This is a genomic window from Chromobacterium aquaticum, assembly GCF_021129195.1.
Taxonomy (GTDB): Bacteria; Pseudomonadota; Gammaproteobacteria; order Burkholderiales; family Chromobacteriaceae; genus Chromobacterium; species Chromobacterium aquaticum.
The window spans coordinates 1-45,345 of the sequence record NZ_JAJOHW010000014.1 but is presented as its reverse complement, the minus strand read 5'-3'; the positions used below and the strand labels follow the sequence as shown (position 1 = coordinate 45,345).

Sequence of the window (45,345 nt, the reverse complement as noted above, 5' to 3'; positions counted from 1 at the left end):
CCACACCGGGTCGCGCGGCCAGGCGGCGGCGCCCAGCGGCGGCAGGCCGTGTTCGGCGCAATGATGGAAGTAATCGCCGCGCTGCGGCAGCGTCACCGGCTGTTCGCGCACCAGGCGGTGTTGAGCCGCGGCGATGCGGGCGGCGAACGCCAGATAGGCCGCCATCGGGTGGCCGTCGGCTAGCGCCGTGAGGCGCTGGCTGCGCGCCAGATAGCGTTCGGAGGGCTGGGGCAGCAACAACGGCGGGATCTCTCCCGCCGCGGTTTGCAGCCGGCCAGCCTCGTCCAGGGGGACGATGCGTATGCTCATGGCTTGTTCTTGTCTCCGGTCATTTCACGATACCAGCGCGGATGATGCTTCTTGGCCCAGGCATGGGTGACCACGCCTTCCACCATCGCCCGTATCGTGCCGCGCACCCAGATGGCGGCGTAGACGTGGACGATGATGCCGGCGATCAGAATCAGCGCGCTCCAGGCGTGCAGCAGCAGCGCCACGCGGATCACCGGGATGGGGAAGTACAGCGCGAAGTACGGCCGCCACATGATGAAGCCGGTGCACACCAGCATCAGCATGCAGCCGGTCATCAACCAGAACATGCCTTTCTGGCCGCCGTTGTACTTGCCGATGTCGCCGACCTCGTGGCCGGACAGCACCGACTTCACCGCCATCATCCACTTCACGTCTTCCTTGTCCAGGAAGTTGTGATGCCAGTAGCGCAGGAACTGACGCGCGAAGCCGAGGAACATCAGCACCCCGACGAAGGGGTGGATGATGCGCGCCAGCTGCGGCGTGCCGAACACGCCGGTCAGCCAGAAGAAGGCCGGGTAGAAGAAGGCCAGGCCGGAAATCGCCAACAGCACGAAGCACACCGCCACGATCCAGTGGTTGACGCGTTCCGCCGCGCTGTAGCGCTTGATCAGCTTTTCCTTGCTCATGCCTGTTCCTCCTCTTCCTCTTCCGCCTTATTGGGGCCGACGCCGATGTAGTGGAAGAAGCCGAACAACACCGAAGCCGCCAGGCCGATGGTGGACAGCGGCTTGAGGATGCCCTTCCACAGGCTGACCACCGGGCTGATCTTGGGATCCTTGGCCAGGCCGGAATACAGCTCCGGCTTGTCGGCGTGGTGCAGCACGTACATCACGTGGGTGCCGCCCACGCCTTCCGGATCGTACAGCCCGGCGTTGGCGTAGCCGCGGGTCTTCAGCTCTTCCACCCGGTCGTGGGCGTAGGCCTGCATATCGGACTTGGTGCCGAAGCGGATGGCTCCGGTGGGACAGGTTTTCACGCAGGCCGGCTCCTGGCCCACCATCACCCGGTCGGAACACAAGGTGCATTTATACGCCTTGTTGTCCTTCTGGTTGATGCGCGGCACATTGAACGGACAGCCGGAGATGCAATAGCCGCAGCCTATGCAGTGCTCGGACTGGAAGTCCACGATGCCGTTGGCGTACTGGATGATGGCGCCCGGCGACGGACAGGCCTTCAGACAGCCCGGATCGGCGCAGTGCATGCAGCCGTCCTTGCGGATCAGCCACTCCAGCTTGCCGCTTTCCTCCACCTCGCTGTAGCGCATCACCGTCCAGCTGTGGGCGGTGAGGTCGGCCGGGTTGTCGTAGACACCGACGTTGTGGCCCACTTCGTCGCGGATGTCGTTCCACTCCGAGCAGGCCACCTGACAGGCCTTGCAGCCGATGCAGGTGGACACGTCGATCAGCTTGGCCACCTCGGCCTTGTAATCGCGCACCACCGGCGGCTGAGTGGGACTGGCGGAGCGGCGCAGGATATCTTGCGATTGCAGTGATGACATGGTCGCTCCTTACACTTTCTCGACGTTGACCAGGAAGGACTTGAATTCCGGCGTCTGGGTGTTGGCGTCGCCTACAAACGGCGTCAGCGTGTTGGCGCTGAAGCCTTTCTGGGCCACCCCTTCATAACCCCAGTGAATCGGAATCCCTACCTGGTGCACCGTCTTGCCGTTGACCTGCAGCGCGCGGATGCGCTTGGTCACCACCGCCTTGGCCTTGATATAGCCGCGCTTGGACGACACTTTCACCGTGTCGCCGTGGGCGATGCCTTTCTCCTTGGCCAGCGCCTCGCCGATTTCCACGAACTGCTCCGGCTGGGCGATCGCGTTCAGGCGCGCGTGCTTGGTCCAGCCGTGGAAGTGCTCGGTCAGACGGTAAGTGGTGGCCGCGTACGGGAAGGCGTCGTGCTTGCCCATCTGTTCGCGGTCCGCCGGGAACACCCGCGCCGCCGGATTGGACACCACCTTGGGATGCAGCGGGTTGGTGCCCAGCGGCGTTTCGAACGGCTCGTAGTGCTCGGGGAACGGGCCTTCCGCCATCTTGTCGAGCGCGAACAGCCGCCCCAGGCCCTCGGCCTGCATGATGAACGGCGCCATGGCGCTGCCGGGAGGCTCGTCGGCCTTGAAGTCCGGCACGTCCACGCCCACCCATTTTTCGCCGTTCCACTTGATCAGCGTCCGCTTCTTGTCCCACGGCGTGCCGTCCGGCTTACAGGAAGCGCGGTTGTACAGCACGCGGCGGTTGGCCGGCCACGCCCAGGCCCAGCCCAGGGTATTGCCCAGCCCGGACGGATCGCTGTTGTCGCGGCGCGCCATCTGGTTGCCGGCCTGGGTCCAGCTGCCGGCGAAGATCCAACAGCCGGAAGCGGTGCTGCCGTCGGCCTGCAATAGCGCGAAGCCGGACAGCTGCTCGCCTTTCTTGGCCAGGAACTGCCCCGGGTTCTTGGGATCCGGGATGTCCGCCAGCGCCTTGCCGTTGAGCTCCTTGGCCAGTTCCTCCGGCTTGGGCTCGTGCGGATCGCCGTAAGCCCAGGACAGATTCATGATGGCCTCGGCGTTCTTGCCGCCGTCCTTGGCGTACTGAGCCTTCAGACGAGTGAAGATGCCGGCCAGGATTTCCGCGTCGGTGATCGCTTCGCCCGGCGCGTCCGCGCCTTTCCAGTGCCATTGCAGCCAGCGGCCGGAGTTGACCACCGCGCCGTCTTCTTCGGCGAAACAGGTGGTGGGCAGGCGGAACACCTCGGTCTGGATCTCCGCGCTCTTCACATCGTTCTGCTCGCCGTGATTCTTCCAGAAAGTGGAAGTGTCGGTGGCCAGCGGGTCCATGATCACCAGGTATTTCAGCTTGGAAAGCGAGGCCACCACCTTGTTCTTGTCCGGGAAGGCCAGGATGGGGTTGAAGCCTTGGCAGAAATAGCCGTTGATCTTGCCCTGATGCATCAGCTCGAAGTACTGCAGCACGTCGTAGCTCTTGTCCCACTTGGGCAGCCAGTCATAGCCCCACTGATTGTCGGCGGTGGCCTTGTCGCCCCACATCGCCTTCATCAGCGAAACGAAGAACTTGGGATAGTTCTGCCAGTAGTTCATCTGCCCGTCGGCCAGCGGCTTGCTGGTGTACTTGCCCAGATAGGACTCCAGCGTGGGCTCCTTCTCCGAGGGCATGTTCAGATAACCCGGCAAGCTGGTGGACAGCAGGCCGATATCGGTCAGACCCTGGATGTTGGAGTGGCCGCGCAGCGCGTTGACCCCGCCGCCGGCCATGCCCATATTGCCCAGCAGCAGCTGGATCATCGCCATGGTGCGGATGTTCTGCGAACCGATGGAGTGCTGAGTCCAGCCCAGTGCGTACAGGAAGGAGGTGGTCTTGTCGTGGGCGCCGGTTTCCGCCAGGTATTCGCAGACCTTGAGGAAGGCGTCCTTGGGCGTGCCGCAGACGGTTTCCACCATTTCCGGCGTGTAGCGGGCCACGTGCTCGCGCATCAGATTGATCACGCAGCGCGGGTCGGACAGGCTGTCGTCGCGCTTGGCCATGCCCTTGTCGTCCAACTGGTAGGACCAGGTGGATTTGTCGTAGCTGTGCTTGTCGGCGTTGTAGCCGGAGAACAGGCCGTCGTCGAACTTGAAGTCCGGGTTCACCAACAGCGCGGCATTGGTGTAGGCCAGCGTGTATTCCTTGTTGTACTTGCCGGTTTGCAGCAGGTAGCGGATCACGCCGGACAGGAACGCAATGTCCGTGCCGGTGCGGATGGGGGCGTAATAATCCGCCACAGACGCCGTGCGGGTGAAGCGCGGGTCGATGACGATCAGTTTCGCCTTGTTGCGGGTCTTGGCCTCAATCGCCCAGCGGAAGCCCACCGGGTGCGCCTCTGCCGCATTGCCGCCCATGACGACGATGAGGTTGGCGTTCTTGATGTCGACCCAATGGTTTGTCATGGCACCGCGACCAAATGTTGGGGCAAGACTTGCCACCGTTGGTCCGTGTCATACACGCGCCTGGTTGTCGACCGCCAGCAGCCCCAGGCTGCGGGTGAATTTGTGCGTCAGCCAGCCCGCCTCGTTGCTGGACGCGGAAGCGGCCAGGAAACCTGTGGTCAGCCAGCGATTGACGGTGACGCCGTCGGCGTTCTTCTCGACGAAGTTGGCGTCGCGGTCGCGCTTCATATGGGCGGCGATGCGCTCGAAAGCCTCGTCCCAGCTGATGCGCTTGTATTCGTTGGAGCCCGCTTCGCGCACTTCCGGGTAGCGCAGGCGGTTGGGGCTGTGGATGAAGTCGATCAGGCCCGCGCCCTTGGGACAGAGCGCGCCGCGATTGACCGGGTGATCCGGATCGCCTTCAATGTGGAAAATATCGGCTTTGGCGTTCTTGGCGCCGTCGCCCAGGCTGTACATCAAGATGCCACAGCCCACCGAACAGTATGGACAGGTATTCCGGGTTTCCGTCGCGCGCAGCAATTTATAGCTGCGGGTGTCGGCCAGCGCGGTTTCGGGCATGAAGCCCAGCGTCGCGATGGTGGTGCCTGCCATGCCGCCGGCGCAGAGCTTGAAAAACTGCCGTCTGCTGACTTGCATGGGTTTGTCTCCTTGGTATGAACCTGGCGCCCCTGACCCACCAAGGGCGCATTGCTCACTCACAGCGGAAAATCTATTATCGCCGTAGGTATCAATTAGTACAAACTATTGCGGTGGATCACAGGTTAATTCTATGACAATAAATGACGCGCTGACGGGCGCGGCGCTGGGCTTGGACATCGTCGACTGCCGCGACGGCCTTGCCCGCTCCCGCCAGGACTGGGTGGCGGTGGAGACCCCGGTGGCGCTGGTGTACAACGGCTTGTCCCACGTGGTGATGATGGCCAGCCCGCGGGAACTGGAAGACTTCGCGCTGGGCTTCAGCCTGGCCGAGGGCATCATCGCCCATCCGGGCGAAATCTACGGCATCGACATCATCCCCGGCGAGCGCGGCGTGGAAGCGCGCATCGATCTGGCCTCGGCCCGCTTCATGGCCTTGAAGGAGCGCCGCCGCCAGCTGGCCGGGCGCACCGGCTGCGGCCTGTGCGGCGTGGAGCAACTGGCCGAAATCCACCGGCCACTGCCGCTCCTGCCGCGAACCCAAAGCTTCAGCCTGGACGCGCTGGCGCGCGCCTTGCCGGCGCTGCAACAGGCGCAAAGCCTGTCCCAGGCCACCGCCTGCGCCCATGCCGCCGCCTGGGTGGGGCAGGACGGCGCGCTGCTGCATGTCAGCGAGGACGTGGGCCGCCATGTGGCGCTGGACAAGCTGATCGGCGCGCGCGCGCGCCAGGGCTGGCGCGACGGCGCCGCCATCGTCACCAGCCGCGCCAGCTATGAAATGGCGCAGAAGGCCGCCGCCGCCGGCATCGAGATCCTGATCGCGCTGTCCGCGCCCACCTCGCTGGCGGTGGAAATGGCCGCGCGCTACGGCCTGACCCTGATTGGCTTCGCCGGTCACGGCCGCGCCAATCTGTACAGCTGCCCCGAGCGTTTGCGCATGTAATCCAACAGAAATAATCTGCCAGCAAACGGCATCTCAGCCATGGATTGATGCCGACAAGCGCCGCTGTGCCGGCAGCTTGAGCCGCGGCGCGCCGGGCGCGGCCGGCAGTGGGTTTTGCGTTGCAGCATGCGCGGAGAATTCCGCCTTGCAATTCTGGCCAGGATAGGGTCAGAATCGAAGCTCGACATTTCAACCCTTTCGAATATAAGAAACAAGCATGGCACTCATCGTACAAAAGTACGGCGGCACTTCGGTTGGAACCACCGAACGGATCAAGAACGTTGCCCGCCGTGTCGCCAAGTGGAAGTCGCAGGGACATGATGTCGTGGTGGTGGTGTCCGCCATGAGCGGCGAAACCAACCGCCTCATCGCCCTGGCAAAGGAGATTCAGGACTATCCGGACCCGCGCGAGCTGGACGTGGTGGTATCCACCGGCGAGCAAGTCACCATCGGCCTGCTGGCGATGGCGCTGAAGGAAATCGGCGTGCCGGCCAAGAGCTACTGTGGCTGGCAGGTGAAGCTGGTTACCGACAACGCCCACACCAAGGCCCGCATCCAGGAGATAGACGACGCCGCGATGCGCTCCGACCTCAATGAAGGCCGCGTCGTCATCGTCGCCGGCTTCCAGGGCGTGGACGAGGACGGCGACATCACCACGCTGGGCCGTGGCGGCTCGGACACCTCCGCCGTGGCGCTGGCCGCCGCGCTGAAGGCCGACGAATGCCAGATCTATACCGACGTGGACGGCGTTTACACCACCGATCCGCGCGTGGTGCCGGAAGCGCGCCGCCTGAAGACCGTCACGTTCGAGGAAATGATCGAAATGGCGTCGCTGGGCTCCAAGGTGCTGCAGATCCGCTCGGTGGAATTCGCCGGCAAGTACAAGGTTCGTTTGCGCGTGCTCTCCAGCTTCGAAGACGAAGGCGAAGGCACCCTGATTACGTATGAGGAAGATGAAAGCATGGAAAAGGCCGTTGTCGCAGGCATCGCATTTGACCGTAACGAAGCGCGCATCAACGTCAAGGGCGTGCCGGACAAGCCTGGCATCGCCTACCAGATTCTGGGGCCGATCGCCGATGCCAATATCGAAGTGGACATGATCATCCAGAACGTGGGCGAAAACGGCGCGACCGATTTCTCCTTCACCGTGCCGCGCGGCGAATTCCAGCGCGCGCTGACCATCCTGCGCGAAGTGCAGACCCATATCGGCGCCGCCAAGATCGACGCCGACGACAAGGTGGCCAAGATCTCCATCGTGGGCGTGGGCATGCGTTCGCACTGCGGCATCGCCTCCACCATGTTCCGCACCCTGGCGGAAGAGGGCATCAATATCCAGATGATCTCCACCTCGGAAATCAAGGTATCGGTGCTGGTGGACGAGAAGTATCTGGAACTGGCGGTTCGCGTTTTGCATAAAGTTTTCGGACTGGACCAGCCGGCGTAAATAATTTCGGATACACGCTTGACAGAGGGCGCAGCGCTAATTAATATGGCGCTCTCTGAACGGAGAAATGGCCGAGTGGTCGAAGGCACTTCCCTGCTAAGGAAGCATACGGGCTTAAACCTGTATCGAGGGTTCGAATCCCTCTTTCTCCGCCAGTTCAGCGCACCCGTAGCTCAGTTGGATAGAGTATCTGGCTACGAACCAGAGGGTCGGGCGTTCGAATCGCTCCGGGTGCGCCACTTGCTGTCCCTATAGTTTAGCGGTTAGAACACCGCCCTTTCACGGCGGTAGCCGGGGTTCGATTCCCCGTGGGGACGCCAGATTCAGAAAAACCCATCGCGCAAGCGGTGGGTTTTTTGCATTGTGCTGTCGATTTGAGCGCAGGCGGCGGCAGACCGCCCGCGTGGATCGGCGCAGGCCGCCTGGTTCAGAACTTGTGGTTCACCTCCACCCACCACTGGCGGCCATAGGGCAGATAGCTGCCCACCGGGTAGTAGGGCCAGTTGCTGGTGTCGTCGCGCTTGATGGTGTCCAGCACATTGTTGACGATGAGCCCCACCGAGGTCTGCTTGCTCCATTGATACTGAGTGCTGAAATTGGCCAGCACTGTGGGCGTCAGATTGCCGGAGCCGTCGGCTTTGGGAATCTTGCCGTAACGGGTCAGCAGCATGGTGGACGACCAGGGGCCGATGTCCCAGCTCAGGCTGGTGTCCAGCTTGTCCGGCCAATCGGTGTTTTCCGGGTCGTTCAACATATTCTTTTCCACATCGCCGGCAAACTGCTGGTAAGTGTGCTTCAGCACCTTGGTGTAATTGGCTTTCAGCAGGAAGCTGCCCCAGCTGGCGGTTTTCCAGCGCAGCTTGCCGGCGATGTCGAAACCGCTGGTGCGCTCGCTGGCGGCGTTGATCGGGTTGACCACGATCTGCTTGATCGCGCCCGGATTGATCAAGGCATTGGCCGGATTGCGCTGCACTCGGCGCAGCGTGTCCTGGCACAGCTGGGACGACGCGTCCAGCATGCCGGCGCGGCACTGCGCCTCGTCGCGCAACAGCTTGTCGCCGCTCAGGTCGGTGACCAGATCATTGATGGCGATGTCCCAGTAATCCACCGAAATATCCGCGCTGCTGCTGGGCGACCACACAAAGCCGAAGCCGTAGGACTTGCCGTTTTCCGGCTTCAGTTCGGCGTTGCCGTTCTTCACGTAGTCCGCGCCCGGCGACATGCTTTTGTAGTCGCAGCTGGCCAAGGGCTGGCCGGCCTGGGCGCAACGCCAGTAATCAGTGCTGGACGAGTAATAGCCGCGGCTCTGGGTCAGGAACAGATAATTCATGTCCGGCGCGCGGAAGCTGGTGGCGTAACTGCCGCGCAGCAGCAAGCTGTTCAGCGGCCGGAACGCCAGGCCGGCGCCGTAAGTGAACTTGCCGGCGCTGCTGTCCGGCAGTTGGTAGCGGTCGTAACGGCCGGACAGCGTCAGGTCCAGCCGCTTCAACACCGGGATGAACAACTCGCCGCCCAGCGCCTGGCGCGAGCGGGTGCCGCCGGCGTGCACGGCCGGCGAGGTGTTATAGAACGCGCCCTGATTGATCAGCGGGTCCGGATCATTGCTGAAGCCCTGGCTGCCCCATTCCAGCGTGCCGGCCAGCTTCACCGCGCCGGCCGGCAGCTTGAACAACTCGCCGCTGCCGCTCAGGCTCAGCGCCTGCAGCCAGGACTTGTTCTGGCTCACCGAGCGCCCGGCGATGCTGTCGAACTCCGCCTGCGTCAGCCGGCGGTTGAACGGCCCGGCCGACGGCGCGTAAATCGGCACCCCCTTGGCGTCCACGCCCTGCTGCTGGCCCAGGAAGAAACTGTCCGCATTGGCCAGCAGCCGCGGCGCGATGTTCTGGCTGGTGTAGATGGACGCGTTGTAAGCGGCTTCGTAACTCCAGCTGCTGTCCGGCACCGTGCCGCGCAGGCCGAAAGTCAGGTTGGCCGCCACATCGTCCCACTTGCGGTTGTAGCGGCTGGCGCCGCCCATCTCCTCCGGCGACAACAGCCGGCTCCAGACCTCGTAGCGGCCGCTGTTCTGGTTCAGGAAATAGCCGCCGTTGCCGGCGGCCGAGGTCCAGCTGGGGCCGCGGGTGTTGTTCTCGCTGTGGTTGAAGGCCAGCAGCGCGTCGCTGAACAACTCCAGGTGATCGTTGAGCGCGTAATTCAGGCTCAGATAGCCGTTCTGGCTCTGGTTGGCGGTCTGCACCGTCCAGTAGGAGGCCTTGGCCAGCGGACTGGCGCAGACATTGCTCTTGCTGCTGCGGTAAGCGCGCACGCTGCCGGCGTACAAGCCGCCCAGCGCGCCGCAAGCCGCGCCGGGATCGATGAACTTGCCGCTGCTCACATCCTTCTGCGACCACACCGTAGTGGGCGCCGCGCCGTTGACGGTGTTGTCCGCCATGAAGCCGCGCTGGCGCGACCAGATCGGGTTGCGCTGGCTCAACTCCAGCGCATAGACCAGATTCAGCTTGTCCCAGCTCTTGCCGCCGCTCAGTTGCAGGCGCAGGTTTTCGCCGCCGTGATGCTCGCTGCCGCCGGCCTTGACGTTGACCGTGGTGCCGTCGGCCTTCTTCTTCAGGATCACATTGACCACGCCGGCGATGGCGTCCGAGCCGTAAATCGCCGACGCGCCGCCGTTGAGCACCTCGATGCGCTCAATCATCGCCGCCGGGATATTGGCCAGATTGACGAAGTTGACCGAACCCTCGTAAGCCACCGGGTAATCGGCGATGCGGCGGCCGTTGAGCAAGGTCAGCGTATGGTTGGGCCCCAGCCCGCGCAGGCTGATGGCGTTGGCGGCCGGGGTGAAGGTATTGCCGAAATCCGCGCCCTGGGTGAAGCCGGTGTTCTGCGCCAGATTGTTCAGCGCGTCGTAGACATTGGTGTAACCCTGCTTTTCGATATCGGCGCCGCTCAGCACCGTGACCCCGGTGGGGCCTTCCTTGCCGGCGCGCGCAATGCGCGACCCGGTAATGGTGACGCTGTCCAGCGTATTGCCGTCGGCGGCTAGCGCCGGCAAGGCTTGCCCTGCCAAGGCCAGCGCCAGCACGGAGAGGGTGAAATGGGGATATGCCATCGTGGAACGCCGGCTGCGCCGGCCCTTTATTGATTTTGGAAAACAAAATCTAGCACGATTGCATATATGTTAAAAATCTGGAAAATTAGATTGTTATTCAAATTAAGAATAATGTGATTGGAAGCATTGCGGGCGGCGGGATTTGGGGAGGAGGGGCAGGATGCGGGGCTTATCGGGGTGCTTGGGCTAGGGGGGCTATGAGGACAGCGGGTGCAACTGTCGCGGGCTTGCGTCGGCTCAGCCCTGGCGCGCTTTGGCTTTTTGGTAGGCTTGGTTCTTGTCGCGATGTCCGATAGCCACCACGATGATGATGATTTTGCCGTCATCCACCTCATAGACCAGCCGGTAACCGGTCTGACGTAGCTTGATCTTGTAGCAGCCTTCCAGGCCATGCAGCTTGGCGGAAGGGTTGTGCGGATGCTCGGCTCGTTCTCTCAGTTTCTTGGCAAACTGCTGTCGGATTGATGGGTCCAACTTTCGCCATTCCTTCTCCGCATCCACCCGGAAAACAATTTCATAGCTCATCCAGGTCCACCTTGACGGTGGGTTGCTGGCGACGTTCCAGCACCAACTTTGCGTCCTCGATGTCTTCAAGCAGGTTCATCATGCGTTCGTATTGGGCGGCAGGAACAAGATAGGCCTCCGGGCGGTTGTGATTCAGGATCACCACCGGATGCCCTGCGGCCTCGCGCATGATGCCGGCAAAATTGCGTTTGAGCTCGGTGACGCTGACAGCCACATCGGCAAGTACCAAGTCCATAACTTCTCCCTAATTAAAATCAATTTAGATGCCTAATATAGCATTGATTTTGTTGTGGGGAGCTGCCTGTCCGGCAGTGAAGCCGCCTTTCGGACACCAGATCAAGTTGTGGATTTTCTAAGCTGCTTACCCGGCAGAGCACGATCCGGGCGTCGCCGCCGCTGCTGCTGCAGATCCTTCCTAAGCTGCCTATCCGGCAGAGAACCTGGGCGACATCGGACAAGATGTTCACATCAATTTCTAAGCTGCCCATCCGGCAGAGAACACCGCGCCGCAGGCAACCGCAGAGGATTTCTCTTTCTAAGCTGCCCATCCGGCAGAGAACATCGCCTGCTTGCTGAACTTCTTTATTTGTCGTTTCTAAGCTGCCCATCCGGCAGAGAACGATATCAGTGTCAGCATGGACTCGATCGCATGTTTCTAAGCTGCCCATCCGGCAGAGAACGCAATTCGGTTGGCCAACTTTGCCAGGGTTTTTTTCTAAGCTGCCCATCCGGCAGAGAACCCTGACGCCTATTACCGGCTGCCGAGCTGCAATTTCTAAGCTGCCCATCCGGCAGAGAACATTTTCACGCCGGACTCTCCTTCGGCGTGTCATTTCTAAGCTGCCCATCCGGCAGAGAACAGCTGGATGGTGGAAGAGGCCATGCCGCAACATTTCTAAGCTGCCCATCCGGCAGAGAACGCCTGACCCCACTGGATGGCGCCGGTCTGCTGTTTCTAAGCTGCCCATCCGGCAGAGAACCAGAGGGTTCATCAGAACATCGGCGAGTCCCTTTTCTAAGCTGCCCATCCGGCAGAGAACACTACATCCTCCAAGCACTCCTTAACCGTGCCTTTCTAAGCTGCCCATCCGGCAGAGAACATTCGAAATCTTCGTCAGCCTCTTTCTCAACATTTCTAAGCTGCCCATCCGGCAGAGAACTATTACGTTGTGTACACGGAACGCGAGTCACGTTTCTAAGCTGCCCATCCGGCAGAGAACGTGAACTCAATTGCTCTACTAGCTGGCGGGATTTTCTAAGCTGCCCATCCGGCAGAGAACATGCTTCGTCTTCATGGCGGTCGCGGCCCTGATTTTCTAAGCTGCCCATCCGGCAGAGAACTAACGCTAAGAAAAGAACTCGCTATGCCGTATTTTCTAAGCTGCCCATCCGGCAGAGAACGTAGGCGCGCACGTGGTAACAGCCGTTTTCCATTTCTAAGCTGCCCATCCGGCAGAGAACGTCAACGCGGTGAACTCCATGCGCGGCGGGGTTTTCTAAGCTGCCCATCCGGCAGAGAACCTCGTGCAAGTTCACGATCAACTGGCAGGCAATTTCTAAGCTGCCCATCCGGCAGAGAACAGACCAGCAACAACGGCATCAAGCTGATCCAATTTCTAAGCTGCCCATCCGGCAGAGAACATGACGGTCCCATGAAATCCGCCACCCGTCGATTTCTAAGCTGCCCATCCGGCAGAGAACTCGAAAAAGCGGCCGCTGGCCACTGCGCTCCATTTCTAAGCTGCCCATCCGGCAGAGAACATGACTGTTGCAAATCAACGACACTTTAGCAGTTTCTAAGCTGCCCATCCGGCAGAGAACGCCATCGCGGATATCGTTTTGCGAAGCTCCTGTTTCTAAGCTGCCCATCCGGCAGAGAACTTGGGGCCAAGTATATTGTCGTTCTTCTGGCTTTTCTAAGCTGCCCATCCGGCAGAGAACGTCAAACACTTTGCGCAGCAGGTCTTGCCCCATTTCTAAGCTGCCCATCCGGCAGAGAACATCGGCACCTCGTCGGAGCCATCCGGCCCCCATTTCTAAGCTGCCCATCCGGCAGAGAACGACATTTCCGCCGACATGGCCAGCCATGCCTTTTTCTAAGCTGCCCATCCGGCAGAGAACTCACTACAGCTTCGACTTCGTCAGCCGCAACATTTCTAAGCTGCCCATCCGGCAGAGAACACAATCAGCGCAGAAGCGCCGTTACCGAGAAGTTTCTAAGCTGCCCATCCGGCAGAGAACACTTGCAGGCTCATGGTGATCAACTCCAGTAATTTCTAAGCTGCCCATCCGGCAGAGAACGCGATCCCGGTAAAGGTCCAGAAGTTCGCAGATTTCTAAGCTGCCCATCCGGCAGAGAACTAGAGCCTTTCCCCCGCAAACCCGCGGCAGTGGCGGAAAGCATCGCTTTCCCCAATAAAAACCCTTTTATCCCACCCCGCGCCAAGTCCTTGATTTAACAGGCTTGGCGGCGGGGAGCAAAAAAAGGGTTAGAACCACGGCACGGTGGCGTCGGGGCTGAGGCCGAAGGCGTTGAAGCGGCCGCTGTGGGTGGCCGGGGCTGGGCGCTGCTCGATGTGCAGCTGGTAACGCTGGCCGGTGCTGGCGCTGTTGAGGGTGAGGAAGGGGAGGGTCAGACGGCGGGCGGCGCTGTCCGGGAAGCGCTGCGCGGCCTCTTCCGCGCTGATGCCCAGCCGCCGTACCAGCCGGCGGCGCTCCTTGTCCGGATTGGTCTTGGCCTGCTTGCGCCGCACCTGCCAGGCTTCCGCCTGCGGCGGCACCGGCTGGATGGCGGCCAGCGCGATGTGGTCGCGCATGCCGCTGAGCCAGTCGCCGGCCATCAGCCGCTGCAAGGCGGCGTGGCCGCCGTGCAGGCGCAGGGTGTCGCCCAGCGCGGCGGCCGGGGCCGCGCGCGGGAAGCTGACGCCGATGTCGTCGCGGCCTTGCTCGCTCAGCGCGCGGTGCAGCTTGGCGAACAGCGCGTTCATCAGCAGCGTGGGCGCAAACTCCGGGTCCGGGCGCAGCCGGATGTCCAGGTAGTGATCCATGGCTTACTCCGCCGCGCCGAACACACCGCCGCGGATCAGCGTGGCCAGCACAAAGTGCTGATCATGCGGCGCCGGGGCCTGGTCTTTCAGCACCCAGTTGTCCAGCAGGGTGTAGAAGTCGGACTTGGCCTTGGGCTGGCGGCAGGCCTTGCCCAGCGTGGTGACCGAGCCGTAGGGCTCCACCGCGATGGGGCCGAGCTGTTCGGCTTCCGGGTGCCAGTCGTCTATGGTGCGGATGGCGTTGCCCAGCTTCTGCGAGTGGATGGCGGCGATTTTCAGCGCGCCTTGCTCGATGGCGTACAGGGTTTTGCTCTTGTCGCCGCGGCCGCGCTCCAGTACCAGTTCCTGCGAGGGGAACACCTCCTGGCCGGCGCCCAGCCGCGCAAAGGCGGTGATTTGCAGCAGCAGATGGCGCTGGCCGGCCAGGCCGGCGGCGATGGCGGCGGCCAGCTGTTCCAGCGCGGCGGCCTGGCTGCCGGGGTCGAAGTGGCGCAGGGACAGCGCCAGCGCGTCGAACTGCCATTGCTGCGCCGGCTGGCCTTGCTCCAGCAGCGCCACCCGTACTTCCACCTGCTCCGCGCCCACGCGGTTGCGCCACAGGAAGCGGCCGTTGGCCAGGTTGCAGGCATAGCGGCGCGCCAGCTCGGCAAAACCGTGGGCCTGCACATAGCCGGCCACGGTGGCGCGCAGCTTGGCCTGGTAGGCGCTGTCGTTGCAGGCGGACGGCGCGCCGACATTGCCCAGCACCCGCAGCGTGAAGCTGATCTTCAAGGTGTCCGCGTGGTGCGGCAGCGCGGCCACGTCCACTTTTTGCAGATTGGGGTTTTCAATCTGCGCGTCCAGCTTGGCCGGATCCTGGTCCTTGGTTTTCAGGCGGTTGGAAATGGTGCCGCGCACGGATTTGGGAACAACAAGAACCGGCTCCCAGCCGGCGTGTTGCTCGCGCTGTTGCCAGTCGCCGGCGTGGAACAAGGCGTCGGATGGGTCCAGCTTGCGTTCAAAGGCCAATACGGTAGCGGTTTTCAGCGGTGCGGTGCTCATGAGGCTTCCTTTCTAGTCTTCTATTTCCAAGGTGGCGGCGTAATCATTGCGGCAGCGGTACAAGCCGCTGGCGGTGTCGTCGTCGGCGTACCACAGCAACTGGCCGACATCATGCAGCCGGTGCGGGCTGACCCATTCGCCCAGCGAATACAGGCTTTCCACAAAACGGAACGGCGTATGCCCATCGCGGGCGTTGGCGACGCTGCCGGCCGGGTAGAGCGGGGACAGCGCGCCGTAGCCCACCGGCATCGGCACCGTCCAGCCCTGGCTGTGGCCGCGTTGGCTGCGCCATTCCAGCGTGCGGCGCGGCTCGCCGCCGGCCGGGTCCGCTTGTTCCTGCCAGTGCGGCGCGTGGTTGATGCGGGACAGGTCCAGCCAGGCGTCGAAGAGGTCTGTCTGCGGCTGGCTGGCGCGCAAGGCGGCCAGGTGGCTTTGCAGCAGATCGTCGCGGGACACCAGCGCAAAGCCGGGCAGCAGGCTGCGTCGCAGCTGGCGGAATTGCTTGAGTCGTTCCGTCTCGTCCTCGCTCAAGGTCATCAACTGCGGTGCGGGACGGCGGCGGCCGGGCAGCGGCGGCGTCACGCTGCCGCCGGCAATGCGCATGCCGTGCAGGGTGTCCGTCACCTGCCGCGCCAGTTCCGGCAGCTGCTCCCCGGGCGCGGCCAGCGCTTCGCCGGTGAGGCCGAACAGCAGGCTGATGTCCAGGTGGATGCGGCCTTCCTCCACGATGGCGGCGGTGGCGCCGTCCTTGTCCACCGGGTTGCGGCTGAGGTGGAAGCCCTGGGTGTACGCGCCGCTGGTCTGCGCCTGGTAATGGTGGCAGACCACGCCCACCGCCTCGAACTGCAAATCCAGGCTGCCGGCCAGCTTGCGCTCCAGCGCCTGGGCCAGGCCGGTGAAGGCGGTAATGGCCGGAAAGCCCCAGGTGAAAGGGCTGGAAATGGCGTTGGCGTTTTGCACCCGCAGCCGGGGCACGCTCAGCAAGCCGGTGATCATGGGCAGAGTGCTCATGCTTGCTCCTTGGCAATGGCCGCCAGCTGGCGGCGGGTTTGATCGTGCTGGGCCTGCCAGCCCAGATCCCCGGCTAGCTCGCGCGCCCAGTGGCGGAACTCCGCGTCGCCCATCTCCAGCGGGCTGGCGTCGAATTGCTGGTTCAGCCAGCGGCCGAAGCGTTTGGCCACTTCCAGCGGCCAGTCCTCACCGTGCCAGCGCGCGGCAAAGTCCGCGTCGGTATCGGCTCGCCAGGGGTCCAGCCACAGCTGCTGGTATTCCGGCAGCCGGCAGCGCGTGTCCGCGCTCCAGCCGGGCGGCAGGCCTTCGTGCATTTCCTTGCCGAACAGCAGCAGCTCTTCCAGCAGCGCGTCGCTCAGCTCGTCGCGGCGGTCGCGGGTGTCCATGATCTTGCGCGGCTGGCTTTCCAGAAAGGCGCGCAGTTGGCGGACCAGCCGGCGCACATCGTTGCTGCGGCCAAAGCGCAGCAGCGCGTCCTCGCTATTGAGCGGCGGGTTCAGGCCCTGGCTTCGCCACTGCGGCGGCAGGGAAGCCAGCAGATAGTTATTGCCCTTGCGCTCGCTATTGAGCTGGGAAATATTCTGCGGCTTGGTGCCGCCCAGCTTCTGCACCGCCAGCTGCGGATAGTCGCAATAGCCGTGCGGGTGATCGCGTTGTTCGCGGCGGGCCTGGCGCGCGGCCTTGGCGGCTTCGCCGAAGCGCTGCTCCTGGATGGTTTGATACAGCCGCTGCGCCAGCGCGCTGGGGTAGAGCGGGGCCAGCAGGTGGTAGTGCTCGTCCTTGGCCGGCTCGTAACCCACCAGCCAATACACTTGCTTGGCACGGCTATGGCTGGCGGCCGCCGCGCCGGCGTCGGTCAGCGCGGCGAAGGCGGCGATCCAGGCCTGAGCCTGTTCGGCATCGTCGCTGAGCGCGGCGGCCAGATCGGCGTCCTGCGCCAAGGCCAGCGCCAGCAGGCTTTGGCCGTCGTGCTGCTGCTTCAGAAACTTGTACACATCCAGCGCGGCGGCGTTGCCCACCACGTCGTCGGCAAAATCCGCGCCCAGGCAGTGGCTGCCCACTTCGCGGCGCGGCGGCAGGGTGGAGGGCGGCGCGTACAGATTGCTGCCGCGGGCGTCCGGGTGGATGGCTTTAAGGGTATGGGTGGCGGCTTGCAGCTGGCCGGCGCGGCGGGCCGCGTCCGCCAGCCAGGCGGCGGGCTGGTGTTGGGCCAGCAGCGCTTCGCGCTTGGCGTCGTCGTCGGGCGCAAGCTTGTCCAGCTTGTCGTCGCGCCGTTGCCGGATGAAGTCGGCCATCAAGGTGCGTAGTGCGGTGGCGCGGGGCGTGAGGGTAGGGGGCATGGCTGGTCCTTGAATCATAAAGTCAGGAACAAACAGCAGCGCGGCCCCGGCGCGATTGGGCTGCCGGGGCCTTGGCTCGGTGCTTCATTACATGCGCATCCTCCTGTTTTGCAAGGGATAGGGATGGGTGTGGGTCGGTCCTCCAACTTTGCCACGTGCTTGCGCAACACCGACCATACGCCATTTTTTTACCTAGTCAAGTTAAGTTCGACTTTTATCGTTAATAGACGAGGGTGCCTTGTACCATCGGCGCCACTGCCGGGCACAAGGCAGCTTAGAAATAGTCCAGTTAGGATTGTCTTTTTACTTTGCTGCCGGATAGGCAGTCATGGGTCGACGCTGCGGTTGTCGGCTCTTTTTTTGTGCTGCTGAGATAGAACTATCTTCTGGAAATTTGGCAAGCTTGTGGGAATGACATAAACTCCCGTTCCAGTAGTAACTGGAGCGGGAGCTGTTTTTACGGTCAAGCTACATTACCTTCTTATGAAGTGATTGCTAGCCACCATGTCCTCCTTGCTCTTTTGCATCGACCCTTGCAAATAGGGTGTCTCGACTGCGATGAGACTGTTGTACTGGCGCTAGGGATGCTGCAACATTCCTAGCGCTGCTTCATTTGATGATGAGCATTCTAGAAGAGCCTCTACTCGTGGGTCAAATATTTTTTTCCATAGAAGTTCTATTGGAAATATTGATGAAAGCAGTGCATCCACTACGATCCCCGTGATCTAGTCAAATGGGTGGTAAGATCGCAACTAACCTGCTGGATAAGCAGCTTAGAAAATAGATGTTCTTTTGGAAGTGGCTCCCTGCCGGATAGGCAGCTCAGACCGGCCAGCGCGCAAGCGACTGGCCTTTTTTTACGTCCATCCGCTTGGCATGCCGTCTGTTAGTGTGCCTGTAGTCAGGTGATATTGGTATGGACAGTGGTCGGGGTTTACTTGACCTGTATCAGGCAGGGGTGGAGCAGGGGATCTAGTGCGCTGAACCAAGGCGGTTAAGCCATGTGTTCGGCGAGATGGTGCTCGGTCCGGTGCCATGTGATATCGATTTGTCTGCTGTGGAAGCTGTTAGATGTCTTACTGAAGTGCTGCCGGATGGGTAGCTTAGAAACGCGGAGTTGTGTATGCGTGTGCGGTGAATGCGTACACTGCCGGATGGGTAGCTTAAGGAAATAGCGGTACTACTCCAGTCTGCGCCTGACTGGTGGTGTTCTCAGCAGAATGGGCGTTCATCCCTCTTGCGCTATGTCAGCGGATGTTTCAGCACGTTAGTCCAGCAAAGGGTTGATTCAGTTTGAGAGAGGCTAATCATGAGCAAGACAGCCAAAAACTACGGGATTGTGCTGAAGATGCGTAAAGGTCCGGTCAAGCCGGTTGAACTGGATTTGAGTGGTGAACCCGGTATGCGTATTGTCAAGACTGCTGCCAAACGCGTGATCCAGCGCCATAAAAAAGTGATCAAGGCTCTGGCGGATCGATCGTAGTGCCAAGTTGGAAGACATTATGGTGGATGTCGCTTCCGGGGCCTTGGAGGTGACGGAACTGGCTACGATTCTTTACTCACTGGCTAATTCATAGCTATCAGAATCTCAAAGGGCGTTTAGCCAATGTGCCCGCTAGCGGTATTGTGAAGCATGCTTGCTGAGGTGTGCCGTACTTCAATGTTCCTGCTACTTAGGCGAAGGGTGTGAGGTGCTTTGCTGTGTAGTGAGGCTTATCAATTCAATATTGATAATCATTCCCATTTATAGTGTAAGATTGCTGCTCTCATTTGATCTGCCCACGCATCATAGCGCTGGCATGGAACCGCAACGGCACGCCTTCTTATGACTTTGACCGCTTCTCGCCTCCCCGTCAGCGCCGCGCAGCACGGCATCTGGATGGGGCAGCAACTTTCCCCGGACAACCCGAGTTACCTCACCGCCGAAGCCACCGAGCTGCGAGGCGCGCTGGACCTGGACGCCTTGCGCGACAGCGCCGCCGAGGTGCTGGCCAATTGCGCGGCGCTGAATATGCGCTTCGAGTTTGACGGCAGCCTGCTGTGGCAGCAGCCGGTGGCCGCGCAGGCGGAGATAGCCTGCCTGGACTTCTGCGCGGAGGCGGAACCGGAAGCGGCGGCACGCGCCTGGGTGGCTCAGGCGCTGGCGCGGCCGTGCGATCCGGCGCGGGACGCGCTCTATCTGGGCGCGCTGTTGAAGCTGGGGCCGGAGCGGCACTGGTGGTATCTGCAGACCCACCATATCGCGCTGGACGGCTTCGCCTACGGCCTGCTGAGCCAGGCGCTGGCAGCGCGCTACAGCGCCCGCGTCAAGCAGCAGGCCCTGCCGCCGCTGGCGGATTGGTCGCTGGACAAGATCGTCGCCGCCGATCACGACTACCAGGCCAGCGAGGCCTGCGCGCAGGACCGCGCTTTCTGGCTGCAGCGCCAGGGCCGGCAGCCGGCGGCCAGCACGCTGGCGCCCGCCGCCTTGCTGGCGGACGGGGTGAACAAGGCCGAGCAATGGCTGAGCCCGGCGCAGATCGCCGCTTGGCAGGCTTCGGCCAAACAACACGGCGTGGACTGGGGCGCCTGGCTGCTGGCGGCGGTGGGTGCCTGGCTGGCCAAGCACAGCGGCCGCCGCGCGCTGACCCTGGGCCTGCCGGTGATGAACCGCCTGGGCACGCCGGCGCTGGCGGTGCCGTGCATGGCGATGAATATCGCGCCGCTGAGCCTGCGGCTGGACGAAGAGCTGGGCGCGGCGGAGCTGAGCCGCCAGCTGGCGGACAGCCTGCGCGCGATCCGGCCGCATCAGCGCTACCGCTACGAGCAGCTGCGCGGCGATCTGGCGCGCGTCGGCGGCCAGCAGCGCTTGTTCGGCGCGGTGGTGAACCTGATGCCTTTCGACCGCCGCGCGCCGTTCGCCGGCCTGGACAGCCGGGTGCTGCCGCTGGGCTCCGGCCCGGTGGAAGATGTGTCGATCAATTTCAGCCTGTTGAACACCGAGTGGCGGCTGTGCCTGGAAGCCAACCCCAATGCCTACCCGCAAGCGGAGTTGGACGGCCTGCGCGACGATTTGCTGGCCTGGCTGGACGCCTGGGCCGGCCGCGCGCCGGACGCCGCGCTGAGCGAGTTGCTGCCGGAGCTGCCGCCACTGAGCGTGCTGGACGGGGCGGCGCTGGAACGCGAGCCACGGGAGGTATTGAGCTTGATCCGCGCCGCTGCCGCCGCGCGGCCGGACGCGACGGCGCTGGAACAGGACGGCGAGCGCCTGTCCTACCGCGAGCTGTTGCAGCGCGTGCTGCAACTGGCCGGCCGCTTGCAAGCCGCCGGCCTGCAGGCGGAGGAACGGGTGGCCATCGTGCTGCCGCGCAGCCCGGAAGCCATCGTCGCCATCCTGGCCACGCTGTGGGCCGGCGGCTGCTATGTGCCGCTGGACCCGCACGGCCCGCCGACGCGGCTGGCTATGGTGCTGGATGACGCGCAGCCGCGGCTGGCCGTCACCCTGAGCGCCTGGCGTCCGCTCTTGGGCGCCGTGCCGGCGCTATGTCTGGACCTGCCGCCGCAACAGGACGCGCTGGCCGCCGCGGACCCGGCGCCGGAAGCCGGCCAAGCCGCTTATCTGCTCTACACCTCCGGCTCCACCGGCAAGCCCAACGGCGTGCTGGTCAGCCACGGCGCGCTGGCCCAGTTCGTCAGCAGCGCCGGCCAGCTGTACCGCATCGGCGCCGACGAACGCATTCTGCAATTCGCGCCGCTGCACTTTGACGCCAGCATCGAGGAAATCTTCCTGGCGCTGTGCCATGGCGGCACCCTGGTGTTGCGCACCGACGCGATGCTGGAGTCGATGCCAGCCTTCGCCGCCGCGGTGGCGCGCCAGCGCATCAGCGTGCTGGACCTGCCCACCGCCTTCTGGCACGAACTGGCCTTCGCCTTGCAGCCGGAACTGGCCGCGCAGCTGGCCAGCGTGCGGTTGACCATTATCGGCGGCGAAGCCGCGCTGCCGGAACGCGCCGGCCGTTGGCAGGCGCTGTTGCCTGGCAGCGTGCTGCTCAACAGCTATGGGCCCACCGAGGCCTCCATCATCGCCACCAGCGCCATCCTGTCCGGCCCCGGCGCGGTGTGGGACGGGGGCGACAGCGTGCCCATCGGCCTGCCGCGCCCCGGCGTGCGCGCCGTCATCGTCGACGAGCGCCTGCAGCCGGTGGCGCAGGGCGAGGACGGCGAACTGTGCCTGCTGGGCGAGGCGCTGGCCATCGGCTACCTGGGCCGCGAAGAACTGACCGCGCGCCGCTTCGTCACCTTGGACGCGCTGCCCGGCGCGCCGCGCGCCTACCGCACCGGCGACCGCGCGCGCCTGAGCGATGGCCAGCTGCGCTTCCTGGGCCGGCTGGATCATGAAATGAAAATCAGCGGCCTGCGCATCGACCCGGCCGAAATCGAAAACGCGCTGCTGGCCTGCCCGGAGGTGCGCGAGGCCGCGGTGGTGGGCCTGCCGCTGGCCGGCGGCGGTTATACGCTGGCCGCCTTCCTCAGCGGCGGCGAGACCGAGCCGGCGACGATGCGCTCGCGCTTGGCCGAGGTGCTGCCGGCGGCGGCGATCCCGGATCACTGGCGCTGGCTGGACAGCCTGCCGCGCAACGTCAACGGCAAGATAGACCGCAAGCAGTTGGCCGCCGGCATGGAGGCGCAAGCGCCGGCCGCGGCGGAAGACGCCAGCCCGCTGGAGCGCCAGGTGATGGAGGTGTGGCAGCAAGTGTTGGGCGTCACCCCGCCCAGCCGCCACGCCAACTTCTTCGAACTGGGCGGCAAATCGTTGCAAGCCATCCAGGTGGCCAACCGGCTGGCGCAGCGCCTGAACCGCGAAGTGGCGGTGTCCGCGCTGTTCAGCCACAGCACGGTGGCGGCGCTGGCGCAGGCGCTGAGCGCGCCCGCCGCGCACCGGCCGCCGTCGGCCAGCGAAGGCCAGGAATTCGCGCCGCTGCTGACCATCCAGCCCGGCGCGCTGCCGGCGCTGTTCTGCCTGCACCCGGCGGAAGGCCTGTCCTGGTGCTATCTGGGCCTGGCCAAGCACCTGCCCGGCGTGGCCATCTACGGCCTGCAGGCCACCGGCATCACCGGCGACAAGCCGGCCAGCTTCGACGCGATGGTGGCGGACTACGTGGCCCGCGTGCGTGAGGTCCAGCCGCAAGGGCCGTACCGGCTGCTGGGCTGGTCCCTGGGCGGCGGGCTGGCGCAGGCGATGGCGGCGCAGCTGCGCGCCGCCGGCGAAACCGTGGAACTGGCGGCGCTGATGGACAGCTATCCGCCCGCCAGCTGGCAGGGCCGGCCGCAACCGACATTGCACGACGCGCTGGTGACGGTGCTCAGCGTCAATGGCGAAGTGGACGCCGACGAAAACGGCCAGCCGCTGGACAATGAAGCGATCTACCAACGCCTGCTGCGCCCCGGCAGCCCGCTGGCGCCGCTGGGCCGCGCCGCGCTGGAACGGCTGGGCGAGGCCTCGCTGCACGGCATGCAATTGTTCCGCGACAGCCAAACCCCGCGTTACGACGGCGACGTGCTGCTGTTCCGCGCCGGCGTCCACCCGGAAGACGCGCCCAAGCCGGAAGACTGGCGGCCCTTCCTCGGCGGCAAGCTGGAGTGCGTGGAGCTGGACTGCGACCACTTCGGCATGAGCGATCCGGAGCCGATGCGAAGGATAGGCGAGGAATTGGCGCGGCGGCTGGGGGGGAAGTCCATCTAAGGGCTAGGAGCGGCGATCAAGCCGCCAGAGGCTTACCGTACCCAAGTACTGCCTAGGTCGGCACGCCTTGCCTTTGCCGTGAAACTGAATTGTGAGCGACTTCAACGCGCCAAGGGTGTTAAGAATGGTTCGTTGAGCAAAAAACAACGCCGCGCATTCCTGAGTGAAGCGCGGCGTTTTTCTATGCTTAATCTAATAGTGGATGAAAAACACAATATCAATGATCAACACTGATTAGGCACACACATAGAGGCTGGGTGATGAGTGTGTTATCAATCTACGCTAATTTCAAGTATGGCTCCGGTATCGCTGACGAGTAAATGGCCATTACGAGGATCGATGGCGACATCTCTTGGCGCGGTTAGCGTCGCTGGCAGTGCTCCGGCAAGCGTTCCCTTTTTGCCGAGTTGCCCGGCGACAATCGATACACTCCCATCCGGCGATATTTTTCGGATGACCGCATTTCCGGTATCCGCGACAAAGATATTGCCCGCTTTATCTATCGCAATGCCTCTTGCTTTTTTGAATTGAGCTTGCGAGGCAATTTCCTCCATTTGTTGTGTGGAGGTGTTAAGGCGGAACACAGCATAGCTGGCCATGAAAATCTCACCAGCGGGAGATATGGCGATGTCAGCTCCAATGATGTCATTGTCTGGAATAGGGAAGGATCTTCGACTAAAGATAGTGGTTTTAGCACCGCTGGCGCTTAGCTTGTGAATGCCGGTGGTGTCGATGAGGTAAATATTTCCTGCGGCATCTTCCGTTAAGCCCTGTACATCACCATACCGGTAGACATCTTGATAGAAAACCTCAGCTTTGCCATTTACAAGCTTGAATACCCCATTTTTATTAGTGGTTGTGAAGTAAATCGCTCCAGATTGACTCTTTAGCAAGCCGGTTATTTTGTCATAATCTGATGGGGTGTACAGGCTTTTAACGCAACCATTGCTTTCAATGGATCTTATGAAGCTGTGATCCGCAAATATCTTTTCACCATCCAGCCCAGCAGATAGCATGAATGGCCTGGCTAATATCGCATCGCCACAGCTGTCTTGCATTCTGTTTTCAATTCTATAGCCGCCTGCCACGATACTGAGATGCCCTTGCGGATCTCTTTTTTGAATGGTCGCATTTTTGCTATTTACAATATAGACACTGCCATCACTCTCCATGGTGAGAAGAGGATCCGCATCCAATGAATCAGTAAGGTTTAAGTCAGCCTCCCCTCTAATGATGGTAGATGACTCCCCACTAGGAGTAACTTTCTCGATGTCATGAGTGTAGTAGTGAACGTCGTAAATATTGCCATCGCTATCGATACCTGCACTGAAAGTATTTTTCTTTCTTAATAACTCTAGCTTTTGATTTGAGTCAATCCGGTAGTAGCTGTCGGAAGAACCAAAATAGAGTCGGCCTAGACTATCTATTTGCTCCAAGCCACGAGGGTAAGCACTGGTCGTGGGGATTTTGCTCCAGCCATTCCGCTCGGTGTATTCATATAGGCCTATATCAAGCAAGGCGTAGAGCTTGCCATTGCCATTGGACAAGATCTGATAAATATACCCATTGTCGGGTGATAGAATGACCGACTTTACATTTGCTGGGGATACTTTATAGATGGTTACTCTTCCCCCTGGAATATAATCACCATTTAAATAATAGAATCCGCCATTTTCCCCCGCAGAGACGCTGGCAAAGTTCTCTCCGGAAAGTATCGTGACGACATTGCCCATTTTGTCTATTCGTCTTATAGACTTTTGTTCAACTCGCCCTCCCAGATCATTAAAGGTAGTTACAGTGTCAATTAAGAACAAGTAGCCATCGATACTGCTTGACACTTTGCCTGGCGAAGTAAATCGGGCATTCGTGCCATTGCCATCTAGGTTGCCTGGACCAAAGATGCTACCTGCTAGAACACGCATGCCTGAGCGCGCCACTGAAATTGTCGCGGTTGCCTGGGTTTGTTGCCCATTGCTGCTGTAGGCATAGGCGGTGACGGTGAATGTTCCGGAAGAGGGAAAGTGATGGGTTGGGCTTTTTTCTTTTACCAAACTCGAACCATCGCCAAAATCCCACGCATAGTCAAGATTGCCCTCTCCTGTCACTATCATATCAAACCGGATGAACTCTCCCGCCAAGATGGATAAATTACTGGGGTTCATGGAGTAAATGATTGGAGAGGGAGGAGAGACAACTTGTATTGTCGTGGCGGCTGTTGCTATCTCACCGGCTTCATCGGTTACTGTGACTCTGGCGAGATACGTTCCTGCCTTTTTATAGGTATGGCTTTGAAAATCCCCATCGCCCTTTTCCCCATCACCAAAATCCCATGAAAATCGCACACTTCTATAGCCGCTACCATAGGCTTTAAGGCTTACCGCTTGGCCTGAGGTGATTTGGCCGCTATTTTGAATGACCAGTTGAGCGGTTGGTTTGGATGTGGCAACGTTAACGCTTGCTTGCGATGTTGATGTGTTTCCATTCTTGTCTTTAGCTTTTAGCGTTATTTGATAGCTGCCGGCCTTAGAGTAAGCATGAATTACTTTTTTTCCTTGGATGATGCTGCCATCACCAAAATCCCACTCATAATTTATGGGCAGGCTACCTGTGCCTATTGCCTCCAATTCAATTGAGTCCCCAATTGTCAGCGCATTGGTACTTAATCCGGTGATCGTGGCGGTGACTTTTGCCGGAAGAATGGAGATCTTCGAGCTTGACTGCGCCTTAAGCCCAGCTTGATTAGTGATTACCAGGGTTACCGTATAGCTGCCTTCCGATGCGTAGGAGTGCGAAGGCGCGGCGTCAGTTGATTTTGCCCCATCGCCAAAATCCCACTCGTAAGTATGGGGACCCTGATTGCTTTCACCAATAAAGCTTAATAGCTCACCAGCAAAAACTCCTTTCGGGGCATTTATATTGATATGCGCGCTTGGCGTTGTCGATGGAGCGCCTCCCCCAGAGCCTCCCCCTCCACCACCTCCTCCACAGGCGGCTAATATTGCGCACATGAGAATGACCATCGTTTTTTTAATTAAATTGATTCGGATCACGGATTGAACTCTTATAATGATTGTTTAATTTGTTACACAATTATTTCTATGGAATATTCTAGTGCCAACAATATTTTTATGCAATGGGCATGGCGCGTGGATTGTCAAAATGCGGCAGTAAAAAATTCGATGAGCTTTCTAAGTCACTGAACCAGCAGTGAATATGGCGTAACGTACCGCCATACCTGGCGGATGCTTGCCAAGCGGCTGCTCAAAGAGTCACGACCGAGGACAGCAAGCGGCGGAAGATTCGGCCCTTGTCTTCGCGGCAAGCTGACACGTGGCGCTGGGCTTTAACCGCTTAGCTTTGAGTGACCTGAAGCTGATACGGCGGCGCGGAGAGGAGTTGATGCGGTGCTTGGCTTGAACCGCGCCGGTTTGAGGAAAACGCCGTTCACCTTGGGTGAGCGGCGTTTTTATCTGTGCTGTCAGGCCGTTTTCATTCGCTGACAACCGGATCTGCTTGCTTATGGCTTGCCGGAGACGGGGCCGCCATCTCCATTGTGACGAGGGGAGGCTCGGTGATGAGCTGACCTCTTTCTTCCTGCTTCGCTTGGCGTGCTTTTTGACGATCAATCATCTCCTTCGCACTGATACGGCGTTGCAAGAACCGTACGGTTATAAACAGGAAGACACCGACATAGGCACTTAGAAACAAAAACAGCATGCGTTGCTCTGATACGCTGTCGCTGATTACTTTGGGGTAATTGGCCTGCTTGAGGAATTTGCAAAAAATCTGGGCGTCGCCAGGGGAGAAACCCGTGGCCGGAAGCGAGGGTTTGGCGCAGTCGCTTTCACTGATTTTGTTCTTGCCCCATAAGCCGGTGATGGTCTTTTGACTGCTGGCAAAGAACCAGGTCTTGCTTTTCGTGGTGGTATAAAGCCCATCGTCTATGCCAGTGCTGGCAACCATGCCTGCGGTGACGATGCCCAGCGCGAAAACCGCTAGCAGTAGGGCGATGCTGCCGAGTCTGTTGGGCGAGGTGATATTGCCGGGCTCGCTGAGCTTGAAGTAATGCCCGCAGCGTTTGACGTCATCAATATCCTCATTGTGCTTGGCCACCCATTGGATCAGCGCCAGCATCTCTTGCTTGGTGCGGATCTTAAGCCCGGTCAGGGTACGGAACTTCATGATGGCGTTTCTTTCATCCAGAAAGTCCGCCAGCAGTTTGTCGTTGATCTTCTTCTTGCCGCCCACAATGCGCCATAGCAGCGTCAAGGGAATGTGGTAGGACTGAGTGCGCAGCACCACGAACAGAATGGCCAATACCGGCAGCGCGCCCAGGAAGATGGCGGTGAGGGGCGAGATCAGCTTGGATGCCTGATTGACGTAGTCAATGTATTCCACGGCCACTCCTTTGGTGATTTTATTGGCATATTTTATCCTTTGGGAGTGGCTTTGTTCAGGCGGCTGATCAAGAAAAATGCCCCATCAGGGGCGTTTTGTTTGCTGCCTATCCGGCAGTGAACTGACCGCGGGAACATCTGGCAGCGCGTGGAGTTTTCTAAGCTGCCTATCCGGCAGTGAACAAGACCGCCCTCGGTCGTTTCATCGACAAGTCTTTCTAAGCTGCCTATCCGGCAGTGAACCAGGCAATCCAATCGAGGAAGCCAGCGAAGCGTTTCTAAGCTGCCTATCCGGCAGTGAACAGGAAGGTGGCCAGCTGCGCGCCGATCTCTTTTTTCTAAGCTGCCTATCCGGCAGTGAACTCTACCTGGGTGAAGTCTGACGCATCCAAGGATTTCTAAGCTGCCTATCCGGCAGTGAACCGCCGATGTTGATTGTTTTTTGAATGCGCATTTTTCTAAGCTGCCTATCCGGCAGTGAACTGGGCCTGACCGATTGCAGGGTGGCTCCCTGATTTCTAAGCTGCCTATCCGGCAGTGAACTCCGCGCCAGGGTCCGGCAGCCACTCGCTACGTTTCTAAGCTGCCTATCCGGCAGTGAACACGAAATCGACCAGGTGCGTGTCACCGTGCCTTTTCTAAGCTGCCTATCCGGCAGTGAACACAGAGTACACACCTAAAGGCGATGGCAAGTTTTTCTAAGCTGCCTATCCGGCAGTGAACCGCAAAAAGGCTGGCGCAGGCCAGAGCGTCGTTTTCTAAGCTGCCTATCCGGCAGTGAACAACTCTCGCCCATCCTCTGCGCGAACCCGGAGTTTCTAAGCTGCCTATCCGGCAGTGAACCCGTCGCCCGAGCTGGGCGAACTGACTGAATATTTCTAAGCTGCCTATCCGGCAGTGAACTGCCCACACTCTCAGGCTGACGCGCTCCATGTTTTCTAAGCTGCCTATCCGGCAGTGAACTTCAATATGGACGTGATGGGGTACAGCTGGAATTTCTAAGCTGCCTATCCGGCAGTGAACTGTTTCGGTGCGAAGATCAGCGCCGCCGCTGTTTTCTAAGCTGCCTATCCGGCAGTGAACATGAGCTGGCACTTTTCGCGGGCGCTGGTGGATTTCTAAGCTGCCTATCCGGCAGTGAACGATGTTTGCAACATCTCCCGGAGGGCCTGGAGTTTCTAAGCTGCCTATCCGGCAGTGAACTTGCTCATTGGTACTGCCTTTCTGCCCTATGTTTTCTAAGCTGCCTATCCGGCAGTGAACATGCGCAGCGGCTGGGTCAAATGCACGTAGGCTTTCTAAGCTGCCTATCCGACAGTGAACAAAGGCACAACTCACTTGCTACCCCTGTCAAATTTCTAAGCTGCCTATCCGGCAGTGAACCCCGGATCAGCGGCGATCCGCTTGTTTCTGTATTTCTAAGCTGCCTATCCGGCAGTGAACAAAACGGTTGGGGCGCGCTGCCAAGCAGACGATTTCTAAGCTGCCTATCCGGCAGTGAACATCATATCGGACAGTGTGTTGCGGCCGAGACCTTTCTAAGCTGCCTATCCGGCAGTGAACCATGGAGCAGCCTTTGCTAGTTAATATTGATTTTTCTAAGCTGCCTATCCGGCAGTGAACGCAATGTCGCCGACACGTTGCACTGTTAGAATTTTCTAAGCTGCCTATCCGGCAGTGAACGCGGAACTACTGGGCACGCAGGGGGCTGTGCTTTTCTAAGCTGCCTATCCGGCAGTGAACGGGCCGAGGCGCTTGTAAATCTCGCGCATCACTTTCTAAGCTGCCTATCCGGCAGTGAACCCTTGACACGCAAGGACGCGCAGCGTCCGCATTTTCTAAGCTGCCTATCCGGCAGTGAACATCCGGCTTCGGCAGCGTCAGGCCGCGAGGCATTTCTAAGCTGCCTATCCGGCAGTGAACGACGTGCACACCGTGACTTTCGCCCCGGGCGATTTCTAAGCTGCCTATCCGGCAGTGAACGCACGGACTGGTACGGCAGCGCCGCATTGCCATTTCTAAGCTGCCTATCCGGCAGTGAACGAGCTGCCGCTCCCGCCGCACGATCCGAAGCATTTCTAAGCTGCCTATCCGGCAGTGAACTGGCCGCGCGCAGCTGAGCAAATGTATCTGCTTTTCTAAGCTGCCTATCCGGCAGTGAACGTTGCTCAGTACGACTATAGGACGGCCGGCGATTTCTAAGCTGCCTATCCGGCAGTGAACGTCGAGCGCTGCAACACCATGCTGCGCCACCATTTCTAAGCTGCCTATCCGGCAGTGAACCACACCAAGGCACTGCGCGGCCTGCCGCAGATTTTCTAAGCTGCCTATCCGGCAGTGAACTCAACAAGGCCGCGGAATGGCCGTCCGTCAAATTTCTAAGCTGCCTATCCGGCAGTGAACGTTCTCCCGACTTGCCCCAGACTTGCGCGTAATTTCTAAGCTGCCTATCCGGCAGTGAACAACACGAATAAGCGCGCGTCCCTGGCCTCCCTTTTCTAAGCTGCCTATCCGGCAGTGAACGGAAGGTGTGTAGTACGCTTCCGAGGAGGGCATTTCTAAGCTGCCTATCCGGCAGTGAACTAGACATGCATGTTCTCGCGGTCGCGGTTTTCTTTCTAAGCTGCCTATCCGGCAGTGAACGCCAAGCGCTCAAGCTCGGCCAGTTGCTCCTTTTTCTAAGCTGCCTATCCGGCAGTGAACGCCACCTACATCGACAACACCCTGGGCATCAATTTCTAAGCTGCCTATCCGGCAGTGAACATTCGGCGACGGTGGCGGCTGGCTCGGTTACCTTTCTAAGCTGCCTATCCGGCAGTGAACTTCACCGGCAAGACCGCCGCCGAAATGAAGGATTTCTAAGCTGCCTATCCGGCAGTGAACTTGGTGATCTGCACGGCGTCCGCCATGACCGCTTTCTAAGCTGCCTATCCGGCAGTGAACGGCGAGCGCCGTTTGCGGGCGGCCGATCGCAATTTCTAAGCTGCCTATCCGGCAGTGAACAAATGGACATCACCGCCGACGGCCGCGTGTACTTTCTAAGCTGCCTATCCGGCAGTGAACGTGCAGCGCGGAGGCTCCATTGCTGCGTCGATTTTCTAAGCTGCCTATCCGGCAGTGAACGGTGCGCAAGAGCGAGCTGCTCAATGCGACTTTTTCTAAGCTGCCTATCCGGCAGTGAACCCTGGTCATGTCCCCCAGGTTCGGCACTTCCGTTTCTAAGCTGCCTATCCGGCAGTGAACGGTGGCCCAGGCTGTACCGTCCGAGGTGTCCATTTCTAAGCTGCCTATCCGGCAGTGAACAGCGCAAACCCATCACAACGAGCATTCATGGTTTTCTAAGCTGCCTATCCGGCAGTGAACAATGTGGACTTTTGCGCTGGTCTGCAGCGTAGTTTCTAAGCTGCCTATCCGGCAGTGAACGCGCGCCAACGGCATCTGCCTGCGCTTCATGTTTTCTAAGCTGCCTATCCGGCAGTGAACACCAGCAGCCCCTTGAACTGGCCTTTGCTGATTTTCTAAGCTGCCTATCCGGCAGTGAACCTACATACAGGCGCGCGGCGGCCTCGGCGTCTTTTCTAAGCTGCCTATCCGGCAGTGAACCCGCCGTTTGGCCACGTCACCAAGTACTGGATTTTCTAAGCTGCCTATCCGGCAGTGAACAGCACTTTGCAAGACAGGTTTTGCAGGCTCATTTTCTAAGCTGCCTATCCGGCAGTGAACTCGGACATGATGACCTCCTCTCATTTTGACGATTTCTAAGCTGCCTATCCGGCAGTGAACTTGAGCAGGGCCTCAAAGGCCTTGCCGCCTACTTTCTAAGCTGCCTATCCGGCAGTGAACACGAGCAAACCCATAGCCCATCATTTCGGGCATTTTCTAAGCTGCCTATCCGGCAGTGAACTTGCAACGATTGCGGCCACTGTGTGGTATCGCTTTCTAAGCTGCCTATCCGGCAGTGAACTCCGACAGCATCAGATCCGCTTCACGCTCAATTTTCTAAGCTGCCTATCCGGCAGTGAACTAGAGTCTACACCGCCCACAGTCCTTATGGCGTGGGCATTTGCAGCGATTCTTTCGGCTTTGACCCAAATTTTCAGCTTATCGCTAAGTCATTGTTTTTAAATGTGGGCTCCAGGGGGCAGAAAAAAAGGGTAGTCCGCGCCGGCTGTCCCACTTTTCATGCTCATGGCAAGATGCGCTGTCGCGTTCCATCCCGAAGGTATCGCCATGTCAGATTTTTCCCCGTCCGATCTCAAGACCATTCTGCATTCCAAGCGCGCCAATCTTTACTATCTGCAGCACTGCCGGGTGCTGGTCAATGGCGGGCGGGTGGAGTACGTCACCGATGCCGGCAAGGCTTCGCTGTACTGGAATATCCCCATCGCCAACACTAGTTGCATCCTGCTGGGCACCGGCACCTCGGTGACGCAGGCGGCGATGCGGGAGCTGGCCAAGGCCGGGGTGATGGTGGGGTTTTGCGGCGGGGGCGGCACGCCCTTGTTCAGCGCCAATGAGCTGGAGCAGGAGGCGGCGTGGTTTGCGCCGCAAAGCGAGTACCGGCCCACCGAGTATCTGCAGTACTGGGTGCGTTTCTGGTTTGACGACGCGCAGCGGCTGGCTGCGGCCAAGGATGTGCAGCTGGCGCGGCTGGGCTGCTTGCAGCGGCATTGGCTGGGCAGCCGCGCCTTGCGCGAAGCCGGTTTCGTGGTGGAGGAGGCCGGCCTGGAGGCGGCCTTGCAAGCTTCGCGCCAGGCGATCGCCCAGGCGCCGGACCATGCGCATTTGCTGACCGAGGAGGCGCGGCTGACCAAGTTGCTGTTCCGCTTGGCGGCGCAGGCCACCGGTTATGGCGATTTCAGCCGCGCCAAGCGCGGCGCCGGCACGGACCCGGCCAATGCTTTTCTGGATCACGGCAATTACCTGGCTTACGGCCTGGGCGCCACCGCGGCCTGGGTGCTGGGTTTGCCGCACGGCCTGGCGGTGTTGCACGGCAAGACCCGGCGCGGCGGGCTGGTGTTCGACGCGGCGGATCTGGTCAAGGACGCGTTGATCCTGCCGCAGGCCTTTGTTTCCGCGATGCGCGGCGACGATGAGCAGACTTTCCGCCAGGCCTGCATCGAGGCGCTGACCCGCGGCGAAGCGCTGGACTTCATCATCGACACCTTGAAGGACGTTGCCGAGCGGCGGGGGCGGGCGGCATGAATATCCTGCTGATTTCGCAATGCGACAAGAAGGCGCTGACGCGCAGCCGGCAGATTCTGGACCAGTTCGCCGAGCGCCGCGGTGACCGCGTCTGGCAAACGCCCATCACCCAGGCCGGGCTGGACACGCTGCGGCGCTTGCTGCGCCAGAGCGCGCGCAAGAACACCGCGGTGGCCTGCCACTGGATACGCGGCCAGGACCATAGCGAGCTGCTGTGGATCGTCGGCGACGCCAGCCGTTTCAATGCCGACGGCGCCACGCCCACGCACAGTACCCGCCGCAATGTGCTGCGCAGCGCGGACGAGAACGATTGGCACAGCGGCGAGGACATCCAGCTGCTGGCCGGCCTGGCGGCCTTGCTGCACGACTTGGGCAAGGCCAGCCAGGCGTTTCAGCAACGGCTGCGCGGCGAGCGGAGCGAGCGCAATCTCTACCGCCATGAGTGGGTGTCGCTACGCTTGTTTCAGGCCTTTGTCGGCGATGACGACGACGCCGGCTGGCTGGCGCGCTTGCGGCAGCCGACGGAGCAGGACCATGCCAGCTGGCTGGCGCGTTTGCAGGCGGACGGCATGGGGAAGGCGTGCGAACCGCCGTTTTCCCGTCTGCCGCCGCTGGCCGCCGCGGTGGGCTGGCTGGTGCTGACGCATCACCGGCTGCCGCTGATGCCGGAGTTCGAGCAGGAGCGGCAATGCCGCTTGGGCGGCAAGCTGCAGGGCTTTCAAAGCCGCATGCTGTTGAATATTCCGGCTCATATCGACGCGCGCTGGAACGAATGGCGGGAGACGGAGGCCGAGCCGGCGCAGCTGGCGCCGTATTGGCGTTTCCCGCAGGGCCTGCCGGTGAACACGCCGGCCTGGAGCCGCCGCGCCGCGCGGCTGGCGGACAAGCTGGCCGCGCGCCTGACCGCGCGCGGCGAGACGCGCTGGCTGGACAATCTTTACGCGATGCACGTGGCGCGGCTGAGCCTGATGCTGGCGGATCACCATTTTTCCAGCCTGGATTACGGCCAGCTGCGGCACAAGCGCGGCCAGGCCGGCTATCCGCTGTGGGCGAATACCCATGGCCGGTCCGGCGATTTCAATCAGCCGCTGGACGAGCATTTGCTGGGCGTGGCGGAGCAGAGCGCCCTGGTATGCCGCGCCTTGCCCGGTTTTGAGCGCGAGCTGCCGCGGCTGTCGCGGCGCAAGCGCTTGCTGCAGCGCAGCGCCGATGGGCGCTTCCACTGGCAGGACCGCGCCGCGGATTTGGCCGCGGGAATGCGCGCGCGGGGGGCGGAGCAGGGCGCTTTCATCGTCAATATGGCGTCCACCGGCTGCGGCAAGACGCTGGGCAATGCGCGGATCATGTACGCCTTGGCGGACCCGGCGCTGGGCCTGCGTTGCGCGTTTGCGCTGGGCTTGCGCGCGCTGACACTGCAAACCGGTCAGGCCTTCCGCCAGCGGCTGCGCCTGAACGAGGACGATCTGGCCATCTGCGTGGGCGGCAGCGCCAACACCCAGTTGTTCAAACACTATCAACAGCAGGCGGAGGCCAGCGGCTCCGCTTCGCGCCAGGCTTTGTGGGACGAGGGCGGCGAGGTGCGTTACGAGGCCGGCGGCGAGCACCCGTTGTTGTCGCGCGCGCTGCGCGATCCGCAAACGGCCAAGCTGCTGCAAGCGCCGCTGCTGGTGTGCACCATAGACCATCTGACGCCGGCGACGGAAAGCCAGCGCGGCGGTCGGCAGATCGCGCCCATGCTGCGGCTGATGAGCGGGGACTTGGTGCTGGACGAGCCGGACGATTTCGACCTGGCGGACTTGCCGGCGCTGACTCGGCTGGCGCATTGGGCCGGCTTGCTGGGTAGCCGGCTGCTGTTGTCGTCCGCCACCTTGCCGCCGGCGCTGATCGAAGGCTTGTTCGAGGCCTATCTGGCTGGCCGCCGTCAGTTCCAGGCCAATCGCGGCCAGCCGGGACGGCCGCTGGCGGTGTGCTGCGCCTGGGTGGATGAACAGGACCGGGCCCAGGAAGATTGCGCCGATGTCGACGCTTTCCGTCGGCGGCAACGTCAGTTTGCCGGCCGACGCGCCGATTGGCTGGCCACGCAGCCGGCGCGGCGCAATGCCGAGCTGCTGCCGTTGAGCTTTGACCCGGGGCAGGCACCGGCCTTGCGTCGGGAGTTCGCCGCCCAGTTGCAGCCGGCTATCGAGCGCTTGCACCGGCTCAATCAGCAGCGGGACCCGATCAGCGGCCAGGCGGTCAGCTTTGGCCTGGTGCGCATGGCCAATATCCAGCCCTTGTTCGAGGTGGCGCTGGCCTTGTACGCGCTGCCGTGGCCGGCGCACTGGCAGCTGCATTTATGCGTCTACCACTCGCAATACCCCTTGCTGTTGCGTTCCGCCATCGAGCGCCAGTTGGACCAGGCGCTGAACCGCGAGCAAGCGGAAGCGGTGTTCACGCTGCCGGCCATCCGTCGCGAGCTGGACGCTGAGCCGGAGCGCGAGCATGTGTTCATCGTGCTGGGCTCGCCGGTGACCGAGGTGGGTCGGGATCACGATTACGACTGGGCGATAGTCGAGCCCTCGTCGATGCGTTCGCTGATCCAATTGGCTGGCCGGCTGCGCCGCCACCGTCCGGACCCTTGGGACAAGGTGAATGTGCTGATTTGTGAGCGCAATCTGCGCAGCGTGGAACAGCCCAACCAGCCGGCCTTCCGCAGGCCGGGCTTCGAGAACGAGGCGTTTGCCTTGGACAGCCATTTGTTGAGCGAACTGCTGGAGGAAGACGAGTACCGGCATCTGGACGCGCGGCCGCGCATCGCGCAGCCGGAGCCCTTGCAGCCGAAGCGGCGCTTGTCGCACCTGGAGCATGCGCGGCTGGCGCAGATGATGTCGCCGGCCGGCCAGGCCAAGGCCGCCAGCAGCCGGCCGGGGCGGGAGGGTCAGGCCATCGCGCCCTTGGGCGCGTATAGCTGTTGGCAGCAGCCGCAGGCGCTGCTCAGCGGAGTGTTGGCGCAGCAGCAGCCTTTCCGCGCCGGCGGCGAGCGGGAGCTGGATTTGCTGTTATTGCCCACCGAGGATGGGGACGATTACGCGCTGCACCGGGTGGAAAGCCGACCGTGGCCGGAGCCGCCGCATTTCACGCCGGTGGAGGCCAGCCTGAACCAGCGGGTGCTGGACGCGGCGTTGACGCAGTCGAATATCCGGCCCTGGGGCGTCAGCGATTATCCGGCGGCCTTGGCCGAACTGGCGGCGGAACTGGGCATGGAGCTGGACGCCTGCGCGCGGCGCTTTGGCGGGCTGAGCTTGCCGCAGTCGGACAATGGCTGGCGCTTCCATCCGGCGCTGGGGTTTTGCAAGGCTTGAGGCGCGCCAGCAATGAAAACGGCCGAGGCGGCGAGCGTAGCGCCGGGGCCTCGGCCGTTCGCAGCAGACATCTGACAGACTCTCAGAGCCTGTTCAAAATCTCGCGAGCAAGAGCGAGACAAGGCGAAAACAGCTGAGAAAGCGGAATGTACAAGTGGTACATGAGCATTTCGAAGCTGTTTTCAACGCCGTATCGCCGCAGCGCAGCAGATTATGAACAGGTTCTCAGCGCAAACCGCTGTGCAGCCCGTCCACCAGCACATGCGGCACGCCCTGGGAGCAGCGCTCCACCCGGCCGCTGACGCCGTAGACGCGGCGCAGGCTTTGGCTGTCTATCACCTCGTCCGGCGCGCCGTTGGCTTGCAGCGCGCCGTCCTTCAGCATCAGCACCCGGTCGCAGTGGCGCAGCGCCACATTGAGGTCGTGCAGCACGATGACGGTGACCATGCCGCGGCGGCGGGTTTCGCGGCGCAGCAGGTCCATCACGTGGAACTGGTAGTTGAGGTCCAGCGCCGACAGCGGCTCATCCAGCAGCAGCACTGCCGGTTCGCGGATCAGCGCCTGGGCGATGCCCACCAGCTGGCGTTGGCCGCCGGACAGCTGGTCCAGGTAGCGCAGTGCCAGTTGCTCGATGCCCAGCGATTGCAGCAGCGCGAACACTTGCTGGTCGTCGTGGCGGCGCGACAGGCCGGCGGCGGTGGCCTGGCCGGCCACCATCAGCGATTCGAACACCGACAAATGCACGCTGGGCGGTAGGGTTTGCGGCAAGTAGGCCACTTCGCCGCGCTGGCGGCTGAGTGCGCGCTGGTCCAGGCGGACGTCGCCACTGCTGTGCTGCAGGCCGGCCAAGGCGCGCAGCAAGGTGGACTTGCCGCTGCCGTTGGGGCCCAGCAAGGCCGTGATGTCGCCCGCCCGCAGACAGGGCACGTCCAGCGCGCGTATCACCTGGCGCTTGCCGTAGCTGACCGAGAGTTGATGGATGGACAGGGCGGAGCTCATTGGCGGCCTCCGTTGCGCAGCACGATGGCGATGAAGAAGGGGATGCCCACCAGCGAGGTGACGATGCCCACCGGCACGATGACGCCGGGCACCAGGTTCTTGGTCACCACCGAGGCCATGGACAGGATGGCGGCACCGGTCAGCGCGCTCACCGGCAGGTAGAAGCGGTGATCCTCGCCCACCAGCCGGCGCGCGATATGCGGCGCGATCAGGCCGATGAAGCCTATGGTGCCGACGAAGGCCACCGCCAGCGCGGTGAGCAGGCTGGCGCGCAGCAGCGAGCTGAGCCGCAGCCGACGCACATTGATGCCGAAGCTGGCGGCGCGGTCTTCTCCCAGCCGCAGCGCGGTCAGCCGCCAGGACTGGCTCAGCGACCAGGGCAGGATCAGCGCGAAGGCGCCGAACAGCAGGGCGATCTTGGGCCAGTCCGCGCGCGACAGGCTGCCCATCAGCCAGAACACCAGGTCTTGCAGCGAGTCCGCGGTGGAAACGAATTGCAGCAGGGACACCAGGGCGTTGAAGCTGAAGAACAGCGCGATGCCGAACAGCACCACGCCGCTGGTGGGCATATTGCTCCAGCGCGCCACCACGTCCAGCAGCAGCGCGGAGCCGAGCGCGAACACGAAGGCGTTGACCGGCAGCATCCACGGGCCGGGGATGCCGGGGAGGCTGACGTCCAGCAGGATGGCCAGCGCCGCGCCGAAGGCGGCCGCCGGCTGCAGGCCCAGGGTGAACGGGTCCGCCAGCGGGTTGTGCAGCACGGTCTGCATTTCGGCGCCGGCCAGGCCCAGCGCCAGACCGGCGGCGATGGCGATCAGCGCATAGGGCAGTCGGATCTGCCAGACGATCACCTCGGTGGCCGGATCGGCTGCGGCCGGGTGCCACAGCGTCTGCCAGAACTCGGCCAGCGGCATGCCGCTGGCGCCGGTGGTGACGTCCAGCGTCAGCGAGACGGCGAGCAGGCTCAGCAGCACGGCCACCAGCAGCAGCCGGCGCAGCAAGGTGCGGCGGTAGTCCGCCGCCACCATGGCGGCGGAAAGCGTCATGGTTTCGCTGCTCATTTAACGCCCTTGACCCAGTAAGTGCCTTGCGGCTCTATGGCCAGGAAGTCGCGGTGCAGCTGTTTCCAGCTGGCGTCCGGGTCCAGCTTGGCGAAGCGCGCCGGCTGCAGCTCCTTGGCGAAGGCTTCCAGCAGCACGATGTGGTAAGGCGTGTTGTAGAAGTGGTGCCAGGCGCCGAAGGTACGGCCTTCGCGCACCGCGCGCAAGGCGCCCACCGGGCTGCGCGCGGCGGTGCGCTTGAGCGAGGCCTGCGCTTGCGCCGCGCTGATGTTGGCGCCGAACTGGATGCCGGTCTTGTCGGCGGCGTCGGCGGTGCCGGTGCCGATGTAAAGATCCGGATTGCTGGCCAGCACATGCTCCATATTCACTTCGCCCACCGCGCCGGGAATCAGCTTGTCGGCGATATTGACGCCGCCGGCGGCATCCACCAGCTCGCCCAGGCTGCCGCGGCCGGCGCTGGTGACATTGCTGAAGGCGCCGGCGCGCAGGTCCAGGAAGGCCTTGGGCTTTTGCTGCGCCGGGATGGCGGCGACGACTTTGCGGATGGCGTCCATCTTGCCCTGGTAGAAGCGGATGAAGCGCTCGGCCTCGGCCTCGCGCTGCAGCGCCTTGCCCATGATGCGCAGGCTGGGCACGGTGTGTTCCAGCGGCGCGTTGCGGAAATCGACGAACACCACCGGCACCTTGGCTGCTTGCAATTGCTGCACGATGGGGTTGTTCAGGCCCGGGCCGTGGCCGGAGATGCTGAACACGGCGATGTCGGGGCGCAGCGTCAAGACTTTTTCGGCGCTGACCGAGTTCTCGCTGGTCTTGCCGATCAGCGGAATCTGGTCGATGGCGGGGAAGCGCTGCTTGTACTGGGCGTAGGTTTGCGGGTCCAGCTGGCGGAAGTCGCCCTGCCAGCCGGCGATGCGGGCGATGGGCTGCTTGCCTTCCAGCAGGGCCAGCGCGTAGAACAGCCGGCCTTCGCCCAGAAGGATGCGGTTGACCTTGGCCGGCACTTCCACTTTACGGCCGGCGATGTCGGTGACGGTGGCGGCTTGGGCCGCCAGCGTGGCCGCGGCCAGCGCGCCGGCCAGCAGCAGACGGGAGAACAGTGTTTTCATTGTGATTCCTTGAGCGATACGGCTCCGCTGTCAAAGCCCGCCGTAGGGGCGGGGCGACAGGCTTTGGCAGTGGAGCGGGTCATCATACAGAAACGGGAGCCGCCGGGCAGGCCCGGCGCGCTCGGAAAACGCGGCTGGGTTGGGGTTCTTACTCGGTCTTGGCCCAATCCAGTTTCAAGTCCGGCGTCTTGGCCATCAGGCCCAGATGCTCGTCCATGATGAATTCGATCTTGGCCAGCTTGTCGGCGGCGTCGGCGGCACAGATCATGTCCAGGGTGTCGTCCTGACGCTGGATGCGGCATTCGCCGATCGGAAAGTGCACATGGGCCTGGTGGCTGTCGAACTCGACGGGCACTTTCAGCGCGTAGTGCTTGCACAGCTTGTACAGCACCTTGTCGGCATTGGGCGTGGTCAATTGGGCGCGGCTGCTCAACATCATCAATTCTCCAATCGTAAAAACGGGAACAGGCAGTTGGCGAATCCGGCGGATTCGGCAACTGCCGTGCGGTGTTTCCGGCCCGTCCGGGGACGGGCCGTCAGGGTGCGGCTTAGAACTTGCCGGTCAAGGTCAGCCAATAGCGGCGGCCCTCGTCGACCATCCAGTTGCCATTAAGCGGCGCTTTGCTGCGATCCAGTTCTGCATTGCCCATGCGGTCATCAATCGCTACCTTGCGGTCGGCCAGATTGAAAACGGCAAAGTTGACGTCAAACTTCTTGCTCAGCTTGTAGCTGCCGCCAAAATCCCAGGTGCTGGAACCACCGCGGGTACGAATACCGTAAGCACCATTGCGGAAGCCGGTGTAGTACTGCTTGCCTTCGAAGTTCAGGCGAGTGTACAGGTCCAGTTTCTCCATCGGCGCCCAGGCCAGCTTCACATTGCCGGCGTGCTCCGGGGTCTTGTCCAGCGGCAGGCCATTCAGAGACTGCCCGTTCAGGGAGGTTTCCTTACCTCCATCGCGCTTGGACTTGGTGTAGGTGTAGTTGCCGGACAGCGTCCACTTCGGCATGAAGGTCCAGCTGCTGGACAGTTCCAGGCCGCGGATATTGACCGAATCCACATTGTCGTAAATGTAGACACGCGCCGGCTTGCCTCTGACAATGAGTTCATTCGTGAATTGATCGGTACCGAAACTAACTACCTTGTTCTTGAAATCGTTGTTGAACAGGGTGGCGTTGGCACTCAGACCTTGCTCATTGTCGAAGTGCAGGCCGATTTCGTAAGAGGTGCTTTCCTCCGGTTTCAGCTTGGAGTTGCCGCACAGCAAGGCTGTTTCCACGCGGCTGCCGGAGCGCATGCAATAGCCGTCGGTGCTCTGGCGGATGGTCGGCGCCTTGAAGCCCTTGCCGACGCCGCCCTTCAGTGTCCATTGCGGGCTCAGGTGTTCAACCAGATAAACACGCGGGGTGAAGTGGGTGCCGAACACGCTGTGATGATCGACGCGGCCGCCAGCGGTAATGGTCAGGTTGTCGGTGGCTTCGAAACTGTCCTCGGCAAACAACGACCACGTATTGACGGTAACTTTGTCTGGGTTGGGGGCACCAGAGTATTTGAATCTGCTTGGATCAAATGCTTCCTGTGCCTGCATATCGGAGCCAACTTGTCGGCCAAGTTGGGTGCCAATTTTTACGGTGTGGCGATCTAGCAGGAAGGTCAGTTGGCCATCCAGCGTGGTATTGGTCAGTTTCAGGCCTTTGCCTGTGTTGACACCGTTGATATCAGTGCTCGATTTAGCAATTTCCTGATACAGCGCGACATTGGAGCGGATATTGCTGTACTTGCCGTTGTGGCTCAGACTCCAGTGATCACGAGTATCGTATTGGTCATTCTTTTTGTCGTCCCAGCTCAAAGACTTGCTTGGGGTAACTGTCTTACGTAGCTCGTTATGACCGGCCTCGAAGGTGATCTCGTGGTCCTGATTCGGGGTGAAGCTCAGCTTGGTGTTGATGTCGGCCACGTGGCTAGCATCTTTGCCGCCGTCGCCGCTATTGTTGTAGTAAATATTGTCTTCAGCCTGGTTGTTCAGCGAGCCATAAACTTGCAACGACAGCAGGTCCTTCATCAGCGGGCCGCCCAGCCAGAAGCTGCTCTGGCCGGTATTGCCTTCGTTCGAATGCTCGGTGATGGTGCCGCCCAGCGTCATCGAGCCATGCCATTCCTTGGGCGCTTTGCGGGTGATGATGTTGATCACGCCGCCCATGGCGTCGGAACCGTATAGCGAGGACATCGGGCCGCGCACCACTTCGATGCGCTCAATCGCTTCCATCGGCGGGATCTGGTATTGCTGGAAGCCGCCGGTGCCGCGGCTGCGCACTTCGCGGGTGCCTTGGCGGCGACCGTCCACCAGGATCAGCGAGTATTCGCCGGGCATGCCGCGGATGGCGATGTCCTTGTCGCTAGGCGCTGCGCCATTAATGTTGATGCCTTCCAGATCGGTCAGGGCATCGGTCAGGCTGGTGAACGGCTTCTTCGCCAGATCTTCACGGGTAATCACCGAGATGCTGGCCGGAGCCTGCTTGATTTTTTGCTCATAGCCGGTGGCGGTCACCACTACCGAGGGCAAGGTGGCTTCGGCTTCCGCCGCGTGGGCGGCGGGCAGGTAGAGCGCGGAGACAGCGGCGGAGAGCAGGGCGAGGCGCACACCGTGACGGGCGGCGGAGTCAAAGGTTTTCATTGTCGTGGATACCAGAAAATCATCACATGAACGAGGCCCATTTGATCCGCGTTCCGGCTGGGTCGGCGCTCCGTGCATGCCGTTGGCTTTTTGTTTGCGCAAGGAATGTCAAATGGGACCACAAGTATCCCACCGAATTAATGAGAACGCAAATGCGAATCGTTATTGATTGTGGCGTTTTTGGGGGTGAGGGCCGCGATCCGGCAGAAACATGATGTGGCTCAAACTTTGTGCGGGACGCAAGAAATACCGCAAGCATTTGGGAACCAAGGTGTTAGCTGCCAGTCCCACGCCTGTTCCGGCTCACGCGTGTCTCTGAATCAATGTCTCTCCGCCTGCCCTTGCTGCTGTTGCTAACGTGTCTGCTGCTCTTGCCGCAGGCCGGCTGGAGCATGGGCGGACGCGTGGCTGCCAGCGCGCCTTGCGTGTGGATGGCGGATGATGGCGCGGCTTGCCATACCCTGCCGGCCAGCGCCGCCCAGGCCGCGGCTTGCTGCCAGTTGCCGGCTGCGCCGTGGCCGGCGGTGCCCAGTCTGCCCTTGCAGGCGATCCGCTCGGTGCTGCAGGCCAAGGCCGAGGCGGTATGGTCCGGTTTCATCCCCGCCCCGCCGGAGCGCCCGCCGCAAATGCTTTGAGTGATCCTGTCTTGTCCACTGCCCGCGCCTTGAGGCGCGGCGGTTCATATCATTCGATGCATTGGAAGGTGTTTCATGAACAAACGTCTGCACTGGGCCGCCGCCGCGCTGGCCATTTCCCTGATCTCCCCGCTTGCCGCCGCCGCCGATGGGCTGATGCATAAAGACCCGTATTGCGGCTGCTGCACCGCCTGGGCCGAGCATATGCAGAAGAACGGCGTGGCGCTGCAAAGCCGCAACGAGGCGGATATGTCCGCCGTCAAGGCCAAACTGAAAGTGCCGGCGGATCTGCGTTCCTGCCATACCGCCGAGATCGGCGGCTATGTGTTTGAAGGCCATGTGCCGGCGGATCTGGTGAAGAAGGTGCTGAAGGACAAGCCCAAGATCGTCGGCCTGGCGGTGCCGGGCATGCCGATGGGCAGCCCGGGAATGGAGGGGCCGAGCAAGCAGCCCTATCAGGTGTTGAGTTTTGATGGGCAGGGGAGGCGCAGCGTCTACGCCACGCGTTAAGACCCGCTAACAAAACCCCCTGATCCTGCGTTGCGCCTCCTTGTCGTACGACTTGTACTGCCTGCGTCGGCGCGCCTTGGCTCAGGTACGCTGCGCGGTTTTGTTAGCGACTCTAAGAACCTGTTTACGATCTGCTGCGCTGCGCTGCGGCGGGATGGATAGAAAAGGGCGTTGGAAAAGACCTCAGCATGCTCATGTACCGTATGTACATTCCGCTTCTTCGGTCGTTTCCGCCTTGTCTCGCTCTAGCTCGCAAGACTTTGAACAGATTCTAGATTAGCGATGCGCCAGCCGCCTTGCAGCGGCTTGCTTGAGTGCATGACGGGCGTTCCGGCAGGTTGGAGCGCCCGTTTTGCGTCAGCGCATCGCGAAGGCCTCGTGATGGAAAACCGGCGCCTGCGCGCCGCGTTGTTTCAGGCCGCGCCGCAGCGCCTCGCCCAAGCCTTGCGGGCCGCAGAACCAGACCTCGTCCACTTCCGGCAGCATGCCGGCTTCCAGCCGCGCGCCGGCCTCGCTCTCGATCAGATGCAGCCGCACGCCGTGCTGATGGCAGGCTTGCCGCACTTCTTCCAGCCGCGCCGCCTCGCCGCGGCTGCGCACGCAGTAGTAGAAATCCACGTCCAGTTGGCTGTCGGCCAATTCCTGGCTTTGCAGCCAGGCCAGGAAGGGGGTGACGCCGATGCCGCCGGCCACCCAGGCCTGGCGCGCGCCGCCGCGCGGCTGGAAGCGGCCGTAAGGGCCTTCCACGATGACGGCCTGGCCGATCTGGAGTTCGGCCGGCAGGCGGCGGGTGTAATCGCCCAGCGCCTTGATGATGAAACGCAGCTGGCCGTCGCCATGGTCGGCGCTGGCGATGGTGAAGGGGTGGGCGCCTTCATGGGCGGCGAAGTTGACCAGCGCGAATTGTCCGGCGTGGTGCCCGGGCCAGGCCTTCATCTGGCAGATCACTTCCAACTGCCCGGCTGGCAGCGCTTCGATGCTCTGCACCCGGCCGGCGTATTGTTGTCGCTTGCCGATGCGGCCGGCCAGCGAGTAGAGCGCGCAGCCGGAGCCGATCAGCATCAGCGCGGCCAGCAGCCAGCCCACCGGCTGCGCCCACATCTCGGCCGGCATCAGGATCAGGCCGTGGAAGGCGCCTGCCAAGTAGAGCGGGGCGAACAGCTGGTGCAGCTTGCGCCAGAAGCGATAGGGCACGGCGCGCAGCAACGCCAGGATCACCATGGCCAGCACCGCCCAGGCAGCCCATTCGCCCACGTCCTTGGCCAGTGAAACCAGCGGGTCTTTGCCGCCGCCGCCGCTCTTGATGCGCGGGGCGACCCAGGCCAGAGCGAGCATCAGCTTGGGCGACAGCTTGATCAGCCAGTGAGCCGCCAGCAGCAGGCCGGCGGCGATGCCCAGGCGCTTGTGCAGCGCGTAGAGCCGGTCCAGGCCGCCCAGCAGCGGTTCCAGCCAGCGCGGGCGCGTGGCCAGCAGCATGGCGGCGCTCATCACGGCCATCAATTGCACGCCGCTGAGCAGCACCAGTTCGTGTCGCCATTGCCAGTAGTTGGCGGGCAGGCCGTTTTGCCACAGGCTGGCGGCGGCGTACAAGGCGCCGCTGGCGAACAGCAGCAGGCTGAGCACGGGAAGTCTAGGGTTCATCGCCTTAGTCCTTTCTTGTGATAGGGGATTAAGGTGATTGGAACACCGCAAACTTAAGCGCAGCTTAAACGCGGCGCGGGGGTGGGTTCAGCGTGGTGGCTCGGCGGATGGTGTGTCGCCGCCCAGCGCCTTGTATAGCGCGATCAGGTCGGCGGACAGCGTTTGCCGCGCGGCCAGCCGCTGTTCGCGCAGCACAGCGAGCTGCAACTGCGCTTCCAATACGTGGCTTTGCGCGGCCTCGCCGACGGCGACGCGCTGGCGGGCGTGGCCAAGCTGGCGTTGCAGCGCGGCTTCTCCCTCGGCCAGCCGCGCGTCCTGGATGCGGCCGGCCTGGTTGCGCAGCAGCGCGGTTTCCACATCGGCCAGCGCTTGCAGCACCGCCTTGCGGTATTGCGCCAGCGCGGCGTCGTAGCCGGCCTCGCGCGCCCTGACCTGGGCTTGCAGCCGGCCGCCGGCGAACAGCGGCAGGCTTAGTTGCGGGCCCAAACTCCAGTAGCGGCTGGCCTGGGAGGCGAAGTCGCCGGGGCGGACGCTGTCCCAGCCGCCGCTGGCCAGCAGGCTGAAGCGCGGATACTGCTCGGCTGTGGCCACGCCGATGTCGGCGCTGGCGGCGGCCAGCTGTCGTTCCGCGGCGCGCAGGTCCGGCCGGCGCAGCAGCAATTCCGACGGCAGGCCGGCGGCGGGCGCGGCTGGCAGTGGAGGCTCCGGCGCGGCGGTGTCCAGCAG

The 45,345-nt window shown here is 61.9% G+C and carries 28 protein-coding genes, 3 tRNA genes and 2 CRISPR repeat arrays; of the genes, 11 read left to right on the top strand and 20 right to left on the bottom strand.

Annotation, left to right across the window (positions count from 1 at the left end):
- From fdhE to fdnG, 4 genes are all read right to left on the bottom strand, one after another.
- A partial coding sequence (gene fdhE / locus LQT98_RS02775; protein ID WP_231461036.1) for a formate dehydrogenase accessory protein FdhE domain-containing protein occupies positions 1-309 on the bottom strand: 309 nt, incomplete at its 3' end.
- Positions 306-935 (bottom strand): formate dehydrogenase subunit gamma, encoded by a 630-nt coding sequence (locus LQT98_RS02770; RefSeq protein ID WP_048409639.1) that lies wholly within the window; start codon positions 933-935, stop codon positions 306-308. The genes LQT98_RS02770 and fdhE, both read right to left, overlap by 4 nt.
- On the bottom strand, positions 932-1,807 hold the full coding sequence (gene fdxH / locus LQT98_RS02765) for a formate dehydrogenase subunit beta (protein ID WP_048409640.1): 876 nt from the start codon (positions 1,805-1,807) through the stop codon (positions 932-934). Before fdxH ends, LQT98_RS02770 begins: the two co-directional genes overlap by 4 nt.
- 9 nt (positions 1,808-1,816) lie before the next feature.
- The gene (gene fdnG, locus LQT98_RS02760) at positions 1,817-4,873 is read right to left on the bottom strand and encodes a formate dehydrogenase-N subunit alpha (RefSeq protein ID WP_156183832.1); all 3,057 of its coding nucleotides are present in this window, start codon (positions 4,871-4,873) and stop codon (positions 1,817-1,819) included.
- A 133-nt stretch (positions 4,874-5,006) separates the two neighbouring features.
- On the opposite strand from fdnG, the gene fdhD reads away from it, so the two are divergent.
- The 5 genes from fdhD to LQT98_RS02735 all read left to right on the top strand — a co-directional run bounded on the left by fdhD (position 5,007) and on the right by LQT98_RS02735 (position 7,580).
- Positions 5,007-5,816: a formate dehydrogenase accessory sulfurtransferase FdhD gene (fdhD, locus tag LQT98_RS02755; RefSeq protein ID WP_231461035.1), complete on the top strand. Its 810-nt coding sequence runs from the start codon at positions 5,007-5,009 to the stop codon at positions 5,814-5,816.
- Positions 5,817-6,033: 217 nt separating this feature from the next.
- Entirely contained in the window at positions 6,034-7,260 is a 1,227-nt protein-coding gene (locus LQT98_RS02750) for an aspartate kinase (RefSeq protein ID WP_019103005.1), read from the top strand.
- A gap of 61 nt (positions 7,261-7,321) precedes the next feature.
- Positions 7,322-7,415: transfer RNA gene (locus tag LQT98_RS02745), tRNA-Ser, on the top strand.
- Between the two features lie 7 nt (positions 7,416-7,422).
- Positions 7,423-7,499 (top strand) — tRNA-Arg (locus LQT98_RS02740).
- Positions 7,500-7,505: 6 nt separating this feature from the next.
- A tRNA-Glu gene (locus LQT98_RS02735) sits at positions 7,506-7,580 on the top strand.
- A 107-nt stretch (positions 7,581-7,687) separates the two neighbouring features.
- On the opposite strand, the gene LQT98_RS02730 is transcribed toward LQT98_RS02735, so the two are convergent.
- The 7 genes from LQT98_RS02730 to csy1 all read right to left on the bottom strand — a co-directional run bounded on the left by LQT98_RS02730 (position 7,688) and on the right by csy1 (position 17,330).
- Positions 7,688-10,366, bottom strand: coding sequence for a TonB-dependent receptor plug domain-containing protein (locus LQT98_RS02730; protein ID WP_231461034.1), 2,679 nt, complete (start codon positions 10,364-10,366; stop codon positions 7,688-7,690).
- A 237-nt stretch (positions 10,367-10,603) separates the two neighbouring features.
- The gene (locus tag LQT98_RS02725; protein ID WP_231461033.1) at positions 10,604-10,891 is read right to left on the bottom strand and encodes a type II toxin-antitoxin system RelE family toxin; all 288 of its coding nucleotides are present in this window, start codon (positions 10,889-10,891) and stop codon (positions 10,604-10,606) included.
- The gene (locus tag LQT98_RS02720) at positions 10,881-11,126 is read right to left on the bottom strand and encodes a type II toxin-antitoxin system Phd/YefM family antitoxin (protein WP_019103002.1); all 246 of its coding nucleotides are present in this window, start codon (positions 11,124-11,126) and stop codon (positions 10,881-10,883) included. The genes LQT98_RS02725 and LQT98_RS02720 overlap by 11 nt, the downstream gene beginning before the upstream one ends.
- Before the next feature lie 114 nt (positions 11,127-11,240).
- Positions 11,241-13,252: direct repeats of the CRISPR family, unit length 28 nt; unit sequence TTTCTAAGCTGCCCATCCGGCAGAGAAC.
- Positions 13,253-13,380: 128 nt separating this feature from the next.
- Entirely contained in the window at positions 13,381-13,938 is a 558-nt protein-coding gene (cas6f, locus tag LQT98_RS02715) for a type I-F CRISPR-associated endoribonuclease Cas6/Csy4 (RefSeq protein WP_048408886.1), read from the bottom strand.
- 3 nt (positions 13,939-13,941) lie between these two features.
- Positions 13,942-14,979 carry a type I-F CRISPR-associated protein Csy3 gene (gene csy3 / locus LQT98_RS02710; protein ID WP_231461032.1) on the bottom strand — a complete coding sequence of 346 codons (1,038 nt, stop codon included), beginning with the start codon at positions 14,977-14,979 and terminating at the stop codon, positions 13,942-13,944.
- A 12-nt stretch (positions 14,980-14,991) separates the two neighbouring features.
- A complete protein-coding gene (gene csy2, locus LQT98_RS02705) occupies positions 14,992-15,990 on the bottom strand; it encodes a type I-F CRISPR-associated protein Csy2 (protein WP_231461031.1) in 999 nt (332 codons plus the stop codon).
- Entirely contained in the window at positions 15,987-17,330 is a 1,344-nt protein-coding gene (gene csy1 / locus LQT98_RS02700; RefSeq protein ID WP_231461030.1) for a type I-F CRISPR-associated protein Csy1, read from the bottom strand. Before csy1 ends, csy2 begins: the two co-directional genes overlap by 4 nt.
- Before the next feature lie 1,309 nt (positions 17,331-18,639).
- Here csy1 and LQT98_RS02695 point away from each other — a divergent pair.
- Both LQT98_RS02695 and LQT98_RS02690 read left to right on the top strand, forming a co-directional pair.
- Positions 18,640-18,813 carry a hypothetical protein gene (locus LQT98_RS02695; protein WP_231461029.1) on the top strand — a complete coding sequence of 58 codons (174 nt, stop codon included), beginning with the start codon at positions 18,640-18,642 and terminating at the stop codon, positions 18,811-18,813.
- Positions 18,814-19,155: 342 nt separating this feature from the next.
- The gene (locus LQT98_RS02690; RefSeq protein ID WP_231461028.1) at positions 19,156-23,052 is read left to right on the top strand and encodes a non-ribosomal peptide synthetase; all 3,897 of its coding nucleotides are present in this window, start codon (positions 19,156-19,158) and stop codon (positions 23,050-23,052) included.
- Between the two features lie 272 nt (positions 23,053-23,324).
- Here the strand turns inward: LQT98_RS02690 and LQT98_RS02685 are convergent, their stop codons facing one another.
- A complete protein-coding gene (locus LQT98_RS02685; RefSeq protein WP_231461027.1) occupies positions 23,325-26,102 on the bottom strand; it encodes a PKD domain-containing protein in 2,778 nt (925 codons plus the stop codon).
- Between the two features lie 439 nt (positions 26,103-26,541).
- Positions 26,542-27,450 (bottom strand): DUF6216 family protein, encoded by a 909-nt coding sequence (locus LQT98_RS02680; protein ID WP_231461026.1) that lies wholly within the window; start codon positions 27,448-27,450, stop codon positions 26,542-26,544.
- A 94-nt stretch (positions 27,451-27,544) separates the two neighbouring features.
- Positions 27,545-31,473: a CRISPR direct-repeat array (repeat unit 28 nt; unit sequence TTTCTAAGCTGCCTATCCGGCAGTGAAC).
- A 206-nt stretch (positions 31,474-31,679) separates the two neighbouring features.
- Between LQT98_RS02680 and cas1f the strand changes: the two genes are divergently transcribed.
- On the top strand, positions 31,680-32,654 hold the full coding sequence (gene cas1f / locus LQT98_RS02675) for a type I-F CRISPR-associated endonuclease Cas1f (protein WP_231461025.1): 975 nt from the start codon (positions 31,680-31,682) through the stop codon (positions 32,652-32,654).
- The gene (cas3f, locus tag LQT98_RS02670) at positions 32,651-35,995 is read left to right on the top strand and encodes a type I-F CRISPR-associated helicase Cas3f (RefSeq protein ID WP_231461024.1); all 3,345 of its coding nucleotides are present in this window, start codon (positions 32,651-32,653) and stop codon (positions 35,993-35,995) included. Before cas1f ends, cas3f begins: the two co-directional genes overlap by 4 nt.
- A gap of 225 nt (positions 35,996-36,220) precedes the next feature.
- Here the strand turns inward: cas3f and LQT98_RS02665 are convergent, their stop codons facing one another.
- From LQT98_RS02665 to LQT98_RS02645, 5 genes are all read right to left on the bottom strand, one after another.
- Positions 36,221-36,994, bottom strand: a complete 774-nt coding sequence (locus LQT98_RS02665; RefSeq protein WP_081574162.1) for an ABC transporter ATP-binding protein — start codon at positions 36,992-36,994, stop codon at positions 36,221-36,223.
- Positions 36,991-38,055, bottom strand: coding sequence for a FecCD family ABC transporter permease (locus LQT98_RS02660; protein WP_231461023.1), 1,065 nt, complete (start codon positions 38,053-38,055; stop codon positions 36,991-36,993). The genes LQT98_RS02665 and LQT98_RS02660 overlap by 4 nt, the downstream gene beginning before the upstream one ends.
- On the bottom strand, positions 38,052-39,161 hold the full coding sequence (locus LQT98_RS02655) for an ABC transporter substrate-binding protein (protein WP_048408875.1): 1,110 nt from the start codon (positions 39,159-39,161) through the stop codon (positions 38,052-38,054). Before LQT98_RS02655 ends, LQT98_RS02660 begins: the two co-directional genes overlap by 4 nt.
- Positions 39,162-39,309: 148 nt before the next feature.
- Positions 39,310-39,600: a DUF2218 domain-containing protein gene (locus tag LQT98_RS02650; RefSeq protein WP_227104831.1), complete on the bottom strand. Its 291-nt coding sequence runs from the start codon at positions 39,598-39,600 to the stop codon at positions 39,310-39,312.
- Between the two features lie 109 nt (positions 39,601-39,709).
- Positions 39,710-41,833: a TonB-dependent receptor domain-containing protein gene (locus LQT98_RS02645; protein ID WP_231461022.1), complete on the bottom strand. Its 2,124-nt coding sequence runs from the start codon at positions 41,831-41,833 to the stop codon at positions 39,710-39,712.
- Between the two features lie 323 nt (positions 41,834-42,156).
- Between LQT98_RS02645 and LQT98_RS02640 the strand changes: the two genes are divergently transcribed.
- Both LQT98_RS02640 and LQT98_RS02635 read left to right on the top strand, forming a co-directional pair.
- Positions 42,157-42,468, top strand: coding sequence for a hypothetical protein (locus LQT98_RS02640; protein ID WP_231461021.1), 312 nt, complete (start codon positions 42,157-42,159; stop codon positions 42,466-42,468).
- A gap of 75 nt (positions 42,469-42,543) precedes the next feature.
- Entirely contained in the window at positions 42,544-42,978 is a 435-nt protein-coding gene (locus LQT98_RS02635; protein WP_231461020.1) for a DUF411 domain-containing protein, read from the top strand.
- Between the two features lie 357 nt (positions 42,979-43,335).
- Here the strand turns inward: LQT98_RS02635 and LQT98_RS02630 are convergent, their stop codons facing one another.
- A complete protein-coding gene (locus LQT98_RS02630; RefSeq protein ID WP_231461019.1) occupies positions 43,336-44,619 on the bottom strand; it encodes a ferredoxin reductase family protein in 1,284 nt (427 codons plus the stop codon).
- Positions 44,620-44,706: 87 nt separating this feature from the next.
- On the bottom strand, positions 44,707-45,345 hold a 639-nt coding region (locus tag LQT98_RS02625; protein WP_231461018.1), incomplete at its 5' end, for a TolC family protein.

Bases quoted from the DNA above. Each gene is read 5' to 3' on its own strand.
- LQT98_RS02770 (WP_048409639.1), bottom strand. From the start codon at position 935: ATGAGCAAGGAAAAGCTGATCAAGCGCTACAGCGCGGCGGAACGCGTC.
- fdxH (WP_048409640.1), bottom strand. From the start codon at position 1,807: ATGTCATCACTGCAATCGCAAGATATCCTGCGCCGCTCCGCCAGTCCC.
- fdhD (WP_231461035.1), top strand. From the start codon at position 5,007: ATGACAATAAATGACGCGCTGACGGGCGCGGCGCTGGGCTTGGACATC.
- LQT98_RS02750 (WP_019103005.1), top strand. From the start codon at position 6,034: ATGGCACTCATCGTACAAAAGTACGGCGGCACTTCGGTTGGAACCACC.
- LQT98_RS02730 (WP_231461034.1), bottom strand. From the start codon at position 10,366: ATGGCATATCCCCATTTCACCCTCTCCGTGCTGGCGCTGGCCTTGGCA.
- LQT98_RS02725 (WP_231461033.1), bottom strand. From the start codon at position 10,891: ATGAGCTATGAAATTGTTTTCCGGGTGGATGCGGAGAAGGAATGGCGA.
- LQT98_RS02720 (WP_019103002.1), bottom strand. From the start codon at position 11,126: ATGGACTTGGTACTTGCCGATGTGGCTGTCAGCGTCACCGAGCTCAAA.
- cas6f (WP_048408886.1), bottom strand. From the start codon at position 13,938: ATGGATCACTACCTGGACATCCGGCTGCGCCCGGACCCGGAGTTTGCG.
- csy3 (WP_231461032.1), bottom strand. From the start codon at position 14,979: ATGAGCACCGCACCGCTGAAAACCGCTACCGTATTGGCCTTTGAACGC.
- csy2 (WP_231461031.1), bottom strand. From the start codon at position 15,990: ATGAGCACTCTGCCCATGATCACCGGCTTGCTGAGCGTGCCCCGGCTG.
- csy1 (WP_231461030.1), bottom strand. From the start codon at position 17,330: ATGCCCCCTACCCTCACGCCCCGCGCCACCGCACTACGCACCTTGATG.
- LQT98_RS02695 (WP_231461029.1), top strand. From the start codon at position 18,640: ATGAGCAAGACAGCCAAAAACTACGGGATTGTGCTGAAGATGCGTAAA.
- LQT98_RS02690 (WP_231461028.1), top strand. From the start codon at position 19,156: ATGACTTTGACCGCTTCTCGCCTCCCCGTCAGCGCCGCGCAGCACGGC.
- cas1f (WP_231461025.1), top strand. From the start codon at position 31,680: ATGTCAGATTTTTCCCCGTCCGATCTCAAGACCATTCTGCATTCCAAG.
- cas3f (WP_231461024.1), top strand. From the start codon at position 32,651: ATGAATATCCTGCTGATTTCGCAATGCGACAAGAAGGCGCTGACGCGC.
- LQT98_RS02665 (WP_081574162.1), bottom strand. From the start codon at position 36,994: ATGAGCTCCGCCCTGTCCATCCATCAACTCTCGGTCAGCTACGGCAAG.
- LQT98_RS02660 (WP_231461023.1), bottom strand. From the start codon at position 38,055: ATGAGCAGCGAAACCATGACGCTTTCCGCCGCCATGGTGGCGGCGGAC.
- LQT98_RS02655 (WP_048408875.1), bottom strand. From the start codon at position 39,161: ATGAAAACACTGTTCTCCCGTCTGCTGCTGGCCGGCGCGCTGGCCGCG.
- LQT98_RS02650 (WP_227104831.1), bottom strand. From the start codon at position 39,600: ATGATGTTGAGCAGCCGCGCCCAATTGACCACGCCCAATGCCGACAAG.
- LQT98_RS02645 (WP_231461022.1), bottom strand. From the start codon at position 41,833: ATGAAAACCTTTGACTCCGCCGCCCGTCACGGTGTGCGCCTCGCCCTG.
- LQT98_RS02640 (WP_231461021.1), top strand. From the start codon at position 42,157: ATGTCTCTCCGCCTGCCCTTGCTGCTGTTGCTAACGTGTCTGCTGCTC.
- LQT98_RS02635 (WP_231461020.1), top strand. From the start codon at position 42,544: ATGAACAAACGTCTGCACTGGGCCGCCGCCGCGCTGGCCATTTCCCTG.
- LQT98_RS02630 (WP_231461019.1), bottom strand. From the start codon at position 44,619: ATGAACCCTAGACTTCCCGTGCTCAGCCTGCTGCTGTTCGCCAGCGGC.